This window comes from Pseudotabrizicola sp. (assembly GCF_030684215.1).
GTDB lineage: Bacteria > Pseudomonadota > Alphaproteobacteria > Rhodobacterales > Rhodobacteraceae > Pseudotabrizicola.
In genome coordinates this window covers 1-54,665 of record NZ_JAUXOV010000029.1, presented here as the reverse complement: position 1 = coordinate 54,665, position 54,665 = coordinate 1, and the positions used below count along the sequence as shown (strand labels likewise).

Sequence of the window (54,665 nt, the reverse complement as noted above, 5' to 3'; positions counted from 1 at the left end):
CTCCGGAGACAGGGCTGGCGTGTTCATGAGCCTTCCAACGTTTTTACTTGTGATCGAGGGTATGTCTGTTAATACGCACTGTAAATACCAATTCGAGAGCGAGGTCGGCGACAATGCGCCTCACCACCTTCACTGACTACGGATTGCGCATGCTGATGCGCATGGCGAGCGCGCCCGACCGAGGATTCTCGACTGCGGAGTTTTCTGAAGAATTCGGCTTGTCGCGCAACCATCTGGCCAAGATCATGCAGCACCTCGCGCGCGCCGGCTTGATCGAAACCCGGCGCGGCGGCGGCGGCGGCGCAACGCTGGCCCGACCAGCCGCCGATATCCGGCTTGGTAGCGTCGTTCGCTTGCTTGAAGAGGGTCAGCCGCTGGTCGAGTGCCTCGGCGCGGGTAAAAACTCCTGCACCCTCGACGGCAGATGTCGGCTCAAGGGCCGCCTGCGTTCCGCAGAAGCAGTGTTTCTCGCCGAACTCGACCGCTCAACGCTCGCAGACATTGCACTCGATCCGATCCTATTGCGGTGACAAAGGACCAGACAAGGGAGTGCCCGTTGACCACATCACCCCAAACGCTCAAGACCAAGACGCCTGAGAGGGGTAACTTTTCGTCGGCGGATACACATTGGAAGGAAACGCAATGACATCTGTCGAGCGCGTCACCGGGGATATTGTCATCGACGCACGATTGGTGGCCCAAGCCTTCAAGCTGTCTGAAGAAGAAATCAGGGTGCACATGCACGACGGCTTTTATCACGTCGCGTTGTGAACTGGGCGTGGACGAAGACGCCGGGTGCTGGCGTCTGACCTTCTATCACTTGAATCGCGCGTGCCGGTTTATCGTCGATGCGGAAGGAACCGTGCTGAAATCGGTGAGATTCCCTGTCAAGACGCGGGAGCAAACAGTTGTCTGACCCGATCTGTCATTCGCCGCCACCTGATCGCACAGCCTGATGCACACACGCAGTAAGTCTTCCGGATCAGCAATTTCAGTCAGGAAGTGGAACGCTGCCCGATTATGCAGGGAGTCGAAGAGTCTGGAAGGTTGCCAATGCAGCCGCATCCGTTTCGGCGCCTGTCGCGGAGATTAACGTTTGATCTGCATCAATGCCCGCAGCCTAAAGGGTACTTATCTTGACACGTGCTGGGAGCAAGTCATGGACGCGAATCGAGACGACGGTAGAGCGGTAACGGAGAGCAGGCGCTGGCGCGTTCTGTCTTGGCTAACTGCTGCACTGGTCATAGCCGCCATCGGGTTTGCGGGAACCTCAAACGCAGAGGCCCGTCCAGTTCAGCATCAGTATGTCCACGGTGCCATGAGCGAGTTGCACAATATCGCGGAGCGCGCCGGAAATTGCGGCAATGGGACAGAACATAGCGCCGACACCTGTTCGGTTCACGGGCACTGCGTCGTGTGTGCGGTCGGAAACTCAGACATTTCCGCCCCGCCGCTGTCAGGCGCAGCGCGTCCCGGTCTGCGACTGACACCCCTTCCTGCAGGTCTCAGATCTGGCCCTGCCGGACGACCTCCCAAATTCACTTGAACGGTCTGACAGGCTGGCGCGGTCGGGTTGCACTGCGCACTTGTCACACGGGCGTCCGGCTGACCTTGGGGTTGGCAGATGTCTTCCGTGATCATTGGCAATCACGCCTTGGTTCACCGTTCTGAGGTGAGTCTTCGGCGTGGTCCGACAGACCCGTTCCGGTGCCACAGGCAGAACGTCCAAAGATCCAGTACACGCACTGCCCCAATGACCCGGAACCTTCAGATTTGAAGGTATCCACCTATGTCCAATCAACATCACTTCACGACCCGCCGAGGCTTTCTGGCCGCAGCGGGGTTCGGCGGTACCGCACTTTACGGCTTATGGGTCGGTTACGGCGCGGCCCCTGGCCCGCTGGCGCTCTTCGGTGTCACGCATACTGAGGATGCAGTCGGCGCCGCCGGTCAAGGCACCCATGCGGATCAGGGACCTGATGCGCTGACGCCCGAAGCTTTCGAGGCACGGCTACAGGCGTTCATTCAGCGCTTCGGCGAGGCCGACGGCAGCGTGCGTCCCCTTGCTGAGGAAGCTGGGCATGACGCCATGGCCGATCAGGCGCAACATGATCCGCATGCCAGGCATGCGCCAGTGGCGCAGGTCGATCACGGCGACCATGGGCCAGCGGATCATGGTACCCAATCCGGCCTCGACCCGCATGCCAATGACAATGCCGCACCGATCGACATCTGGCTCCAGGCGGCGCAGTTCAACTTCGAGCCCTGGCATCTGCGTTTGGAAGTGAACCAACCCTACCGCTTTCGGATGATGGCGACTGATGTGGCGCACGGGGCCTCAATCCAGTTCGGGCGTGGCGGGCGGATGATCCGCCTGCGGCCGGGCCTACTGGTGGAAACCGAAATGCGTTTCAGGCGGGCGGGTGACTACCTGATTTATTGTACCGTCTATTGCGGCGCGGCGCATGACGCCATGCAGGCGCGCCTCAGCGTGACGGAAGGCGGTGCGACATGAGCGGGCCTCTTCGTGACCGACTGGCCACCCTTTCACCCGTTGACCGCTGGCTGTTGCAGGCGATGTCTGGCGTGGCACTGCTGGTGTTCCTGGGCGGCATCTCCGGGGGCGTCGGCGTGGCGCTGGCGCGGGCGGGCTGGATCGACCTGCTGCCGGAAGCGGGCTACCGACTTCTGACCCTGCACGGTGTCGGCATCTTCTTCTATTGGCTCTTTCTGGTGCAGGGCGCGATCCTGCTGGCACTGGCCGCAGGCGAAGGCGGGCGCGGACTGGCAGGGCGCGCGCTCGGCTGGGCCGGATTCGGGCTGATCCTTGCCGGCATGGCGCTCTCGCTTGGCGCGGCCACCGGCGGCACGCCGCTGCTTTATGACGGTAATCCCCAGCTGGCCGCACATGAACCCGGTCGGCTGGCGGCTTTCAACGCGGGCTACATCCTTCTGGGCCTCGGGCTGATCGCGATTCCCGCGGCGGGGGTGGCCACGCTCCTCGCGGCCGTCCGGCGCGTGGGCGAATTCTCGGCGGTGGGCTTTGCGCTCTTCACTTGGGCGGGGTTCCTGATGGTCAGCGGATTCGCCATGATCTACGTTTTCGCGCCGGGCGTCTTGTGGGCACTGGGTCTGGGTGAGATCCCCGCAAATCACGGCACCAATTGGCACATCGTTTTTCACAACATGCATTATCTGCCGCTGATGGCTACGGTCATCGTCTGGTATGTGCTGATGCAGGAGGTGGTCGGCGTGAAGTCGATCTTTGGGGCGCGCTTCTCGAAGCTCGTCTTCGCCGCCTATCTCGTCTTCGTACCGCCGACCTCGCTTTATCACATGTTTCTGGAGCCGGATCTGCCGGGCGCAGTGCGGATCGCGGGATCGCTGCTGTCGCTTTTTGTCAGCGTTCCGACCCTCACCGCCTTCCTGATCATCATCGCCTCGCTTGAGGTGCATGCACGCGCCCGTGGCGGGCGGGGGCTGTTCGGCTGGATCCGGATGCTGCCCTGGCGTGAGCCAGCGATGGCGGCGGCGGGCTTCGCGGTGCTCAACATGGGTTTCGGCATCGTGCTCGCCTTCGCGCTGATCCAGGCAGACCTCGCACCGCTTCTGTCGGACACCTTCTTCGTGCCGGGGTATTTCCACTTTTTCACCGTTGGCACGGTCTCGTTGAGCTTCCTCGCGGCACTTGCCCTGATCCTGCCCGCGCTGACCGGGCGCGGCCTGGCAATGCCGGGGTTGGCGCGGTTCACGCCGCATCTGACGACGCTGGGGTTGCTGGCCTTTGGTGGCGCCGGTGTCGCGGCGGGTTATCTGGGTGTGCCGCGCCGGGTGATCGACGCGGGCTACGGCGGCGAGGCACCCCCGCTCTGGTCATCGCTGATGGGGTGGGTTGCGGCGGGTGGGCTGGTCATGGCGCTGGCCTTGACGGTCTTTGCCCTTTCGGTCGCTGGATCGTTGATCGGCAGCAGGGCGGCACCAACCTGTTCGTCGCGATGGGATGGAACGACCCCGCCACGTCCGGGCGCGGCCGCTTTGGTCGGCCCTCTCGGCGTTCTGATCATCGTGATCGGAATGTATGGGGCCACAACGCTTGGATTCGAGACGATGCGCGCGCTGCCGGTCGAGGCGGTGGGCGCCGGGCATGGCCACTAAACAAAAGGAGACTGATATGAAATTCGACATCACCCTCATCTTCACCGTGGCCACTGTTTGGGCGGTGCTGGCGCTGGCATACGCGCTTGCGCCCTGGAGCGGCATGATCGGCTATGCCTGGGTCTGGGGCTTTGGCGCGGCGCTGTTTCTCGCCCTCGGCCTAGCCCTGCGCAGGGCTACCAGACCTTACCACGACAAGGAGGGCCCGTCATGAGCCAATAGGGTACAAGCCCCCCAATGCGCCATGGGGCATAGCCTTGCCGTGCGCAATCGTTTTGGTCGTCACTGTTAGAACGTGTCGCCACCGCTGTCGGCCTTTTCGTTTTTAATCAATCATATGCCGCAGCCAGCGCGCGCATTTGATCGCGCCGAAGTTTGTTCCACAACAACGTTGCGCGTGGAGAAACAGCGTATCCACTGACGGTGTTGAGCGTGCTTCTCCCGGTTTTGGCTCGTCCTGTACCCAGCCACAGGACGAAACAGCACAGCGGGCAGTCCGGTCGTTCAAATGGATACGCCTGAACATGATTAGCTTGAGTCGATGCTTCCGCTACCCCTCGATGCTGCGCCATAGCGACGGCGACACAGCGCACCCGATGCTGGCGCTCGCTCGGGTTGTTTTACTTGGTGTCCTGCTTTCGACATCTTCGGCAGCGGCCGAGACCATCCTGCCACACTTTCTTTCCGAAGTGCCCGCGGGTGATCTTGTGCCCGGAGCCGATGCATATGGTGCGGTGCTGCCGGATGCGCCCGTCGCCCCTGTGACCAAGGCCGGTGAAACCATCGCTTGGGCATTTGTCACATCGGACTTCGTTTCCACAACCGGCTATTCTGGCAAACCGATCCATACGCTGGTTGCTGTTGACAAGGATGCGCGTGTGGCGGGATTGAAGCTCGTCAAGCATTCAGAACCTATCGTGCTGATCGGGATTCCCGAAGCGAAGATGGCGGCCGTGGTTGCCGGTTATGTCGGCCTTGATCTTGTGGCGGAAGCGAAATCCGGCGGCACGGCGCATGAGTTGGACATCATCTCGGGCGCGACTGTCACGGTGATGGTCATAGACGACTCCATCGTAAGAGCCGGACTGAAAGTGGCGCGGGCGCTTGGGCTTGGCGGGTTGACCCCCAATGCCGCGCCCGTCGGCCCCACGTTCGAGTTGAACCCCGATGCAAACGCGGCAGCCGACTGGACGACGCTGGAGGGCGACGGCACGCTGCGTCGCCTTTCGCTGGATGTGGGGCAGGTCAATGCCGCTTTTGCGGCGCTGGGTGATGAACGTGCCATCGCCCGCGCTCTGACCGAGCCGCCTGGGACCACTTTCATCGAGATGCAGACCGCTCTTGTGTCACATGCCTCCATTGGCAGGGCGATACTGGGCGACGGCGAGGCAGCGAACCTGACCACCTGGCTGCAACCGGGAGAGCACGCTCTCGTCGTCGTTGGCAGGGGGATCTACAGCTACAAAGGCTCGGGCTATGTCCGTGGCGGCATTTTCGACCGCATTGTCCTGATCCAGGACGATGTCTCGGTTCGCTTTCGCGACAAGATGCACAAGCGGCTGGGCTCGGTTGTTGCCGACGGCACGCCCGAATTCACCGAGACAGATCTGTTCAAGATCCCGGCCGATGTCGGCTTTGACCCGACGAAACCCTTCCGCCTGCAGCTTTTGGTACACCGCGAAGTCGGACCCATCGAAAAAGTCTTCACCACCTTCGATCTGGGCTACCAACTGCCGCAGGGATACCTTCGCGCTGTCGCCGCGCCCCCGGTGTCGGAGGCCGCCGGAGCTGTGGCCGACGTCACCGATCAAGCTGAATCCGCTGCCCATCAGGCCCTTTGGAAGCGCATCTGGGCAGACAAGCAGGTTGAAATCGCGATCACGGTGGCGATGCTTGCGGTCCTGACGCTGGTTTTCTTTTTCCAAAGCATCGCCACCCGGAACGCCCGCGCCTTCTTCTGGTTCCGCATGGGGTTCCTGACCTTCACTCTGTTTTTCCTTGGTTGGTATGCCAATGCGCAGCTTTCGGTCGTCAACCTGATGGCCTTGTTCGGCGCGCTGGTCAGCGGCTTCAGTTGGCAGGCTTTCCTTCTGGACCCGCTGACCTTCATCCTTTGGTTCTCGATTGCCGTCGCACTCCTTTTCTGGGGGCGTGGGGCCTATTGCGGTTGGCTCTGCCCGTTTGGCGCGCTGCAGGAAATCACCAACCGCATCGCCCGGGGGCTGCGCGTGCCGCAATGGACGCTTCCCTGGGGCCTTCATGAGCGCCTTTGGCCGATCAAATACATGATCTTCCTCGGCCTCTTCGGCGTCAGTCTGATGAGCATCGAACAGGCCGAACGCTTCGCCGAGGTCGAACCGTTCAAGACCGCGATTGTCCTGAAATTTGTCCGCACTTGGCCGTTCGTGGCCTATGCGCTGGCGCTGCTTGCCGCTGGTCTGTTCGTCGAGCGGTTCTATTGCCGCTACCTTTGCCCGCTCGGGGCTGCATTGGCGATCCCGGCGCGGATGCGGATGTTCGACTGGCTGAAGCGTTACAAGGAATGCGGCAACCCATGCCAGAGCTGCGCCAACCAGTGCCCCGTACAGGCGATTCACCCCACTGGTGAGATCAACCCGAACGAGTGTGTGAACTGCCTGCATTGCCAGGTCCTGTATCAGTCGAAAACCATCTGCCCGGTCGTGATCAAGAAGATGAAGCGGAGAGAAACGGTCGCCGCTTCCCGCGACGTTTCCGGGCACCCGAACCACCCCAACACGCAACCTGCTGAATAAAAGGAGTTCCGAGAATGACACAGGAACACAAGACTGGTCTTTCCCGCCGCGCAATGCTGGGTGCCACCGCCGGAGGGGCCGCAATTGCTGGCACCCTGGGCGGAGGTCGCCTTGCCCTGACTGGCGGGCTTTTCGGCGGGGCGACGCTTGCCTCATCCGGTGCCGCGCTGGCGGCTGGCGAAGGATACAGCGTGGCCCCCGGCCAGTTGGACACGCATTACGGCTTCTGGTCCTCGGGTCAGTCGGGCGAGATGCGTATCCTTGGCATCCCGTCCATGCGTGAACTGATGCGCGTGCCGGTTTTCAACCGCTGCTCGGCCACCGGCTGGGGGTCTACCAATGAATCGATCCGCATCCACCAACGGACGATGACCGACAAGACGAAGAAATACCTCGAAGCCAACGGCAAGAAGATCCACGATCAGGGCGATCTTCACCACGTCCACATGTCGTTCGCAGACGGCAAGTATGACGGCCAGTATCTGTTCATGAACGACAAAGCCAACACCCGCGTCGCCCGCGTTCGCACCGACGTGATGAAATGCGACGCCATCCTGGAAGTCCCGAACGCAAAGGCCATCCACGGCCTGCGCCCGCAGAAATTCCCGAAATCCACCTATGTCTTCTGCAACGGCGAGGATGAGGCCCCGCTGGTCAACGACGGCTCCACGATGCAGGATGTCTCGACCTATGTGAACATTTTCACCGCCGTCGACAGCGCCAGCTGGACCCCGGCCTGGCAGGTGATCGTCAGCGGCAACCTCGACAACTGCGATGCCGACTATGAAGGCAAATGGGCCTTCTCGACATCTTACAACAGCGAAATGGGCATGACGCTGTCCGACATGACCGCCGCCGAAATGGACCATGTCGTCGTCTTCAACATCGCCGAGATCGAAAGGGCCGTCGCCGCAGGTGAGGGGCAGGAACTGAATGGCGTCCGCGTGCTGGACGGACGCAAAGAGGCGAAAAGCCAATTCACCCGCTATATTCCCATCGCCAACAACCCACACGGCTGCAATATGGCGCCTGACAAGAAGCACCTTTGCATCGCCGGCAAGCTGTCGCCCACCGTCACCGTGCTGGATGTGACCCGGTTCGATGCGCTGTTCACCAGCGACATTGATCCGCGCAGCACCGTGGTGGCCGAACCCGAACTGGGCCTCGGCCCCTTGCACACCGCTTTTGACGGGCGCGGCTTTGCCTATACCTCGCTCTTCCTCGACAGTCAGGTGGTCAAGTGGAGCATTGAGGACGCGATCAAGGCCTATGCGGGTGAAGCGATCGACCCGATCAAGGACAAACTTGATGTGCACTACCAGCCCGGCCACCTGAAGACGGTGATGGGCGAAACGCTGGAAGCCGAGAACAACTGGCTGGTCTGCCTGAGCAAGTTCAGCAAGGATCGCTTCCTGAACGTCGGCCCGCTGAAGCCCGAAAACGATCAGCTGATCGACATTTCAGGCGACAAGATGGTCATCGTTCACGACGGACCTGCCTTCGCCGAACCGCATGATGCGATTGCCGTGGTTGCTTCCCGGGTGAACCCGCTTTCCGCGTGGAAGCGTGATGATGTGATGTGGGCCGAAACCCGTACCCAGGCTGAGGCCGATGGCGTGGACCTGGACGACTGGACCGATGCGGTGATCCGCGACAAAGACGATCCGAAGAAGGTCCGTGTCTACATGACCAGCCAGGCACCTGCGTTTTCCCTCGAAACCTTCACTGTGAAGGAAGGCGACGAAGTCACAGTGATCTGCACCAATCTGGATGACATTGACGACCTGACCCACGGCTTCACGCTTGGCAATCATGGTGTGGCGATGGAAGTCGGGCCGCTGGCAACGGCATCTATCACCTTCACCGCGGCTCAGGCCGGGGTCTACTGGTACTACTGCCAGTGGTTCTGCCACGCCCTTCACATGGAGATGCGCGGCCGGATGTTTGTGGAACCTTCGGGAGCCTGAGACTGATGTTTGCGCGCCTGATTGCCTTGTTTGCCATGCTTTCAACGCCGCTCTGGGCGGCGGAGGTGCATGTCGAGCCGGGCGCAGGCTCATTGGCTGCAGCCATCGCCGGGGCAGACCCCGGCGATGTGTTGCTGCTTTCCGGCGGGGCCTATCTTGGCCCCGTCATCATCGACCGAACCCTGACGTTGCAAGGCGACGGCCGTGCAACGGTCGACGGGGCGGGGCAGGGCACCGTTATCACCATCACCGGCGATGACGTGGTGCTGACGGGTCTTCACGTGACCGGATCCGGCACCGACCACACCGAGATCGATTCCGGCATCAAGATCGTCAAAGGGGCCGACCGCTCGCGGATCGAAGGCAACCGGCTTACCGACAATCTGCACGGCGTTGACGTGCATGGCGGGCTTGACAGCATCGTGCGTGGCAATGTGATCGAAGGCCGCAGAAACCACCGGATGAACGAACGCGGCAACGGGTTCTATGTCTGGAACAGCCCCGGCACTGTGATCGAAGGCAATACCGTCCGCTACGGCCGCGACGGGATATTCTCGAATGCCTCGAAAAAGGGCACCTACCGGGGAAATCTGTTCCGCGATCTGCGCTTTGCCGTCCACTACATGTACACTCACGACAGCGAGGTTTCAGGCAACGTGAGCATCGGCAACCATTTGGGTTTTGCCATCATGTTCTCCGACCGCGTCGTGGTGAAGGATAACCTCAGCCTCGGCGACCGCGAACACGGGGTCATGCTGAACTTTGCCAACGGGGCCGACGTTGCAGGCAATCTGGTGCGTGGTGGCACCAGGAAATGCCTCTTCATCTACAATGCCCACAAGAACCTGATCTTCCGGAACCGCTTTGAAGGCTGCGGCATCGGCATCCACTTTACCGCCGGGTCTGAACGCAACCTGCTGACGGGAAACAGCTTTCTCGGCAATCAGGAGCAGGTCAAATACGTCGGCACCCGCCACATGGAGTGGAGCCATGAGGGGCGCGGCAACTTCTGGTCCGACCATCCCGCTTTCGATCTGAACGGTGATGGCATCGCCGATGGCGTCTTTCGACCCAATGACCTGATGGACCATATCCTCTGGTCGCAACCCGCCGCCGCTCTTCTGACCGGCTCTCCTGCCGTGCAACTCATCCGCTGGTCACAGTCGTCTTTCCCGGCCGTCATGCCGGGCGGTGTAACCGACAGCCACCCCCTGATGCAGCCCATTATCATTCCCGTTCCAGACTCCGTTGCGGTCTTTGAGGCCGAGGTTGCAGGGCGTTGGACCAAAGGCACAAACGATGACATCGACCTTGACGATCTCGGATCTCACTAAGCGCTTTGGTGAGGTGGCGGCCCTGACCGGGGTCAGCCTCACTGTCGCACCCGGTGAGCGGGTGGCGCTGCTGGGCCATAACGGCGCCGGGAAATCGACACTGATGAAGATCATTCTGGGCCTCATTCCGGCGACGGGCGGCAAGGTCACGATCTGCGACGCAGCACCGGGGTCGACTGCTGCCCGCCGGGCGGTGGCTTATCTACCGGAAAATGTGGCTTTCCACCCCGCCCTCACGGGTGAGGAACAGGTCCGCCATTACCTGTCGTTGCGCGGTGAACGCCCGCGACTTGCCATGGGCCTGTTGGAAGTGGTCGGCCTCGCCCACGCCGCCCGCCGCCGGATCGGGACCTATTCCAAGGGGATGCGTCAGCGCGTTGGCCTTGCCCAGGCCCTTATCGGCCATCCGCGTCTTCTGGTGTTGGACGAGCCCACCTCTGGTCTCGACCCTGTGTCGCGTCGCGAGTTCTACGTGCTGCTCGACGACCTTGCTGCACAGGGCGCTTCGATCCTGTTGTCATCCCATGCCTTGACCGAGGTCGAGGCACGGACAGACCGGATCGTGATCCTATCCAAAGGCCGTGTTGTTGCAGAAGGCTCCCTTGCGGATCTGCGACGCCGTGCAGATCTGCCCGTCACCCTGCATGTCACCGCCCGCAACGGGTATGCAACCGACATCGCGCAAAGTCTGCCCGGAGCGATCATGGTCGATGGCGCGCTACACCTTACCTGCATGCAAGCTGACAAACTGCAGACCCTTGGCCGCATCACCGACCTTGGCGACAAGGTGGCAGACCTGGATGTTCTGCCCCCCAGTCTTGAGGATCTTTACAGTCATTTCAGCCAGGGGAACGCGCCATGAAACGTATCCTCTCCACCGCGTCCACCGAATTTCGCATCGCCCTGCGCAATCGCTGGGTCACCATTGCGCTTGTCCTGATGGCGGTCTTTTCGCTGGTCCTCTCACTTGCCGGATCGGCGCCCACCGGGGGCCTTGGTGTTGACCGACTGTCTGTCACCGTCGCCTCGCTGACCTCGCTGTCGGTTTACCTGATTCCGCTTCTTGCGCTTTTGATCAGCTTCGACGCCATCGCGGGCGAGGCCGAGCGCGGCACGCTGTCCCTCCTCCTTGCCTATCCCATCGCGCGGGAAGAGGTGCTGATCGGCAAACTGGCGGCCCATCTAGCGATCCTTGCCCTTGCCGTCCTTCTGGGGCATGGGCTTGCGGCGGGCGTGGCGATCTGGTCCGATCAAAGCGCGGTGGAAGGGCTCCCTGCGCTCTGGCGGCTGTCATGGTCGTCGATCCTGCTGGGGGCCACCTTCCTTGGCGCGGGCTATGCCTTGTCCTCGCTCTCCCGTCGCCCCTCGGGTGCTGCCGGGCTCGCTATTGGCCTCTGGCTGGGCCTTGTCGTCCTTTACGACATCGCCCTTCTGGCCGCTATCGTTGCCGACAATGGCGGTTGGTTCACGACCGAAGCCTTTCCCGTGGCGCTGATCGTGAACCCTGCCGACGCGTTCCGGCTTTTCAACCTCACCGCCTCGGGTGCGACGGCCGCCGCCGCCGGCGTGGGCGGGGCGGCCGACGCCATCCCGCTTTGGCATTCGCTGTCCTCGATCCTTGTCTGGCCCGTCGCAGCGCTTGCCCTTGCCGCTGCCGCATTCCGAAAGGTCACCCCATGAAACGCGCACTTCTTTCCGTCTTTCTGCTGGCCGCCTGCCAGGAAGATCTGGCGCAGAACACGGATCCGCTCCCCCTGAGCCCGGAAACCGTCGGCCATTTCTGCCAGATGAACCTTCTGGAGCACGAAGGGCCCAAAGGTCAGGTGCATCTTGAAGGCTTGCCCGGGGCGCCCTTGTTCTTCAGCCAGGTCAGCGATCTGGTGGTCTACCTGCGCCTGCCGGAACAAAGCCACGCGGTCCTGGCGATCTACGTCAGCGACATGGGTGCGCCCGGCGCAACCTGGGCTGTTCCAGGCGCGAAAAACTGGACCGACGCCCGCACGGCGCAGTATGTCGTCGGCGCGGCTGTCGAGGGCGGGATGGGGGCGCCCGAAGTCGTGCCTTTCGCCACCCTCGCAGCTGCCCAGGCGTTTGCGCAAGAACACGGCGGCAATGTCATGGGGCTGGACGCGATTCCCGACCGCGCCGTTGCAGCCCCCATTTCCGATGCCGCCACGGGTGAGGATGATTACGTCCATCGCCTGAAAGCACTCACCGAATAACCCGAAGGGTACCCCATGTTGACCCGCCGCCGCTTCATCGCCATTTCTGCCGCCGTCTTTGCGCCCTCGATGGCCATGCCAGAGACGCCCAACTTGCATGTCGAGACAGGCATTGCTCTGGGTGCGACCGTCACCCTGCGGCTGTACCATTCCGACGCGCCCCGCATTGCGGCGATGGCGATGGAAGAAATCCGGCGGTTGGAAGCCATCTTCAGCTTTTATCTGCCGGACTCGGCCCTTTCGCGTCTCAACCGCGACGGCTTCCTTGCTGCGCCGCCGTTCGAACTGCTGGATTGCCTTACCCTTGCCGGAGCGGTTTGCCGCGCCAGCGGGGGGCGTTTTGACCCGACGATCCAGCCGCTCTGGCATGCCGAGGCCAGGATGCTGGAGATTGGCCGTTCCCTCACCCATGCCCAACGCACCGAACTGATGGCCCATGTCGGCTGGGACGGCGTGACCCTTGCCTCGGACGCAATCACCCTTCGCCCCGGTATGGCGCTGACCCTGAATGGCATAGCGCAGGGCTATATCGCCGATCGCGTGGCCGCATTGCTGGCAGACAATGACCTGAGCCGTGCCCTGATCGATACCGGGGAAATGATTGCGCTGCCGGACGGCAGTTGGCCGGTTCAGTTGGCTGGGGGCGGCAAGCTGACCTTACAGAACCGCGCCCTTGCAACGTCTGCACCCCGCGGCATGACCTTTGGTGGCGATGGGGTGACAAGCCATATCTTCGACCCGGCCACTGGTCGCCCGGTCCTGTCGCGCTGGCGCAGCATGACCGTATCCGCAAGTTCTGCGGCTGTGGCCGATGCGCTTTCGACCGCCGCCTGTCTGTTCGACAACAAGGCAGATGCCGTAGCGCTGTGCGAGGCATACCCCGGCGCGGTCCTTGAATCTGCGGTCTTACTGTAGAGCCGAAGACCGACGATCCTGCGCCTTTTCCCGTTCAAGACCTTGTGGCAGCTTGGATGACCAAATCTCAGCCACGGCGATCCTCCCAGATCAGCTTGCACAGGGAGTGGACAAAACATGGGGGTCGCCGTCGGTGATCTTGCCTGTGCAAAGGTAGGGTCTTTGCGAGGGGGCGGCTTCAAGCGCGGCCATCACGCGGCGCTTGCGGTAATCCTCCAGCGACAGGCCGCGCTGATCCGCCGTCGGGTTGCACCATGACATCATGAAAACGGTGAATCCCTGCGCGACCAGATAGCGTACCATCGAATTTTCGGGCGACAGATGAAGACTGTAGTATTTCATGATCCTTGCTGGCACGATCAGGATAGAGCGAGCCTGCACCTGTGGCGTCTGTGGCGCGTATTGGATCAGCTCGAATAGATCGTTGCGGAACACCATATGCCCCGGCGTGCAGGCCAGATTCTTGCCGATCTGCAACCCCTCCGGGGCAGGATCGCGCTGGCCGGTCACGGTTTTGATCGCATCATGCACGAATTGCTGCGCCCCTTCCGCCAGATTGCGCCCGCCGGTCTTCGCGGTCTCGGCCAGGATCTCGGCGTTCATCAGCGGCGAGTTCTACGGCGACAGCACATCAAGCGTCTGTCGCGCCAGAAACCGGGTGCGTTCGGCATCATCGGGGTGCAGACCGCGCATCGGTTCGGTGGCCTGATCCCACCAATCCTGCACCGCCAGAAACCCCTGTTGCTACCACAGGAACGGTGCCTTCTGCCAACTGGCATGATTGAACCGATGGTCATAGGGCTTCGGGGCAAAAGGCGGCGGACACACAGACCTGCCCGCAATCGTCTTGTCAGGCGTACCGATGCCGGACGGTTGGCACAAGGGGCAGGCATCAGGCGGTGGGCACGCATCAGGCGATGCGGATGATGCGCCGTCGTATTTTGCAGTCCGGCGGTAGTGATTTCAGAGTCGCAAGGAAGTCGGCTCTTCTGTGCATATCGTCCAGCCCTTAACGCTGGTCTTCTGTGATCAGGGCTTCTGGCAGGTTCTGGTAGCAGACGGGGCGGAGCCAGCGGCGGATGGAGAGGGTGCCGACCGAGGTGGCGCCGAAGTTGGTGCTGGCGGGATAGGGGCCGCCGTGGACCATGGCATCGGCCACCTCGACCCCGGTGGGGAAGCCATTGGCGAGCACCCGGCCTGCTTTCCGATCAAAGACCCTCAGCAGGCGTTGGCCAAGCGCGGTGTCTGCATCATCCAGATGCAGGGTGCAGGTCAGCTGGCCCTGCAGGCTGTGGGCGATCGCCTCCATCTCTGCCGCGTCGCGGACACGGAGGATCAGGCCGAGCGGGCCGAACACCTCTTCGGCCAGCATGTGATCGGCCAGCCAGTCCGCGCCCGAGACCTCGAACAGGTTCGGCGTGGCGGTACGCACCTCGCACATCGTGGTGAGCAGGCTGCGCACACCGGTCCCGGCGGCCACCCGGTCACGGCCCGCGCGATAGGCCTCGGCCATGCCATCGGTCAGCATGGTCTGCGCCCCGACCGGCTCCAGCGCGGCGCGTGTAGCGGTGGCAAAGGCATCGGCCTCCGGCCCGTCGATCACCACAGCGATGCCGGGGTTGGTGCAGAACTGGCCGGCACCCATGGTCAGGCTGGCGGCCCAGCCCTTGGCCAGCGCATCCCCGCGCGCCGACAGGGCGGCGGGCAGCAGGAACATCGGGTTGACGCTGCCCAGCTCGCCGAAGAACGGGATCGGGTCCGGCCTGCGGGCGCAGAGATCAAACAGCGCGCGACCGCCACCGAGCGAGCCGGTGAAGCCGACGGCACGGATCAGCGGATGCTGCACCAGCGCCTCGCCGACGTCGCGCTTGCCACCCTGGACCAGACTGAACACGCCGGGGTGCAGATTGCATGATTTTCGTGCCGCATCAATGGCCTGCGCCACGATCTCGCCGGTGCCGGGATGGGCGGAATGGCCCTTGACCACGACCGGGCAGCCCGCCGCCAGCGCCGAGGCGGTGTCGCCGCCCGCCACCGAGAACGCCAGCGGGAAGTTCGAGGCCCCGAACACCGCGACCGGACCAATCGGGCGCTGGATCATCCGCAGATCCGGCCGTGGCAGCGGCTGACGGTCGGGCAAAGCCACATCGTGGCGGCGGTCCAGATACTCACCAGCGCGGATATGCGCCGCAAACAGCCGCAGCTGGCCGGTGGTGCGGCCCCGCTCGCCCTGCAGACGGGCGGCAGGCAGGCCGGTTTCTTGCGTACCGATCTCGGTGATGGCCTCGCCGCGCGCGTCGATCTCATCAGCGATCGCCTCAAGGAAGCGGGCGCGATCCGCGCGCGAGGTGGCGGCAAAGGAGGGAAAGGCCGCCTCGGCCGCCTCACAGGCCTGCGCCACCAGCGCGGGCGTGCCGACGCCAAAGTCATGGACCGGGCCATGGGCCGGGGTGGAGGCAAAGGTGGTCTCCCCCGCAACCCAGTCGCCCGCGATGAGGTGCTTGCCTGTCAGCATGTCAGTCTCCGATTTTTGAGGCGGACCGGGGGGGGTTCACACCCCCCGGCGCGACTTTGTTTTCTTGAGCCAATGGCGAAATCAAAGTCGCACCCGTGGGATAATTAGGGACAGAAAATGGGTCAGGCGAGACCCTTTTTTCTGGCCATGCGATTCACGGCGCTGATCAGGGCGTAGGACCAGAGCAGCAGCACACAGACGCCCAGCACGGCCGCAATCGGGCGGTCAAAGAATGCGCTGAGGTCGCCGCCGGATTTGATCATGGATGTCATGAACATCCGCTCGAACATCGGGCCGAGGACAAGGCCGAGGATGATCGGGGCCACCGGAAAACCGTTCTCTTCCAGCAGCCAGCCGAACAGGCCCAACGCAAGCATGACGATGATGCCGAAAGACGAGTTGGTCATCGCGAATGACCCGACCAGACAGAAGCTGAGCACCATCGGCAGCAGAATGCGGCGCGGCACCCTCAGCACCTGACGCGCAGCGCGCACGGTGGCCCATCCCAATGGCAGCAGCAGGAGGGTGGACAGGATAAAGATGATGAAGACCGCGTAGATCAGTTGTGGATTTTGCAAAAACACGGTCGGCCCGGGATTGAGCCCTTTCATGTAAAGCACACCGATCACGATCGCCGTCACACTGTCACCGGGGATGCCAAAGACAAGCGCCGGTATCCACGACCCGCCGACCGCCGCATTATTGGCGGAGGAGGCGTCGACCAACCCTTCGACATGACCCTTGCCGTAAGCTTCGGGCGTTTTGGAGAAGCGTTTCGAGACCGCATAGGCCATCCAGGCCGCGATATCGGCCCCGGCACCGGGCAGGGCGCCGATCAGCGTGCCCAGTATGGAACTGCGCAGGATGTTCTTTGGATGCTTGCGGATCACCCCACCCACGCCCTTGAACAGCGGACCGGAAGAGACCGGCATGGCCTGCACCGGATCGGCAGAGTTCAGCCGGATCACGCCGCGCATCACCTCGGCCAGCGCAAACAGGCCGATCATCGCCGGAATGAACTCCACCCCGGCCAGCAGGTTGGTGCTGCCAAAGGTAAAGCGGGGCACGCCTGTTGTCGGGTCAAGGCCGACCGTGGCAAGCGCAAGGCCGATCAGCAGGGAAATGCCTGCCTTGAGCGGCGCGGCGGAGGCGATGAAGATCGCGCAGGACAGGCCAAGGGCGGCAAGCCAGAAGTATTCATATGAGGTGAACTTCAGCGCAAATTCCGCAAGGATCGGGGCGGCAAGAAACAGCACCGCAATGCCGAACAATCCGCCGATGCAGGACACCACAAGGCTGACGCCAAGCGCCAGGTTCAGCTTGCCTTGCCGGGCCAGCCGGTGGCTGTCCTCGACATAGGCGGCAGAGGCCGGGGTGCCGGGGATGCGCAACAGCGCACCCGGAATATCACCGGCAAAGATCGCCATGCCACTGGCGGTCACAATGGCCGCCAGCGCGGGGATCGGGTCCATGAAAAAGGTGATCGGCACCAGCAGGGCGGTTGCCATTGTGGCGGTCAGGCCGGGCATGGCCCCGACAAACATGCCGAACATGCCGGCCAGCAGCGCGGTCAGCAGCACCGTCGGGTCCATGACCAGCAGGGCGGCGGCATATATCGCGTCAAACGTTCCCATGTCAGAGAAATCCTTCCAGCAGGCCGCGCGGCAGCGGCACGCGCAACAATCCGGCGAACAGCCACCAGCACAACAGGCTGCCCGCCAGCGCGAGGCCGATCGAGGCGGACCACGACAGCCGGACCGACAGGAACAGCAGCGTCAGACCGATGATCGACACCGCAAGATACCCAAGGGTCTGAGCCAGCAGGATATGCCCGAGCACCAGAACCAGCACCATCGCGGCGGGCAAAAGGCCCCGCGGGCTTTTCAGCTCCGGCTCCAGCGCGGCAAGGGCCACTGGGGCACCTGCCGCCCTGCGGGACACGATATCGCCGATGACCAGCAGGCCGCCACCGATCATCAGCCCTGCGCCAAGGATGCGCGGCAAAAGCGATGCGCCATAAGGCATGCCGCCCGGATTGGGAAAACCCGACGCCACCTGAAAAATGAACAGACCGATTGCAATGAAGAGTGCGCCCGAAAGGGCGTCTGTGACGCGCATGATTTCCCCCCGTTTCCGACAAAGGGCGGGCATTGATCAATGCCCGCCCCTGTTTCATTCAGCGGGGATCAGCCCTGCACCAGACCTGCGGCGCGCATGGTGTCGCCCATGGCGACATCCGCCCCGGCCATCATCGCCCCATGTGCCGCCGGGTCGAGATATTCGATGTTGAATCCGCGCCCATCCATGAAATCGACGAATTCGGGGTCTGTCGCGATCTCGGCCAGAGCCTTTGAGATCGTCTCGGCCACATCCGCAGGCAGATCTTTCGGCCCGCAAACGCCGCGCCATGTGGCAAGGGCAAAGTCGCCGCCGCCCGCTTCGGCCAATGTCGGCAGATCGGGGTGGCTGCTGGCACGCTCGGCCCCCATCAGCGCAAGGTTGAGTGCGCGGCCCGCGTCCACCATCGCCTTGGTTTCGGCCAACGAGACCGTGACGATATCAACACCGCCTGCGATCAGATCCTGCATCGCCGGGGCCGATCCTTCGGAGGGTACCCATGTGACATGATTGCCTTCAAGGCCAAGCGCCTTGAGCCAGCCGACGAGCGCCAGATGCCAGATGCCACCCTGCCCCGTGCCACTTGCCTTGAAGGTGCCGGGGGCCGAGGTGCGGATCGCGTCAGTCAGCGCCGCAATATCCTTGTAGGGGCTGTCGCTGGACACGGTAACGGCCGGGCTGTCGGCATTCATCAGGCCCAGCGGGGTGTAGTCGTCAGGGCCGAGCTCGGTCAGGCCAAGGTGGTGCATCATGGTGATTTCCACCGTGACGATGCCCAGCGTGTAGCCATCGGCATTGGCCGAGGCGATGGCCGAATGGCCGACAACCCCGGCGCCGCCGGTGCGGTTGACCACGGTAAAGGGCTGGCCCAGACGCTTTTCCAGCAGGGCCGCGATCATCCGTGCTGTTGCATCGGTGCCGCCACCCGCACCCCATGGCACGACCACGGTGACCGGGCGGTCAGGATAGCCCGCGGCAAGCGCGCGGGCCGGGTTCAGGCCAATCGCGCCAAGGGCCGCAGCCCCCAGCAACAGGCCGCGACGGTTTGGTTTCGTGAAATCAGTCATGTGGTTCCTCCCTCTGGTTTCAGTCTGGCCCGTGTGGCCAGTTCAGGCGGCGAGCGCAGCCCTGAAGTCCGCCTCCGCTGCCCGCAGCGCTTGGGCGGCGGCGGCAATAACTGCCCGCCGGTCCTCCGGCACGGGCGAGCTTGGCAACAGGATCGGCCCTGTCTCGGCCAGCCCCGACAGGGCGACCGCTTCGTGCAGAACGCGGATCTCGTTGACCTGACCGCGCAAAGCCTCCAGCGGCTGAATGGGCAGCAAAAGCTGTTCGGCGCGGGCCTTGTCGCCCTGTTTCAGAGCCTGAAACAGCGCGTTGGACAGGGCTGGCGCGATGCAGACGCAACCGGCGGTAAATCCCGGCAACCCGAAATCCAGCATGTGCGGAATGGCCGGTGGCTCGCCAAAGCCCGAGATGATCCGTTCGGTGCCAATGGCATTGATGATGTCTGACAGGTAGGGATCAGGTGCCCCAAGGTCGCGCGGTACAGCGTATTTCACGCCAAAAACCACCCCTTCGGCAACCAGCGCGGCAAGGGTCTGGGCGGGGATGTAATTGTCGGTCTTGATGTAGACCAGCAGCTGAACTCCCGACTCGGCAGTGAAACGGCGCATGGCATCCGCCATACCGGCATGGGTCAAGGGTGCGCCCATCGGCAGCATCAGCGCCACCGGAAAGCGGCGCGATTTCAGGATGGCCGCCTGATCCACCAGCTTGCCGGCGTCCGGTCCGACAGATGGCAACACCCAGCTTTCTGGGGCCGCCAATGCTTCCAGCCGGTCCAGCCAGTCGGCATAGACCGACATGGGCCAGTGCTGCGCCAGGGCATTGCCGCCATACAGCAGCGTGGTGACGCCCCCCGCCTCCAGATGCCGGATCACGGCACCATTGGCGCTATCGTCAAACTGCCCGTCTGCGGTGCGGGCCAGGGGCGGGACTGCCATGATGGAAAGGCCCAGATCAGCAGGGGAAACAGTGTGGCGCATGGACTCAGATCCTTGTTTGGTCGTCAAAAGGGGTAACTTTGATTCGTAAATGAGTCAATAGTTGTCAAGTAAGTAAAAAGCAGATAGGCAGCAGGGAAATCTCAGGAGGACAACATGCAGCACATCAAGGTGGCAATCGCCGGGGCCGGAGCGATCAGTGAATTTCATCTCAAGGGATGGCAGGCGCAGCAGGATGTGTCGCTGGTCGCCATCTGTGATCCCGACCGGGAAAAGGCGCAGGCCCGGGCCACCGCATTCGGGATCGGCGCAGTGTTCACCGATGTCGCCGAAATGCTGGCCGCAACCGGCCCGGATGCCATCGACATCATCACACCCGTCGGCACCCATGCCCCGCTGGTGCGGATGGCGGCAGATCGCGGCGTGCATGTCATGTGCCAGAAACCCATGACACCCACCGTCGCCGAGGCTGAGGCGCTGATCGCCGATGTGGGCGACCGTGTGCGCTTCATGGTGCATGAAAACTACCGCTTTCGCCCGCATTACGCCGAAATCGCCCGCCGGGTGCAGGGCGGAGAAATCGGTCGTCTGCGCCACGCCCGCCTGACCGTGCGATCGTCATCGCTGTTTGACTATCCGGGCAAGGTGCCGTTCCTGCTGGGCCGCCAGCCCTATCTGGCGCAGTTCAAACGTCTTCTGGTGTTCGAAGTGCTGATCCACCATCTGGATGCCCTGCGCTCCATTCTGGGCGAAATAGAGGTCCTGTCGGCCCGGCTGGACCGCATCAACCCCGAGCTGCAGGGCGAAGATGTGGCGCTTGTCACCCTGAAGACGGCTGATGGCGCGCTGATCCAGATGGATGCCAATATCTCGGCCCTCGGCTATCCGCCCTTGCCGACAGACCGGCTTGAACTGCTGGGCGATGCCGATACGCTGATCTATGATCGTGACCGGATTTCCTGCCTGTCGCGCCCGGATGAGGTGTCTTTGCATGATCTGGCCGCGAATTATCAGGCCTGCTTTACCGGCGCGGTGACCGAATTTGTCACTGGCCTGCGCAGCGGCAAGCCGTTTGCGACCGACAGGCTGGACAATCTGCAGACCTTGCGCCTTATGGAATCGATCTACCGGGCTGCGGGCGTGGACGTGTAAAACAGGCGGAGGCGGCGGTCATGACAGCAACAGAGCGGCGCGAACCCACGCTTGCGGATCAGGTCTACGACCGGCTGCTCTCTGATATTGTCGAAGGGCGGTATCCGTTGCAGTCGCGTCTTCCGGCCGAAGAAGCACTGGCCCAGACCTGCGGCGTATCGCGGCCTGTATTGCGCGCCGCTCTGGCACGGCTGCGCGATGATGGCATGATCTCGTCCCGGCGCGGTTCCGGCAATTATGTGGCGCGCCGCCCGGATCGGTCGGTCATGCAATTCGTGCCGCTTGGGTCGATCACCGACATTCAGCGCTGCTATGAATTCCGTGCAGATGTTGAAAGCGCCGCTGCGGGTTGGGCCGCCCAACGGCGGGATGACAGTGACCTTGCCGCACTGGAACAGGCTCATCAGCATATGGAGACCAGCTATCTGCAACAGGCTTTGGGCGTCGATGCGGACCAGTTGCTGCATGTCTCTATCGCCAGAGCGACAAAGAACCCGTTCTATCAGACGGTCCTTGAATCGCTGTCACAGCAGATCACCTTTGGCATGCAGCTGTCCCGGTCCCTGACCCTTCAGGCGGCACCCGACCGGCAGGCTATCGTGCAGGCTGAACACAGGGCCATCATCGACGCCATCAGGGATCAGAGCCCCGAGGCCGCAGCAGCGGCCATGCGACGGCATATCATGGGAGCCCGCGACAGGATGTTCGTCGGTCAGGCCCAGGTCTGACCTGTCCGGGCGGTGACGTGTCGACAGTGGCAAAGACTCCCGCACGCTCAGCCAGCCCCGCATCCCTCAACTGCTCCGCGTCCGGCAGATCGGCAAGGCTTTCCAGACCGAAGGCCACCAGAAAGGCTTCAGTGGTGACAAAGGTATAGGGCGCGCCACGACGGGGCGCGCGGGGGCCGGTGGCGATCAGGGCGCGGTCGGACAGACGGCCGATCAGGTCGCGGCTGATCTCCTTGCCAAAAATATCCTTCAACCCGTCGCGGGTGTTCGGCTGGTGATACGCAATCGCAGCCAGAACCGCGATGTCAAAGCCGGTCAGAGTCAGGGCCTGCCCCGCCACATTCGCCGCCACCCGGATGACATCGGCGTATCCCGCCCGCGTGCGCAACATTCAGCCTGCGCCCACCCGCGCTATATCCTCGCGTGGCACCGGGGCCGCACTGGCAAACAGCACAGCCTCAACCCGGCGCAGCCATTCGCGCCAACGCAGATCTGGTGGCAGGTCGGTTAATTCAGGGTCAAACAGGGCCGGCGCACGCGGTGCTATGTTACAACAAATACAACCGGAACGTTCCGCGCCCGGTCAGCTCACGCACCGCGCCGAGGGAAACCAGCCGGTCACACAGCCGTCGCGCGGCCCGGTTCGACATCACCCCGGTGAGCGCCTGCGGTGCCAGCGCGTCCTGCGCAAGAAACAGCCCGACTGCCTGCCCCGCCGGTTTGGCGCGCAGCTTGGGAGCCACCGCCCGCAGCCGGTCAGCGCGGCGGTTCAGATCGGCAGCCATCTGCACCGCAGGCCGGGCCGACATCACTACCGTCCGGTAACAGGCCAGCCGCAGGGTCTCGTCCGTTCTATGCAGATCGCGCGGCTTCAGCCCTGTGGTGAGGATTGGCACAAGATGCGCCCAGCACAGAGCCTGTGCCGCCCAGAATCAGTGCAGGCACCAGCGCCAGTGGCGCATCGGCCAGCACCGCCTCGATCACCGTCGTCGCCCGTGCGACCGCTCCGGCCGCCCTGACGCCTGCACACACGCCTCCGCCGCCGCCAGCGCCAGCCATGCCCTCCACAGGGCCTGCGGCACCTCGGGCCGGACACAGAACCTCGGGTCGGACAAAGACAAGCTGCAGATGCGCCAGGGCCGCCCCCGACCAAAATGCCATGTCTTCAAGGCCCTCCACCCGCCCTGCCACAATCCACCCCGGCAACGCAGGCACGGGGGCGGGGGTGCAATGTGACGATGGAACTGTGACGGCCATGCAGAAAGCCTAGATTGTCACGACGCTTAGAGCAACAAATGACAGCCAAAACCGCCGCATCTTTAATAATAGAGCAATGTCCAATAATTGCATTATCGGACGCAATGGGACTATGCTCGGAGGCATGACCAAAACACCAGGAAAATCGCCCTCAGTGCCGCCAGAACGCCCCTGCCCCCATGAAGGGGACAAGCACGTTGCGCCCGATGGCGGCGCTGCGATCGCCCTGCCCGCCCATGTCGCTGCTTCGGGCACACTGGACCGGCTGGTCGAAACCGCTCGGGACTATGCCCGCCAAGCTGCGTCCGGGAACACCCTGAAGGCCTATGCCAAGGACTGGGCGCAGTTCGCCCGCTGGTGCCGGATGCGCGGCGCCGACCCCCTGCCCTGCCCACCCCAGCTGATCGGCCTCTACATCGCCGACCTTGCAGCACCAGTAGGGAAGACCCCTTCCCTGTCCGTCGCCTCGATCGAACGCCGGCTTTCCGGCCTTGCCTCGGGCTATGCGCAGCGTGGGGAGCGGCTCGACCGCAAGGACCGCCATATCGCCAGCGTTCTGGCCGGCATCCGCCGCAAGCACGCCCGGCCCCCGGTGCAGAAAGAGGCGATCCTGCCCGAGGACCTGCGCGAGATGCTGGCCACCCTGCCCCACGACCTGCGCGGGCTGCGCGACAGGGCGATCCTGCTGGTCGGCTTTGCCGGAGGCCTGCGCCGGTCGGAAATCGTCAGCCTTGACCACGGCAAGGATGATACGCCCGACAGTGGCGGCTGGGTTGAGATGCTGGAGGGCGGCGCCCTCATCACCCTGCGCGGTAAGATCGGCTGGCGCGAGGTGGAGATCGCCCGCGGCTCGTCGGATCAGACCTGCCCGGTTCACGCCCTAAGCCAATGGATGCATTACGCCCGAGTCGACTTCGGTCCGCTCTTCGTCGCCGTCAGCCGCAGCGGGCTGAAGGCCACCGGCGAGCGACTGTCCGACAAGCACGTCGCCCGGCTTATCAAGCAGACCGTCGAGGCCGCCGGCCTGCGCCCCGAACTGTCCAAGGCCGAGCGACTGGCTCTTTACTCCGGCCATTCCTTGCGCGCGGGTCTGGCCAGCAGCGCTGAGGTGGACGAGCGTTACATCCAGAAACAACTCGGCCATGCCAGTGCAGAGATGACCCGCCGCTATCAACGCCGCCGTGACAGGTTTCGGGTCAACCTTACCAAGGCGGCGGGGCTCTAGACTTCAAATTTCATGTGCCGAAACTCAGCTCTTGATGAACCCGGCAAACACCCCATATGATGCGTGATGATTGATGCGCGGAGGTGCCCCCATGCGAACTACCCTTTCCCTCGATGATGATGTCCTGCTTGCAGCCAAGGCAATCGCAGGTCAACAAGGGCGCAGCTTGGGTGAGGTGATTTCCGAGCTTGCGCGGCGCTCCTTGCAACGACCTGTCTCCCGGGCCGAACGCAACGGCATTCCACTGCTGGCATCACGCCCCGACTCCCCCCCTGTGACCATGGACCTCGTGAACGCCCTTCGGGATGAGGCACCGTGACCTACCTTCTCGACGTAAACGTCCTGATTGCCCTGATCGATCCGGGCCATGTCGCCCATGACGATGCGCATGCCTGGTTCTCCAAAGAAGGTCACACGTCCTGGGCCACCTGTCCGATCACAGAAAATGGCGTTGTGCGTATTCTCGGCAACCCGAAGTATCCGAACTCGCCCGGATCTCCAGCCGTTGTTGCCGGGATCGTAGAGCAACTGCGCGCCTTGCCCGGTCACTGCTTCTGGGCCGAGGACTTCAGTCTTGTCGGGTCTGAAGCTGTTGACGTAAGCCGAATCCTGACTTCCGCACAGGTCACGGATACTTATCTGCTGGCTCTGGCAAAGATGCGTAGCGGTGAACTGGCAACCTTTGATCGCCGTCTGTCCGTGGATGCGGTGAAAAGTGGCAAAGCCGCCCTTCATCTGATCCCGGCCGGCAAATCAGTGTGAGCACACCACCGAAGAAAGGAGCGCCACGGTGACAGATGGGGCCGACGAAACTTGGCCACCCAAGGAATTAAGGGAGTGGGCGAACCAGCAGGCTCAAGTTGCTCGTGACGCCGCAACAGAGGGCGGTTTGCGATTTCAGGCGTATCTGCCGCCCGAACTCGCTCTCTGGCTCCTTGACCGGATCGAGCAAGGCATATTCATCGACCCATCCGAAGCTGTCTTCGTTCTTCTCGTTGAAGCTCGGGAGCTGGAGCCACATTCGGATCTGCGACAGGAACTGATGAAGCGCCGGATTTTGAGTGCAGCCGACGATCCTCGGCCCAGCATCCCTGCCGATAAATTCATGGCCAAATTAGAGGCCACGCGAAAGAAACTACAGCCTGAGCCGGCCATATGGCTACCCAAACAAGAAGACTGACTCTCAGGCTCTGGCAGTAGTTGTAGAAAGTCATTTGAAAACGGTCGTTTAGGCGCAGACAAACTGCAAAGAACTGTACAGTCAAATCAGAGTGTTAACGACCGGCCCTTCCCCTCGAACGACAGTCGGTCGGGATCAGTAAACTTGCCAGTGCGTCGGGGTATCGCATTGCCATCCAGCGCGGTGCAAAAGTGGGCGATCATCCGCGAACTCCGCGTGTCCCAGACAAAGATACCCGGTGAAAACCCAGCTTCGCGGCACATCGAAAAGGGATTGAACCGCGGCGGGTTCCAGAATTGACACCCAGCCAAGACCCATGTTTTCGGTCCGGGCCGCCAGCCAGAGAGTATGAATCGCCATGACGGTCGAAAACTGGAGGGGTTCGGGCATGGTCCGCCGCCCAAAACCGCGCCCTTCGGCGGGGATCGTGTCGATGAACACGGCAAGATGCACCGGGGCATCGCCCAGCCCTGCCAGTTTCAGCCTGACATATTCCGCCTTCGTCGCATCATCATAGCCCGCCGCAGCCTCATGGTTGCAGCGTTCAAAGATCTCGCGAACCGCTGCGCGCTTTCCCGGATCCATGACCCGCAGGACACGCCATGGACGGGAGTTGCCCACCGACGGAGCCATATCCATCGCCCCCTGCAACCTGTCGATAACAGGTTCCGCAACGGGATCAGTGCGGAAGTGCCGAACATCGCGCCGCCAGCGCAGAATGTCGTTCAGCGTGTCGGCCTGTGCCGGTAGAAATTCCATCCCGCCTCACTGTGATGACCTTGGCCCGGTCCAGCTCGCCAGTACCACGGTTTTGTATTCTTGGCTTAATGTATCAGCCGCGCCCGCGATAAGGCGGCACGCCCTGATCGGGGATCCAAACGTTATTGGGCAGAGGGCCGGTCTGGTAGAACACATCAATCGGGATACCGCCGCGCGGATACCAATAGCCGCCGATGCGCAGCCATTCAGGGGCGAGCAGGTCAACTAGCCGTCTGCCAATCGAAACCGTGCAATCCTCGTGAAACGCACCATGGTTGCGGAAAGACCCGAGATATAGCTTCAGCGATTTACTTTCCACCAGCCAGTGCTGAGGTACATAGTCGATCACCAAATGCGCAAAGTCAGGCTGGCCGGTCATAGGACAAAGCGAGGTGAACTCGGGCGCAGTAAAGCGGACGCAATAGGCGATGCCCGCTTGCGGGTTCTCCACCTTTTCCAACACCGCAGCCTCGGGGCTTTGCGGCAGCGTGGTGGCACTGCCAAGCTGTTGCAGATCCTTGTAGATATCAGTCATGTCGATCTCCATCGCGGTCAGACCCCGCGTTTGTTGCCCCACAGCAGAACGTGCAGTTGCGGCAGCACATGGGCGGCAAACCAGCGGTCGGCCATCACCAGGTCCACCAGCCAGCCCATGCGCTGCAGAATACCGTCGGTGTCGATAAAGGCGTCGTCATCCTGCGGCCCCGGCGGGGTGTGATTGCCCGGTTGCAGATAGACCGGCAGGCCCGGAAACCGTGCTGCGGCATCACGGGCATACGCATAATCCGCCGCATCGAACACCACGAATTTCAACACGATTTGCGGCCCTGCGACGGCGGCCTCCACACAGGCCGACAGTGCCGCCCAGTTGGTCGTCATTGCACTGGAGGGTGGTTTGGGGCTCAGCACCAAGACATCCAGATCGGCAAACCAGTCGCGGCTGACCGAGCCTTGGGTTTCCAGCGCAAAGCGGAAACCAAAGGCATGACCCTGCCGGATCAGCGGCCCCAAGGGCTGGATCGCCGGATTGCCCCCCGACAATGACACCATCAAGGGCTGCCCCCCCGACAAAACGCGCACTTGGTCCAGCACTTCGGCCGAGGTCATTGCGCGCCAGTCGGCGCGAAACCGGCTGTCCACGGCATGCAGGCTGTCGCACCATACACAGCGATAATCACAGCCCCCGGTGCGCACGAACACGGTGGGCTGGCCTATCAAAGCGCCCTCGCCCTGTATCGTCGGCCCGAAAATCTCGGAGATGCGGATGACGCTGCTGTCATCGGTCATGGCCGGTATTCCGCCCATGTCTTGGGCGTCTCGCTGACCCGCACCGCCACGGTTTCGGGCAAAAGTGCCTTGCACCAGTCATAGAAATGCTGTGCCAGAACTTCCGAGGTGACGGCGTCATGGCCCAGCACCTCATTGAGGTGGCGATGGTCAAAATTGTCGTCGATGTAGCGCTTCAGCGGGGCCAAATCATGATAGTCGCGCACGAAGCCAAAGGCGTTCAGCTTGACCGCCGCCAGCTCCACCACCACGATGTAATTATGCCCATGCAACCGGGCGCATTGGTGATCGGCAGGCAGTTGGCACAGCTGATGCGAGGCGGAAAAGTGGAATTCCTTAGTGATGCGGAACATCAAACCGCCTTCCGCTTGACCGCTTCGCGCCAGAAATCGGCATCGGTATAGGCCGTAGGATCGGCAACCCCCGCCAGATCAAAGGCCTCGCGCCGTTCGACACAGGTGCCGCAACGCCCGCAATGCAAATCACCACCCTTGTAGCAAGACCATGTTTGCGCAAAGGGCGTGCCGTGCAGCGCCCCATCGGTGACAATGGCCGATTTCGGCAGGTTCACGTAGGGGGCGTAAAGCGCGATGTTGGCATACCCCTCAAGGGCATGGCGCTGCATGGTCTGGAAGGCGTCGATAAAGCCGGGACGGCAATCGGGATAGATGAAATGATCGCCGCCATGCACGGCGGTGGCGACGGCATCGGCGCCCCGGGCGGCGGCCACGCCAAAGGCAATGGCCAGCATGATGGCGTTGCGGTTCGGCACCACAGTGATGCGCATGGTTTCTTCGGCATAATGCCCGTCCGGCACCGCCAGATCATCGGTCAGCGCCGAGCCGGTCAGGCTGCGGCCGATATCGCAGATGTCGATGGTCTGATGCGGCACCTGCAACCGTTCGGCGCAGGCCGCCGCAAAAGTGACTTCCTTGCGGTGACGCTGGCCGTAATCAAACGATAACAGGCCCAGCAACGCATGCTCGGCGGCGACCTTGTGGGCCAATGAAACAGAGTCCAGTCCGCCGGAGCAGATGACGATGGCTTTCATGCGGTGTCCTTGTTTTGACCGGGTAGGCTGCGACCGGTATTCTGAATGCAGGCCTATACTGCGCAGATGGCAATATGTGAAGCCGAAAGCGGCGCGTCGGGTTTCGGATCACCACCAGCCATTCAGATAGTGTTTTGCCTCTGCGCAGGCCGTGGCCAGATCGTCCCCCCGCGCCAGGCGGGCGGCGATGGCGCTGGCCAGCGTGCAGCCCGTGCCGCGCCGGGTGTCGGGTTTGCGCAATGCGGCGAGCCGCAGGGGGGATCATCGCGGCACGCCAGCAAGGCCAAAGCCGTGACCCCGCGCCCCCGCAGAACCTGCGCGCCGCGCCACGCCCGCAGGCCGGTAGAGCAGCACAGTACGACCCGGCCCATTGGGATCGGCCAATCGGCCAGATCGCCCGGCGCCACCACTTGCGCGCCGGGCAGGGTGCGCACCGTGCCAGCTGGGCGCAGGTCGATCACTGTATCTTCGCTGCCGATCTGTGTGGCGGCGACAAAGCCGAAACCGGATGCCTCGGCGGCCCCATCAAATCCAAACCCGCCAAAACGCCAACTTGCCATGTCCAGCGTGAAGATCCGGCCCAAAGGCGACGGCTCCAGCCCGATCAGGACCGAAAGCGCCATCTGCGCCTGCACACCGGATGGACACCCCGCGATGGCACAAACCATCCACCAACGCCTGCAAGGCCTGGCGCGGGTCAAGATGCGCCTCGTCCGCATAGTAAAGCGCGCTGGCAAAGCGCCCCGCCAGAGCGGGTTCAAGCTCTGCAATCTGGTCGGGACCGATGCGCGCGTGGCCGATTGTACGGGCGGCGAACCGGTCGAGTTCTGCCCGGTCGCGGGCCGGGGCCACGACCAGAGTGCCATGCCGCACGACGCCGGGCAACCGTGCGGCCCACCAGTCGTCGGCAACGGCTCCCAGCCGCGCCACCTCGGGCGGGGTACTTTCGCCCTCGACAAAGGGGGCCAGTATCCCCCCGCCAGCCAGCTTGCGCCCGCACCCTCCGGGCCGCTGTCCACCACCTCCACGGACAGGCCGCGTTCGGACAGCGCGGTCGCGGCGCACAGCCCCGCGACCCCGGCCCCTAGAATGGTGATCATTCCGTGACCTCTGCCGCGGGCAGATAAACCTCGCCCTTTTCTCGGCGATGGGGGCTCTGTTGCACAAATCCTGTGAGGGATTCATCTCGTGAATCCAGCGTGGTAGCTGGGATGCATGAGCAGACACACACCCCCGACTTACAAGACTAGGAACTGGCCAGCCTACAATGAAGCGCTCAAGTGCCGGGGCTCGCTGACGATCCATTGGCCGGTAGGCGATTGTCTGCAATCGCCGTAAGGCTGCATCGATCCCGAGATGATCTCGGAGGCCGCGCCGACAGGCAAGCGTGGTCGCCAGCAGACTTACAGCGATACTGCCATTCAGGCTTGCCTGACAATGAAGGTGTTATTCGGCATGGCACTCCGGCAGACGACCGGGTTCGTCGAAAGCCTGATGCGCCTGGTCGGCCTTGACTGGTCGGTTCCCGACTTCAGCACGCTGAGCCGACGCCAGAAGACCCTCGCCGTCAACATCCCGTATCGTGGCTCCAAAGGGCCGCTGCACCTGCTGATCGACAGCACCGGCATCAAGGTCGAGGGCGAAGGCGAGTGGCACGCGCGCAAGCACGGCGGCCCCAAACGGCGCGTCTGGCGCAAGATCCACCTCGGAATCGACGAGCAAACACTGGAGGTTAGAGCCGTCGAGGTCACCGGGAGCCATATCGGCGATGCACCGGTCCTGCCCGACCTGCTCAGCCAGATCCCGGCAGGCGAGGAGATCGGCAGCGTCACCGCTGACGGCGCCTATGATACCCGCAAGTGCCATGATGCGATCGCTGACCGCGGCGCCCACGCCGTCATCCCGCCCCGCAAGAACGCGAAGCCGTGGAAGACCGTCACATCTGGTGCAGTCGCCAGAAACGAGGCCCTGCGGGCGGCGAAATATCTCGGCCGTGCGATCTGGCGAAGCTGGAGCGGATACCACCGACGAAGCCGTGCCGAAACAAAGATGCACTGTATGAAACTGCTGGGGCAGCGCCTCATGGCGCGGGACTTTGACCGACAGGTCGCAGAGGTCCAGATCCGCATAGCCGTCTTGAACGGCTACACCGCGCTTGGCATACCTGTCACAGAAACCGTGGGATGAATCCGTCCTGGGAAAGGGGAACCTCGGACATCAAAGGCTTTGTGCAACAGAGCCAGACGAATGTCCCATCCTAGCTCGCGAACGTCGCTGTCCTTGAAACGTTGTCAGAATGCGGCTTGACCAAGCTCACAGGCGGCGGCATCTTCGCGCATGATGGTTCCCGGCCAAACCACGCGCGGCCGGGTGAAAAGGGAATACGGTGTGGTGTAGGCATTAGCCGCCAATTCCGTGACTGCCCCCGCAACTGTAAGCGGCGAGCGACCCCCGGTGCCACTGGCCTGATACAGGCTGGGAAGGCGGGGCAAGCACCGACCCGCGAGTCAGGAGACCTGCCATCGAAGTCAGCAACCAACCCGGGCGGGGTGCCCCGGACAGGAGTCTTCGATGGACGATAAACCGCGGCGGCCTGTGGGCATGCCTGCCTATTCAGTGGCGCAATCCGCGCCGCATCAGATTTTGGTTTGCAAGGCCTGCAAGCATAAGGGCAGCAGTTGCGAGCCGGGCTTTGCTCTGCTGAAAAAGCTGCGCGCAGCGATAGCGGCAGCCGGCCTTTCCGATGATTTCGAGGTTTCGGGCACTGCCTGCCTTGCGGGTTGCGTGCCAGAACATGGCGGGCCTTGTGTGGTGGGCTGGCGCGCCACTGCCAAGGCGACATGGCTGTTTGGTGATATTGATCCGGCCCAGCCGATTGATGATCTTGTGGAATTCTCGCGCCTTTATGCGGCTGTCGATGACGGCTGGATGTCGGGCCGCGATTGCCCCCCGCGCCTGTGCGACAACACGCTGGCCAGAATACCGGCGGCGCTGATTGTCACCCGCGAAGGGGCGATCCAATGACTGCCAAACCCTTCGCCGTTGAGCTTTCAAGCGTGTCCTGGGGCCCGAAAGGGCGCCCCGACATCCTGTCTGACATCAGTTTTAGCGTGCCACAGGGGCAGATCATGGCCATCTGCGGGGCGAACGGGGCCGGGAAATCGTCACTTTTGCGGCTGATCTACCGCAATCAGGCCCCGCGCAAGGGGGTCGTGCGGCTGATGGGCCGCGATATCTGGGTGATGGGCGCCCCCGAGGCCGCGCGCAGCCTTGCCGCCGTGCTGCAGGAACAGCCCACGGATTTTGCCCTCACAGCCCGACAGATCGTGGCACTTGGTCGGTTGCCGCATCGCAAGGGCTGGGGCGTGGGGCTGACCGGCGCCGGGTCCGAAGATGCCGCGATCATCGAGGCCGCCATCCTGCGGATGGACCTCGCCGCCATGGCCGACCGCGCCTTTGGCACTCTGTCCGGCGGTGAACGTCAACGTGTGATGGTCGCCCGTGCGCTTGCGCAGCAGCCGCGCGTTATCGTTCTGGATGAGCCGACCAACCATCTGGATATCCGCCATCAGCTGGAACTTCTGGCCCTGCTCAAGGGGCTGGGCCTGACTGTCATTGCCACGCTGCATGACCTGACCCTTGCTGCCGAATTTTGTGAACGCGTGCTGATCCTGCGCGATGGCCGCGTTCTGGCCGACGGCCCGCCCGATCTAGCGCTGTCGGAAGCCACCTTGGCCCAAGCGTTCCACGTCAAGGCGCGCATTGACCGAACCGGGCCTTCCCCCCGTTTTTCCTTTCATCTCTGACCCTGAGGACCCGACATGATACGTCTTTCGCTGCTTGCAGTCCTGTTGTCCGCAACGACTGCCCTTGCCTATCCCGTCACCGTGAAAAGCTGCGACCGCGACATTACGTTCGACGCCGCGCCGATCCGCGCCATCTCGAACGATGTGAACCTGACCGAAATGATGCTGGTGCTGGGTCTGCGCGATACGATGGTCGGCTATACCGGTATTTCCGGCTGGAAGACGCTGGACGAAGACATGCGCTCAGGTGTCGCCGAACTGCCGGAGCTGTCGGCCAAATACCCCACCAAGGAAGTGCTGGCCGGGGCCGAGCCCGACTTCTTCTTTGCCGGTTGGAACTACGGCATGAAGGTGGGCGGCGAGGTCACGCCCGAGACGCTGGAACCCCTGGGCATCCAGACCTATGAGCTGACCGAAAGCTGCATCCACATCGGCACCAAGGCCAAGTCCAGCATGGATGACTTGTATGCCGATATCCTGAACCTTGGCCGCATCTTCGGGGTCGAGGGGCGCGCACAGGACCTGGTCTCAGGCTGGCAGGCACGGCTGGCCGAGGTGACGGCGGGCGTGGATCGCACCACCCCGCTGCGCGTGTTCGTCTATGACAGCGGCGAAGAAGCCCCCTTTACTGCAGGCGCCTATGCCATGCCGACCGCGTTGATCGAGGCGGCAGGCGGCGTCAACATCATGAATGATCTGGAAAAGAGCTGGGCCGAGATCGCCTGGGAGCCAGTGGTGGAGCGCAACCCCGAGGTGGTGGTTATCGTGAACTATGGCGACGTCACCGCCGACCAGAAGATTGCCTTCATGAAGGAGAACCAAGCCTTCGCCAATATCGACGCAGTAAAGAACGACCGTTTCGTCGTGCTGGAATACGTCGAGGCGACCCCCGGCCCCCGCAACATCAAGGCGATGGAAAAGCTGGTCGCAGGCTTCTGGGGGCAATAGACCATGGTTGACGCCACCGCCGTTCCGTCACTGGCCCGCAAGATCGGAATAAGCACCGGCATCGCCCTTGTAACGGCGGTGGTGCTGCTGGTTTCCGTCATCATGGCGGTGTCGGTGGGGGCAGTGGCAATTCCTTTGGGTACGGTCTGGGGCATTGCGCTTGACCGCATTCTGCCAGGCATCGTGACCCCGGACTGGAGCGCGGGTCGCGCAAACATCGTCTGGGAGATCCGTTTTCCACGCGTGGTGCTGGCCGGGCTTGTCGGGGCGGGACTCGGACTGGTGGGGGCGGCCCTGCAATCGGTCACGCGCAACCCGCTGGCCGACCCGCATCTCCTGGGTATCTCATCGGGCGGGGCCTTTGGCGCGATAGCGGCGCTGTTGCACACCGGATTGTTCCTTGGCGTGATGACCGTGCCGCTGATGGCCTTTGGCGGTGCGCTGGTGGCGACCGTTCTGGTGCTTGGGGTTGCACAATTGGCAGGGGCCAACAGTGCCGACCGGCTGGTGCTGGCCGGGGTTGCCGTCAGCTTTGTCATCATGGCAGGGGCCAATATCCTGATCTTTCTTGGCGATCCGCGGGCGACCCACACGGTGGTCTTCTGGATGCTGGGCGGGCTTGGTCTGGCGCAATGGAACCATCTGATCTGGCCGCTGGCTGTGCTGATCCCTTGCGGCCTCTGGCTTTGGGCACAGGCCGGGCGGCTGAACGCCATGAGCCTTGGGGATGAGACGGCGGCCAGCCTCGGGATCGAGGTCGGCCGCTTCCGCCTGACCGTCTTTGTTGCAGCAGCCCTGATCACCGGGGTGATGGTGGCCTTTTCCGGCTTGATCGGCTTTGTCGGCCTGATGATGCCGCATCTGGTGCGGCTGGTGGTGGGCGGTGACAACGCGCGCGTGCTGCCGGCCTCTGCGCTGGCGGGCGCGGTGTTCCTGATCTGGGCCGACGCGTTGGCCCGAGTGGCTGTCGCCCCCGAAGACATGCCGATCGGCGTGGTCACCGGCCTTGTGGGCGGGGTGTTCTTCATCTGGATGATGGCGCGGCGGCCTTAAGTCTTGCGGATCAGGTAGATGTCCATGATCCAGCCATGCGCGGCGCGGGCGGTCGCGCGGGTGGCCAGAATGTCGTCTTGCACCTGCGCCAGCGGGCCGGCGCGCAGGACCTGTTGGGCCATGCCGACATAGGCCCCCCACCAGATCATCAGCCCGGCCGGGTCCAGCGCCCGGAACGCGCCGCCCGCATCCAGCATGACGACGATGGTCGTGGCCCCCTCGGGCCATCCGCTATCCCGCAGCGCCCGGCCCGTGGTGATGGTGACGGGAGCGGCCAGATCGTTCAACGGGATGGCATGGGCCGCGCACAGCATCTGGATCGCGGTAATGCCGGGTATCACCTCCAGCGTCAGCGGCATCCGCAGGCCCACTCGCTCGGCAATGCGCAGCGTGCTGTCATACAGCGACGGATCGCCCCAGACCAGTAGCGCCACGCGCGGCCCACCGCCCGAGGCCAGATGCGCGCGAATGGCCTCCTCCCAGCGGGCGGCGATGGCGTCGTGCCAGTCGTTGACGCGGCTGACATAATCCGGCGTTGCCGGATCCCGCACTGGCAGGTCAAAGGTTTCGATCCGGGTGGCGGGGTTGGTCACGCAGGCGCGGCAGATATGCAAGCGCAGACCAGCCAGATCGGCCTTGTCCTCGCCCTTTAGTGGCACAAGGATCAGATCGGCGGCATTCATCGCAGCCATTCCTTGTCGGGTGACGTGATCGGGATTTCCCGTCCCGATGCCGATCAGCGACAGATGGATCATGGCCGATGCCGGGATGCGATCTGCACCAAGCCCTCTGGTGTGTGGGCCAGCGGGCCATAGATGATCAACGCAGGCTTTTCACTGCGACCGACCGCGAGGCTGCTTGCAAGGGCGGCAACGGTACAGCGGTGCAAACTTTGGTCGGGATGGCCCACCGCCTCGGCCAGCAGGGCAGGGGTGTCGGGGGGCAGGCCATGGGCGACAAGCGCCTCGGCCAGCCGGGGAAAGGTGCGCTTGCCCATGAAGACGACTGTGGTGGCCAGGGGGTCGGCAAGGGCGGCCCAGTTCAGATCGTCGGGCAGGTTGCCAGTGGTGTCGGCCCCGGTGATGAACTGCACCCGCCGCGCGGTCAGGCGGCGGGTCAGGGGGATTCCCGCCGCTGCCGCCGCCGCACAGGCCGTGGTGACCCCGGGAATGATCTCATACCCGATGCCCGCTTCTTGCAGGGCGAGGATCTCCTCCTCCAGCCGTCCAAAGATACCGCCGTCTCCCGATTTCAACCGCACCACCCGCGCGCCGGTCTGCGCGTGATCCACCAGCAGGCGGCTGACATGGTCCTGCTTTGGCGAGGGCCGGCCCGCGCGTTTCCCCACTGCCACCAGATCGGCCCCTGGCCGGCATAGGGTCAGGATCGGTCCCGACGACAGATCATCAAACAGCACCACATCCGCCTCGGCCAAACAACGTGCGGCCCGAATCGTCAGCAGATCGGGATCGCCTGGCCCCGAGGAGACGAAAAATACGGTGCAGGTCATGTTGTGGTCTCCGGGCTGGCGGGGGCGATCAGGTGAAAAAAGGTGCCGCTGGTGATCGCACCCTGTGTGGCTCGAAATGATCCGGTTTCGGCAACCTTTGCCCTTGTCGCATCAACAACATCAGCCAATGCGGCGTCAGGCTGCGACAGGATGGTGGCATAATGAAACTCGTGCCCGCGCAAGGCCGCGCCGGCACTAAAGCCCGGCAGCGGCAACCTGGGCCTGGCCAAGCGATAGCCCAAATGCATCCGCCGCTTGGCAAAGCTGGTCTCAAGCCCCAATAGGCCGGCCATCTGGTGCCGCGTGCCATCAGCGGCCACCAGCCCAGCCCCCAGCGCCATATAGCCGCCACACTCGCCATGCACCGGGCGGGTGCAGGCAAACTCCGTCAGGCTTGCGCGGAACTGATCCGCCGCCGCCAGCCGGCCCGCGTGCAGCTCTGGGTAACCACCCGGCAGCCAGCAGACCTTTGCGGTCGGATCGGGGCCTTCGTCCTGCAAGGGCGAAAACGGCAGGATCGTCGCCCCGCCCGCCCGCCAATCGGCCAGCAGATGCGGATAGACAAAGGAAAACGCCGCATCCCGCGCAAGCGCGATCCGGTCTCCGGGCGGGGGTACGCGCGGGGCCGACGCCACGCACGGCCGCCCCCCGGCAATGGCCCGTATGGCACTGAGGTCGCAATGGGCGGCGACAAAGGCCCCGATCCCGGCGAGCATCTCGGTCAGGCGCGGCAATTCCTCGGCCTGCACCAGACCCAGATGCCGCTCGGGCAGCGCCACACCCGCCTGACGCGGCAGCGCGCCCAGCACGGGGATGCCTGCGCTCGCAAAGCCCGCCCGCACCAGCGCCTCGTGCCGGGGCGAGGCGAGCTTGTTCAGGATAACCCCCGCCAGCGGCACATCAGAGCGATAGCGCGCCAGACCCAGCGCCACCGCCGCCGCCGTCTGTGCCTGCCCCGAACAGTCGATCACCGCGATCACCGGCCAGCCCAGCAAGGCGGCGATTTCGGCGCTGGCCCCTGTGCCGGTCTCTCCGGGCCGCGCCACGCCGTCAAACAGCCCCATCGCCCCTTCGGCGATCACCAGATCGGCCCCAATGGCCACCTGTGCAAGCGCGCCGATCCGGTCGGGCGTCATCGCCCAGCTGTCAAGGTTGACCGACGCCCGCCCCGCCGCCGCGCTGTGAAACGCCGGATCGATGTAATCGGGCCCGCATTTGAACGGTTGCACCGCCACCCCTTGCGCCCTCAGCGCCGCGATCAGCCCCAGCGTGACGGTCGTCTTGCCGCTACCCGACGATGGGGCCGCGATCAGAATTCCGGACGGCATCATTCGGGAAACCTCGGGTCGGTGCCGACCGGGCGATAGCGGCGGTCGTAATCGCCGGAATACAACCGGCTTTCGTCAAATCCCTCGGCGCCAAGGGCGCGGCCGACCAGGATCAGCGCGGTCCGCTCTCCGACCCCGATGGCAGGATCAAGGCTGGCGAGGGTGCCCCGCACCACCTGCTGATCGGGCCAGGACGCGCGAAACACCACCGCAACCGGGCAATCCGCGCCATAGAACGGCAGTAGCCGCGCCTGAACCTCGGCCAGCATATGCACCGACAGATGGATGGCCAGCGTCGCCCCGGTGCGGGCAAAGTTTTCCAGGCTCTCGGCCTCGGGCATGGCGGATGCGCGCCCCGCCGTGCGCGTCAGCACCACCGATTGCGCCAGCCCCGGCAGGGTCAACTCTGACTGCAATACCGCAGCCGCAGCGGCAAAGGACGGCACCCCCGGCGTCACGTCAAACGGGATGCCGAGCGCGCGCAGGCGGCGCAACTGTTCGCCCATCGCCGACCAGATCGACAGATCGCCGGAATGAATCCTTGCCACGTCCAACCCCGCAGCATGGGCGGCGCTGATCTCTGCCATGATGTCGTCCAGCGACAGCGGCGCGGTGTTGACGATGCGCGCACCGGGCGGGCAATGCGCCAGCAATGCCTCGGGCACGAGCGATCCGGCATAGAGGCACACCGGGCAAGCGGCGATCAGATCGCGGCCGCGCAGGGTGATCAGGTCAGGCGCTCCGGGGCCGGCTCCGATGAAATGGACGGTCATCTGATATGTCCTCTGGTTTCGGCAATGGCGCAGGTCGCCATGCCGCCGCGTGCCGTGATCCGCGCCACGACAAGCCCGGCACCCGGCCCTGCCGCCACAAGAGCTGCCGCTTCGGCAACCGACCCGGTGCCATGCATGGCCAGAATGCGCGGCGATTGGGTGGGAGTTTGCACACCTGCTACCGCCACGGCCAGCACCGGCAGGCCGCGCGCTTCGGCCAGCGCCTTCACGCCCGCGACCTTTTCCGCCAGCGTGGCAAGCGCGTCTACGCGGCCCCCGGCGGCTTCGGCAAGCGCCAGCACCTCGTGAAGCGCCTCGGGTGGCGCGCCATCGCGGTATCCGATTCCGGCCACCCTCATCGGGTCCCCCGCCATTGCACCACAGGCCGTGCGCCCCGCCAGTCACGGAACCGGCCAAGCTGGCCCGCCTCGGCAAGGTCGATCCGCAACAGGGTGCCACCGTGGCGGGCATGCAGATCGGCCAGCCGGCCTTCGGCCTCAAGTGTCACACCATTGGCCACGATCCGTGTGCCCGCCGGCAGCACCGCCCATAGCGCGTCATAAAGCGCTGCATCGCCGCCCCCGCCGACAAAAACAGCATCGGGCAGCGGCAAGCCCGCCAGCATCGGAAGCGCCGCGCCGTGCCGCACGTCCACCCGATGCGCAACACCAAAACGATAAGCGTTTGCGGTGATGGTTGCAGCCCGGTCCGCCCGCGCCTCGATGCAGACCGCCCGCCCGCCGGCAAGGCACCATTCCACCGACACAGACCCCGACCCGGCCCCGATATCCCACAACCGCTCGGCAGGGCGGGGGCCAAGCGCCGATAGCGTGACCGCCCGCACCGGAGCCTTGGTGATCTGGCCGTCATGCTGGAACAGATCGTCGGGCAGGCCACTGGAACGCGGCAGGCCCGCGCCGGGCGGCAGATCCGCGCCGTCGATCGCCACGGCAACGGGGGCCGCGATGTCTGGCCAGTCGCAACCACTGCGCAGGCGTTCGCGCGGCCCGCCCAAGGCCTCGGCCACCGTGACCCGCGCCGCGCCAAAGCCATGCTCAGTCAGCCAGCCCGACAGCTCGGCCACCGCCGCCGCGTCGCGCAGCGTGCAGATCACCCGCACGCCCCGGGCCAGAACCGGCCACATCCGGGCAAAGGGGGCGGCATGCAGGCCCAGACAAATCACGTCCTCCAGCCGCCAGCCCAGCCGCGCGGCCAAAAGCGAAAACGTGCCCGCCACCGGATGTGCCACCCATTCGCCGGGCAAAAGATGCGCCGCGACCGACCCGCCCGCCCCGAACCAGAATGGATCGCCCGACACCAGCATCGCCACCCGCTGCCCGCGGCAGGCCAAAAGCGGGCAGAGGTCAAACGGCACCGGCCACGCTTGCCCGCGCGCGCCCGGATCCACCAGCGCCAGATGCCGAGGCGCGCCGAACACAACCTCGGCGCGCGCCAACGCGGCACGGCTTGCATCGGACAGGCCCGCCGGTCCATCCTCGCCCAGACCGATAATCGCAAGCCAGGGTTCAGACATGATGCGCATCCTGCTGCTGGGCGGCACAACCGAAGCCAGCCTGATGGCGCAGGCCCTGGCGCGTGCCGGGCTGGATGCAGTGTTTTCCTATGCCGGGCGCACGGATAGCCCCGTGGCGCAGCCCTTGCCTACCCGCGTCGGCGGCTTTGGCGGAGTGTCGGGGCTGGTGGATTGGCTGCGCGACCACCGGATCAGCCATGTGATCGACGCCACTCATCCCTTTGCTGCGCAGATGAGCCGGAATGCGATCATGGCCTGCGCGCAGACCGGCGTCGCCCTTTTGGGGCTGGAGCGTGCCGCATGGCAGCCAGGGCCGGGCGACGACTGGCACGCAGTGCCTGATGTGGCCGCGGCAGTGGACGCTCTGCCAAAGGCGCCCGCCCGGGTGTTTCTGGCCATCGGCAAGCAGACCCTTGCCCCCTTTGCCGCCAAACCGCAGCATCATTACCTGCTGCGGCTGGTCGATCCGCCGACAGGGCCACTGCCGTTGAAGCTCACCACCATCGTGATCGCGCGCGGCCCGTTCGACGTGGCAGCCGATGGCGCCCTGCTGCACGATCATGCCATCACCCATATCGTGGCAAAGAACGCAGGTGGGATGGGGGCCGAGGCAAAGCTGACCGCCGCCCGTGCGCGGGGCGTGCCGGTCATCCTGATCGACCGGCCCGCCTTGCCAGCGCGCGAGGTGGTCGCCACGATCGACGATGTGATGATCTGGTTGGGTCATGCAGACACCGAGCGCGGCGTATAGATCCAGCGCCCGACGCGCCGGGTGGCCTGATTGCCGACGATCACCACCGTGCGCATGTCGGCCATCTCGGCCTCGGCTTCGGCAAGGGTGACGCAGGTCAGGGTTTCATCCGGCGTGCTGACCGCGCGGGCAAACAGGACGAGCCGACCGGGTTCACATTCCTCGCGCAGGATGCGCAAGACCTGACCGAACTGGTGCGGTCGCGAGGCGGATCGCGGGTTGTAGAAGGCCATGGCAAAGCCACCCCGAGCGGCATGGCGCAGGCGGCGTTCAACCTCGGCAAAGGGTTTGAGGTTGTCGCTCAGGTTGATGGCACAGAAATCATGCCCCAAGGGAGCGCCCGCCCGCGCCGCCGCCGCCAACATCGCCGTGATACCGGGCAGGATGCGGATATCGGTATCGCGGCGATCGGGGCGCGCCTCCAGCGCCTCGAACAGGGCAGATGCCATCGCAAATACCCCAGGATCGCCTGACGACACGATCACCACCCGCGCGCCTGCCGCTGCAAGATCCAGCGCGTGCTGGGCGCGGTCAAGCTCCACCCGGTTGTCAGAGGCATGCACCGTAAGCCCCGCCCGCGGGACGATGCGCGCAACATAAGGGATATAGCCCACCACATCGGTCGCCTGATCCAGCGCCGCTGTTACCTCGGGCGTGACGAGGCCCGCGGCACCCGGGCCGAGGCCGGCAACGGCAATCCAGCCGCCACTCATTCGTCACCCCCGGCGACCGGGCGGCGGCCGTGGCCATGCACCAGCACGATCGCGAAATACGGGCAATCGGCGGCATCCACATCGGCCAGCCGCGCCATCCGCTGGCCCGGCATCGTGCCGCGCTCGATCAGCCAGGCGTCCTGCAACCGGCCCGCCGCCTGAAGGGCGCGCCGCACCCGAGGAAGGTTGCGCCCGGTCTTCATGATCGCCAGCGCATCAGAGGTCTGCATGTGGCGCAGCAGATCTTCTTCGGGCAGCGTGCCCATCAGCACTGTCAGCACATCGTCGCCCCAGGTTATGGGCACGCCGGTCGCGTTCCAACAGCCCACCATGCCGGGAATGCCGGGGATCACCTCGACTGGCACAACATCGCGCAGGCGGATGTAAAGATGCATGAAGGACCCGTAAAAGAACGGATCGCCTTCGCACAGGACCACCACCTCGTGCCCGGCCATGGCCAAACCGCGGAGCCGGTCGGCCCAATCGTCATAAAAGGCCGACAGCAGACGGTTATAGTCGGGGCTGTCAAAGGGAATTTCGGTGGTGACCGGGTATTCCATCGGGTATTCGCGGGCCGTCTGCGCCAGCATGCCGTCCACGATCCGCCGCGCCTGACCCTGTCGCCCGGCCTTGCGGAAATAGGCCACGTGCTGCGCGGACCGGATCACCCGATCAGAGCGGACCGAGATCAGGTCCGGGTCGCCGGGGCCAAGCCCGGCACAGATGATGCGGCCTGTTGGCATGGTAATGGTCATTCCTTGCGACTCGCCAAAGCATTGACAGCGGCAACTGTGATCGCCGATCCGCCCAGCCGTCCTTCAACCACGACGGCAGGAACCGGCGCGGCGTCCATAAGCGCTGTCTTGGATTCAGCGGCACCGATAAAGCCCACCGGGCAACCGATAATCGCTGCCGGGCGCGGGCAATCGGGGTCTTCCAGCATGTTCAGCAGATGAAAAAGCGCGGTCGGCGCGTTGCCGATGGCCACCAGCGCGCCCCCGAGGTGCGGCCGCCACAGCTCGACTGCCGCCGCCGAGCGGGTGTTGCCCATGCGGACGGCAAGCGCGGGCACCGCTGGGTCTTGCAGCGTGCAGATCACCGCATTGCCTGCGGGAAGACGGGCGCGGGTGATCCCCTCACTGACCATACGGACGTCGCACAGGATCGGCGCGCCCTGTTCAAGTGCGGTGCGGGCCGCGATTGCCATGCCGGGCGTGAATCGCACATGCCGCTCCAGCCCGACCATCCCCGCCGCATGGATCATGCGGACCACGACCACCTCTTCCTCGGGCGTGAAGGCCGCCAGATCGGCCTCGGCCCGGATGGTGGCAAAGGATTGCACATAGATTTTCGCGCCGTCCTTTTCATAGACATGCGGCATCAGAACAGTCCCCTCAAGTCAATCGCATCCGCGCCAAGGCCGCGTTTCATGGCGGCGTCGGTGGGGCTGCCGTTCAGGATCAGATCAAACCCCACGGCGGTCGCAACCACGGTCACATCCGCGCGGCCAGGATGGGCGCAACCTTTGCCACAGCCCGAAACATGCAGCAGGCGTCCCATCGGGACCTGAGGCGCCAAACGCCACGCCAGATCGCGCACCGCAGCCCGCCCTTGCAGGCAGGCGGGGGCGCCAGAGCAGGCCTCGACCCGCCGGATCGGATCGTCGGAGTCGGTGATCAGACCGGGCAGCGCGGGCATGACAGACACCCCCTCGATCAGCAGCATCCGCCAGGGCGTCACCCGCAGGGGGCCAAGATCTGCCAGTCCCGCAAGGGTTTCGGCCCGCATCTGGCCAAACGCCACAGCCACCAGCGCACCCTGCGCCACCAGCCCCGGTTGCGGCGGCACCGCCTTGGCGGCGGGGGCAACCGTGCCGGTCAGCACGCCCTTGGGCTGCACGCCGCGCCCGATCAACGCGGCCATCCGGCCCCGACCATCGCCAACCCCGCCTGCGTCCACGAACCACCGCGCCAATTCGACAGACGCCGCCGCCACGTCGGCCACCGGCGCCCCCAGCGCAGCGCCGTCGCAGCGGATCAGCAACTGCCCATCCGCCGCGCGTTCCAGCCGGATGTCGCCCGAGATGTCGCCCATCACCGGCATCGGGCCGCTATCGACGACAAAACCGAACTTTCCCGGCAAGGGGGGCATCTGGACCAAAGCGTCGGCCAAGGCGGACGCCAACCGATAGGTTTCCGCATCGGCAAAGGGCGTGATCACAATGTTGCGCCGCTGTTCGGCTTCGGGCGAGGCGTCGATCAGGTCCATCTCACGCAAATCGACGATTAATGCGGAATGCGACGCCGCAGTCACGCCGCGCACCTGCACATTACCGCGCGCAGACAGGTCGATCAGCCCGTTGCCATGCGCGCGCGCCGCCGCTGCCAGCCCGCGTGCCTGATCGGGGGACAGCCGACCCAAAGGCGGGCGCACCCGCACCACCAGCCCGTCGCCAGACTCCATGGGCCGCAACGCTCCCGGACACCAGCCCTGGACCTGAAATCCGTTCATGCCTGCACCTGAAGCGTCGCCGCGATGGAATTGCGCCGTGTCACCCACAGCCCGGCCTCGGCCAGACGGCGGAACAGATCGCGCAAGGCGTCCAGTGCCTGCGGGTTGTGCTGCGCCATAAAGGCCACCAGATCGTCGCGCCCCAGCGTCGCATCGTGATACAGGTCAAATAGATGCGGCGGCACGACGCCTGCCAGATGAGCAAAGGCCGCCATGTGATCTGCGGTCGCAGCAATCTCGGCGGCACCGCGATAGCCGTGGCGCATCATCCCATTGGCCCAAGCCGGATCCGCCGCCCTGGCACGCACCACGCGGGCGATTTCCTCGGACAAGCTGCGGGCACGAGGGCGGTCAGGTTGGGTGGCATCCAGATGATAAAGTGCGGGTTGCGCTGCCCCCAGCCGGGCAAGCGCAGCAGCAAAGCCTGCCTCATGCGCCGCGTAATCGGCCGCCAGCAGCACGTCGCTTTCGGGCAGATCCTGAGCATGCACGAAGCTGTCCGCGCTGCGCAAGCGGGCCTCCAGCCCGGCGCGGTCATTGTGCGATTGCCCGTCCGCGCCGATCGCCCAAGCGGAGGCCGCGATCCACGCCTCGCCCGCTGCGGCGCGCGCCTCGTCGGTGAAGTCGTCCATGGGCGTGCCCATGCCCAGCCCATACATGCCCGGTTTTGGGCCATAGACCCGTGCGGCGGCGGCGCGGTAAGGGTTATCCGCAAGGGCCTCGTCACGCTCGGCCAGCATCCTGGCTCCGGTTTCAAACAGCGTCGCCAGCCCGGGAAACACATCCCGGAACAGGCCAGACACCCGCAAGGTCACGTCGATGCGCGGGCGGCCCAGCAGGGCCAGCGGCACGACCTCGACACCCGACACACGTGCCGACCCTGCGTCCCAGACCGGGGCCAGCCCGGCCAGATGCAGCGCCATGGCAAATTCCTCGCCAGCGGTGCGCATGGTGGCGCTGCCCCACAGATCGACCACCAGCCCACGTGGCCAGTCGCCGTGATCCTGCAAATGCCGACGCAACAGTTCCTCGGCCAGCTTGACGCCCTGCGTTTGCGCGGCGCGACTGGGCACCGCGCGCGGATCGACCGCGAACAGGTTGCGCCCGGTTGGCAACACATCAGACCGCCCCCGCGCGGGCGACCCGGATGGTCCCGGCGCAACCCGCAGCCCCGCCAGCGCACGCATCAGCCCGTCGCGTTCCGCCGCGCCACAAGCCCCTCGCCCAAGCACATGCAACCCGTCACCATACTGGCTTTCCTTGATGTCGCAGACAAAGCGGTCGATGCGGGTGATCGCCTCGGCAGGGCTGGCGCCCTCTGGTATGCCCAGATCCGTTTCAACGCCGGATGCCTGCGCTTCGCTGCGGATCTCGGAGATCAGGCGGTCGCGGCGACCGGGGTCCAGCCCGTCGGCGGTGGAGTATTCGTCCAAGAGCCGTTCCAGACGGTGCATCCCTTCGGGAACCACGGCGGCGCGCAGGGGCGGCGGCATATGGCCCAGTGTCAGTGCGCCGATGCGCCGCTTGGCTTGTGCGGCCTCGCCCGGATCGTTGACGATAAAGGGATAAATCACGGGCAGATCGCCCAGCAGCGCCTCGGGCCAGCAGGCGGCGGACAGCGCCACCGATTTGCCCGGCAGCCATTCCAGCGTTCCATGCGCTCCCATGTGCAGCATCGCGTGCAGGCCCTGCGCGCGCAGCCACAGATAGAACGCGACATAGCCATGCCGGGGCACGCGCGACAGATCATGGTATTCGCCGTCGCGCAGGGCGACCTCGCCACGTTCGGGTTGCAGCGCAACCAGCACGGCCCCGGCCTTGGTCGCGGCAAAATGGAAAGCGCCGTCGCGGCAAGTGGGGTCATCTTCGGGCGCTCCCCACGCGTCTTGCAGCATACCGCGCAAAGAGTCGGGCAAACCGTCCAGCGCGGCCAGATAGTCTTGTAGTGGCCATGCCAACGTGTCGCTTTGCAAGGCTGGGGCCAGCGCGCATGGCTGCGCCCCATAGCCTTCGGCCCCCAGATCGGCCAGCAAACCTTCGGTCGAGGCCAGCGCATCCAGCCCCACCGCATGGGCCATCTGATGCGGGCGACCGGGATAGGTGGACAGGATCACCGCCAGACGGCGCTGGTCAACCGGCGTTTGCGCCAGTCGCAGCCAGCCCATCACCCGCGCCACCACGGCAGCCACCCGTTCCAGGTCCGCCCGATGGGCAAAGCGCGAGAATTGAAGATCGGCGTCGCGTTTGGCCACGGTCTTGAAGGACACAACGCCCGCGAACAGCCGCCCGTCCACCTCGGGCAGCACGACATGCATCGCAAGATCTGCCGGTGACAGGCCACGATCCGACCCAGCCCAGTCGCGGCGGCGCGCCGTAGACAGTGCCACCTGAAACACCGGGCAGCCCGCCGCATCAAACGGTGTGGACCCGTCATCGCCGCGCGCCGAAAAGGCAGTTGCGTTGATGATCGCAGGCGGACAGGCCTGCGCCAGCAAGGGGCGCAGCCAATCGGCAAGACCCGATGCCTTGAGCGAGGGCGCAAAGATGCCCACCGCAGACACGCCCTGCGCACGCAATCCGAGGATCAGCGCGTCGATCGGGCCGATATCGGCCGCCGTGAGATAACTGCGATAGAAACTGACCAGCACGACCCGCCCCGGCGGCAGGTCCGCGATCACGCCCTGATCGGGGTCATAGATCCCCATGTCGGGCATCCGTTTATCGCCCGGCACCGGCCCGGCATACAGCCCCGCTGCCAGCGCCAGTTGCGCCAGCGCCGCCTGCGCTGCCACAGCGCCGCCCGCGTCACACAAATCCTGCAACCGCCGCAACGTGGAGACCGGCAGGGTCGAGGCTGTATCCAGCGCCGGGTCCAACCGCCCGTCCGCAGGCAGCACCGCCAGCGCGATCCCCCGCCTGCGCGCCATGTCCTGAATCGAGGCGATGCCGTAGGGCCAGTAGGCCTCGCCGCCAATCAGGCGGATCAGGATGGCCTTTGCCCCCGACAGCGTGCGTTCGACATAGGTATCGACCGAGACGGGATGTTTCAGCGCCACGATATTTTGCAGCCGCAATGACGGCAGCCCGCCGCCGGCCCGCTGCCAGCCCGCCGCAAACGCGCCAAGGTCGCTGTCGGAAAACGACAGGACCACCAGATCGGCCGGGTCCTGTGCCGGATCAAACGGCGCCTCGGCCGTGTCCAACCCCTGACTGTCGCGAAATACGACGTGCATCGCGGGTCCTTATGCCTCCAACACGGCGCGGATCGCGGCAGGGTCGATGTGGTGATGTTCTGCGATCACCACCAGCCGCGACTGGCGTGGCCCATCACCCCAGGGTCGGTCATATTGGTGACGCACCCGCTCTCCCACGGCCTGCACCAGCAGACGCATCGGCTTGCCCGTCACAGCGACATGACCTTTGACGCGCAGAATGTGCTGATCGCGCGCCAGACGCTGGATGCGAAGGGCCAAATCTTCGGGATCGGTGATTTCGGGCAAATCGATCACCACGCTGTCGAAATCCTCGTGCTCGTGGTCATCCTCGCCGTCGTGATGGCTGGGGCGCGCGGCGATGTCATCCTCGGCGGCGGCGTTCAGGCCCAGGATGAGGCGCGGGTCGATCCGGCCATCCGTCATCGGCAGGATCGCGACCTTGCGCGACATCTCGGCCTCGATTGCGCCGCGGGCGGCGGTCAGTCCCGCCTCGCCTGCCAGATCTGCCTTGGTCAGCAGGATCAGGTCGGCGCACAGGATCTGATCCTCGAAAACCTCGGACAGCGGGGTTTCGTGGTCGATGCTGTCATCGGCAGCACGCTGCGCATCCACCGCCGCCACATCGGGGGCGAAGCGCCCGGCTGCCACCGCCTCGGCATCGGCCAGGGCAATCACGCCGTCAACGGTGATCCTTGACCGGATCGCGGGCCAGTCGAACGCCTTGAGAAGCGGTTTCGGCAGTGCAAGGCCCGAGGTTTCGATGAGGATGTGATCGGGGCGCACAGGCATTGCCATCAGCGCCTCGATCGTGGGGATGAAATCGTCGGCCACGGTGCAGCAGATACAGCCATTGGCCAGCTCGACGATGTTTTCCACCGGGCAGTTTTCATCGGCACAGGATTTCAGGATATCGCCATCCACCCCGACCGTCCCGAATTCGTTGACCAGAATGGCCAGCCGCTTGCCCTGCGGGTTCTGCATCAGCTGGCGGATCAATGTGGTTTTGCCCGCGCCCAGAAAGCCGGTGATCACGGTGACGGGGATCTTGGTCAGGTCCGACATCTCAGGCCTCCAGTGGGGGGATACGGGCAAGGCTTTGCTTGCGGAAAATCACGGGGCGGTCGCGCCAAGGCACGATGCCGTCAACCGAAGCGGCAAACAGCGCGGCCCCGCGTAGGATCTCGGGCGCATCTGCGGCAGTCATGCGGCCGTAAACATAGGACCAGCCGCCGGGCTTGCTAAGTGCCATGGCGCAGCCATGGTCGCAGGCCGACAAACATTCGACCGGGCGCAACATTACGCCGTCGGGCAGATCAGACCCAGCCAACGCTTCATGCAAGGCGCGGCCCGGACAGACCTCACCTTCAGTGACCGGCTGACCGGCGCGACAAGTGGTGCAGACATGCAGAACGGTCGTCATGGCCTCTCCCGTAAGTGTCGCACGGGTTGGCCTGCGGCATGGGCCAGCACTGGCCCAATCTCCGAAGGTCACGGAACACCCCGTCCGCGCGTTTCAGTTCTGGGGCTGGCAGGTCTCCCGGCTTGCGGATATCGAGGCGGGCCTGTTGCCTGCCGCGGCGGGCTGCCCGTCTTCCCAAACCTTTCGGCCAGTGACGTGGGGCAGACCTTTCCGGTCACGGTCGCGGGGGCGGCTGCGCTTGGGGTTGCGGCAAGGTGTGCCGCAAATCCTGTCGCATTCCCTTTTCACCTGTCCTAAGACAGGCACCAGCTCCTTCATACCGTAGTCTGCCAGAAGGATTGCGCTGTCAAGAACAAGGATACGTCTCCATGTCCGCCACAAACGACACGACCGCCGCAAGCCCGAGCCCTGCCGAGACCGACGATCTGGTCCGCCATGCCGGCAAGATGGCCAAGAAAAAGGCCGCCCGCGACAAGATCATGGCCGGCAAATCGGGCGAACGGGGGTTGCTGATTGTGCATACCGGAGCGGGCAAGGGTAAATCCTCGTCCGGGTTCGGCATGATCTTGCGCTTCATCGCGCATGGCATGCCCTGTGCGGTGGTGCAGTTCATCAAGGGCGCGTGGGACACTGGCGAGCGGCGGCTGATCGAGGGGCATTTCAGCGCCCTGTGCCAGTTTCACGCGATGGGCGAGGGGTTTACCTGGGAGACCCAGGACAAGGCCCGCGATATTGCTGCCGCCCGTGCCGGGTGGGAAAAGGCCAAGGAGCTGATCCGCAACCCCGATATCCGCTTTGTGCTTCTCGACGAGATAAACATTGCCTTGCGCTACGACTATCTGGACCTTGAGGAGGTGTTGACTTTCCTGCGCGATGAGAAGCCGGCTCTGACCCATGTCTGCCTGACCGGGCGCAACGCCAAGGACGCGCTGATCGAGGCCGCCGATCTGGTCACCGAGATGACTCTTGTCAAACATCCGTTCCGGTCGGGCATAAAGGCCCAGCCGGGAGTGGAGTTCTGACCTGATGCCGGCGCTGATGATCCAGGGCTGCGGCTCGAACGTCGGCAAGTCGATGCTGGTGGCGGGGCTGTGCCGGGCGGCGGTGCGGCGTGGGCTGAACGTGGCCCCGTTCAAGCCGCAGAACATGTCGAACAACGCCGCCGTCACCGCCGATGGCGGCGAGATCGGCCGCGCGCAGGCCTTGCAGGCGATGGCCTGCAGGCTGGAGCCGGTGACCGACATGAACCCGGTGCTGCTCAAGCCCGAGTCCGAGATGGGCGCGCAGGTGATCGTGCAGGGCAAGCGGCTGACGACCGCAAGGGCGCGCGATTATGCGGCGCTAAAGCCTCAGTTGATGGGGGCGGTGCTGGACAGTTTCCACCGTTTGCGGGGCTCGCATGATCTGGTGATCGTCGAAGGTGCGGGCAGCCCGGCCGAGGTGAACCTGCGCGCGGGCGACATCGCCAACATGGGCTTTGCGCGCGCGGCGGGCGTGCCGGTGGTGCTTGTGGGCGATATCGACCGAGGCGGGGTTATCGCGCAGATCGTGGGCACCCAGGCGGTGATCGACGCGGGCGATGCCGCGATGGTCGCAGGCTTTGTGATCAACAAGTTCCGCGGCGACCCGCGCCTGTTCGACGATGGCTACTTTTTTGTGGCAGAGCGCACCGGCTGGCGCGGTTATGGTGTCGTGCCTTGGTTCCCGCAGGCGCATCTGTTGCCAGCCGAAGACGCGCAAGACATCGCATCCGGCCCGCAAGGCACAGGCGTGACGATTGCCGCGCTGTGCTTTTCTCGCATTGCCAATTTTGACGATCTGGATCCGCTCAAGGCAGAGCCGGGGGTCAATCTGGTGATGGTGCAGCCGGGGCAGGCCATTCCGGGCGATGCGCGGCTGGTGATCCTGCCAGGGTCGAAATCGACATGTGGCGATCTGGCGTTCTTGCGCGCGCAGGGCTGGGATGTTGACCTTGCCGCACATATCCGGCGCGGCGGGAATGTGCTGGGGATTTGTGGCGGGTATCAGATGCTGGGCCGATCCATCACCGACCCCGATGGGATCGAAGGCCCGGCAGGCGCGACCGACGGTCTGGGCCTGCTGGACGTCACGACCGTCATGACCCCGGACAAGCGGTTGTCGCGCGTAACTGGTCGCCATCTGGCCAGCGGGCAAGACATCGCAGGTTACGAAATCCATATCGGGCGCACCGCCGGTCCGGATGGGGGGCGTCCCTTCGCCCGGATCGACGGGCGCAATGAGGGTGCGCAGAGCGCGGATGGGCGGATTGCGGGCACCTATCTGCATGGCATGTTCCTGTCGGATGGCTTTCGCGCCGCCTACCTTGCCGGATTGGGGGTCACAGCCAGCAGGCGCAGCCACAGCGCCGAGGTCGAGGCGACGCTTGACCTGCTGGCCGACCATCTGGAAACCCATCTGGACGTGCCGGGCCTGCTGGCGTTGGCGCGTTAGGGCCGCAGGGCACGCGAAAGGCGGTCCCACTCCGGCTCTGGCCCTGGCAGGCCCAGCCGAAGCAGGCGGCCCGACCACGGGAAAATCCGGCTCCAGATCTTGTGCCGCGCCAGCCGGTGCTGCGCGGCCTGTGCGTCGGGCGTCTCGTAAAGACGGAACAGCGTTGTGCCCCCCGCTATCTTCCAGCCCGCCACCCGGGCCAGATCATCGGCGCGGCCAGCGTCTAGTGCCAACTGTGTGCGCATTGCATCCGCCCAGCCGGTATCGGAGATCGCCTGACGTCCGATCTCGATTGCGGGGCCAGAGACGGCCCAAGGCCCCGCCATCCGCGCCAGCGCCGCAATGTCGCTATCGGCCCCAAAGGCGAAGCCAAGCCGTAATCCTGCCAGCCCGTAGAACTTGCCAAACGATCGCAGGATCAGCAGGTTATCCTGCCCTGCCTGTGGCAAAAGCGAAAGACCGGGGGTGATGTCCCCAAAGCTTTCGTCAACCACCAGAAACCCAACCTTTCGGGACAGGGCAAGCATGTCTTCCGGAGTATGGCAGCGCCCGTCGGGGTTATTGGGGTTCACCACCACGGCCAGAGCGGCACCGTGCAGTGCTTCTATCGTGCTGACACTGGCAACATCCCAGCCTGCCTGTATCAGGCACGCCGCGTGTTCGTTATAGGTTGGTCCCAGCACTGCCGCGCGCCCGGCGGGCCGCAACAAGGGCATCAGTTGAATGGCTGCCTGCGCCCCTGCAAGCGCTATTCCGGCCGCTCGATCCGAAGCACCCCATGCGCGCGCCGCCTGCGCCACCAAACCCGCCTGCGCTGCGCGAGTCGGCAGACTGCGCCAACAGTCCGGGTCAAGCAGGGGCAATGGCCAAGGGCGGCGGTTGATACCCGTGGACAGGTCAATCCAGTCGCCTGTGCCGAAAACGGCCACCGCCTGATCCAGATTTCCGCCGTGATCGCGCATATGTTTGCTCCTCGTCAATCGCCCAAGGTGGCCAGATGATGCACACCTCGCAACCCAGCCTCACGCAATGCCGCCATACTATGGCGCGGCAGAGCGCCCGGGGCAAAGATCAGCGCCCGCGCCGCGCCGGAATGCGACATCATCCACCCAAGCGCCCCCAGATCCTGCGCAAGCCGTTCGGTCGGGTCCTCCGAAGGTCCGCGAAGGGCAACGCAGCGTGCCGCACTTTCACTGGCAAGAGCGGCACGGGTGGCCAGCGGGGCCGCGGCCTGCCAACGCTCCACAAGGTCCGATACATCGGCATAGGCCAGATCGCCCGCTTGCGTCGGCCGTGCTGGGCCCCAGAACCCGGCCAGCAGGTGCGCGTGCGGCTGCGGCGGCAATCGCGCCAGAATCCGCCCCTGACGCGAGGCCCACAAGAGCCGTGAAGGCTGGGCGAACATCAGCGGATCGCTGCCCCCCTCGGCGGCCACACAAGCCCGCGCCAGAGCCAGCGGCGCAAGCGCCCGCCCGGCAAAGGCTGCCACCCCCAGCAGACCGGCGGTGGACATGCCAGTGCCCAGCCCAGGCGGATAAGGCAACCGCAGCAGGGTCCGACCCGGTGGCAATCCACCAAGCGCCCGCGCAAACCGCGCCAGCAACGCCGGGTCCATCGGGCCATGCGTCATCGACTGACACGCCAGCCTGACACCCGCACGCCAGCGCGCAATCACCCGCGGACCGGCAGGCGTCAGCGTGATCAGCGCCAGTGGGCCAACTTGTCCAAGCCGCCCCTGTATCCACTCGCCGAAATGACAGGGCACCGAAATCGGTCTAGGCACGCTGCCCCCAGCGATCGGCAAAGACAAGATCGGCCAGCTGCAGCCGTTGGGCCCAGCCTCTCGCCTGCAACTCGGGTTCGGAATAAAGCGCATCTACGTGGCCAAGGCACAGCCACGCCACCGCGCTGACATGATCGGGCAGGTCCAGCAGGTGCTGGATGTCGGCGGGGTCAAAGATGCTGACCCAGCCGACGCCGATGCCTTCTGCCCGTGCCGCCAGCATAAGGTTCTGCACGGCGCACACGGTGGAATAGACATCCATCTGTGGTTGATGCGTGCGGCCCAGTACCACTGGCCCACCCCGGCTGTGATCGCACGTGATACACAAGCTGAGGGGTGCGGCCAGAATACCCTCCAGCTTGAGCGACGAATAAAGCGTCCGGCGGTCTTCGGGAAACATCGCCTGTGCCTCGGCATTGGCCTTGGCAAATGCAGTCTGCGCCTGACGCTTTACCGCCTCCGACCGGATCACGATGAAATTCCACGGCTGCGACAGCCCGACAGAGGGCGCATGATGCGCTGCGGTCAGTAGGCGCAACAGGGTGGCGTCGTCGATGGGACGGTCGGTAAACTGGCGCCGCACATCGCGGCGGGTGTGAATCGCGCGATATACAGCAGCGCGCTCTGCCTCGGCAAACGGCCCGGCATCAGTCAAGAACGGTTCGGCGGTCATAGTCTTCCCCTGCACAGAAACGGGGCCTGCGCCGGCCATCGCCCGCCCCGGTTTCGTCTGGCCGGTCTTCTGACTTGGCTTCAACCAGAACCACACCTTCCCGAACCTTCCGGCCAGTGGCATTTGTGGTCCCGTCCACCTTACAGCGTTGGGCACGTCGCGGACTTGCACCGCGTTCCCGATTATCCCCTCGCCAAGACGACGGGCACCAGACAAAACTCAGCGTAAAGACCCACAAACCAAGTTGCAAGACGCCAGGCCTGAGCCGTGTCTGGTCCGTTGTTGCAAGAAGGAGAGCAATGAGCAACGCCAGATATGGGCCACACCACCAAGGCTCGTCAGGAAAGCGGTCAAGGTATCCCCACCCAAACGTTGCTCGGGCTCGGCTGTCGCTTTTCCTTCACGATTTCACTGCGTGGTTTTCACATGATTTCCGCAAGGTACCTCTGGAAGCGGTGCGGGTTTCTGCTTTGCGATTTCAATTTCATTTTTGACTTCAATAGGTTTCGAAGGGCACGGCGGCATGACAGCGCTCAGCAAAGATCGGCCCTTGGAGCGGGCAGCTTACCGCGCTTCAGACGAGGCCTGGTCGAAGGCGGTTCGGATCGCTCGCGAACTTGACCGGGTTCTAGACGGGGACTTGCCAATGCGGGAGGCTGTCAGCCGGGCAGCGACGGAACTGCGCCTTTCGACGCGTCAGGTCTACAATCACCTTGCCCGGTATCGCGAGGACCGCCGTGTCTCGTCGCTTCTTCCTCCGACGAACGGCGGGCGGCGGGCGAGGATATCGGCCGGCGTGGAAGCCATCATTGCCGACACCTTGCGGGAGATGTGGCTGCAGCCGGAACAACCCGATCTCGCGCCCATCGTCGACGAAATCCGTGCGCGCTGTGCCAGCGAAGGGTTCATGCCCCCGGCCTATGTCACCGTGGCCAAGCGCATCCCGCACGTGTTCTCCCCCGAGGAGATCGCGCGGCGGCGGCTTTCCGGTGGCAAACACTTGCACCGCCTGAAGCCGCGTCCGGGGTACATCCGCGCGACCCACGCTCTTGAGGTCGTCCAGATCGATCACACGCCGGCCGATATTCAGTTCGTCGAGGTGATCAACGACCATGGTGTTTTCGTGGGCAGACCCTATCTGACCATCGCCGCCGATGTGGCAACCAGCGCAATCATCGGCTTTTGCCTCACCCTTGAGCGCCCTTCCCGACTTTCAGTCGCACTGTGCCTTGCGCACGCGATGTGCCGCAAGGATGACTGGCTGACCGAACGCGGGATTGCGCACCCATGGGCGATGCATGGCCGCCCCAAGCAGATCGTTGTAGATTCCGCCAAGGAATTTCAGAGTAGCACGTTCACGACGGGATGCGCCGACTTCGGCATAACCGTCCGCCCCCGGAACAAAGGAACCGTTCACCGGGGTGGCGTGGTCGCACGGCTGCTGGGCAAGGTGAACACGGTGCTCAGATCCCTTCCCGGCAAGACCGGGCGGTCCATCGCGGACAGAGGAGATTATTCGTCCGACAAGCGGGC

The 54,665-nt window shown here is 64.4% G+C and carries 57 protein-coding genes, 4 pseudogenes and 3 riboswitches; of the genes and pseudogenes, 28 read left to right on the top strand and 33 right to left on the bottom strand.

Annotation, left to right across the window (positions count from 1 at the left end; all coding sequences use genetic code 11):
- Positions 1–113 precede the first annotated feature (113 nt).
- The 13 genes from Q8K08_RS04725 (at position 114) to Q8K08_RS04670 (ending at position 13,367) form a co-directional block, all read left to right on the top strand.
- Positions 114–530 (top strand): Rrf2 family transcriptional regulator, encoded by a 417-nt coding sequence (locus Q8K08_RS04725; RefSeq protein WP_304802809.1) that lies wholly within the window; start codon positions 114–116, stop codon positions 528–530.
- A 112-nt stretch (positions 531–642) separates the two neighbouring features.
- A complete protein-coding gene (locus Q8K08_RS04720) occupies positions 643–771 on the top strand; it encodes a DUF6522 family protein (RefSeq protein WP_304802807.1) in 129 nt (42 codons plus the stop codon).
- Between the two features lie 7 nt (positions 772–778).
- Positions 779–916 carry a DUF6522 family protein gene (locus Q8K08_RS21930; RefSeq protein WP_370654167.1) on the top strand — a complete coding sequence of 46 codons (138 nt, stop codon included), beginning with the start codon at positions 779–781 and terminating at the stop codon, positions 914–916.
- An 873-nt stretch (positions 917–1,789) separates the two neighbouring features.
- Entirely contained in the window at positions 1,790–2,515 is a 726-nt protein-coding gene (locus tag Q8K08_RS04715; RefSeq protein ID WP_304802805.1) for a hypothetical protein, read from the top strand.
- Positions 2,512–4,155 (top strand): cbb3-type cytochrome c oxidase subunit I, encoded by a 1,644-nt coding sequence (locus Q8K08_RS04710; RefSeq protein ID WP_305249342.1) that lies wholly within the window; start codon positions 2,512–2,514, stop codon positions 4,153–4,155. Before Q8K08_RS04715 ends, Q8K08_RS04710 begins: the two co-directional genes overlap by 4 nt.
- A 16-nt stretch (positions 4,156–4,171) precedes the next feature.
- The gene (locus tag Q8K08_RS04705) at positions 4,172–4,369 is read left to right on the top strand and encodes a hypothetical protein (RefSeq protein ID WP_304802800.1); all 198 of its coding nucleotides are present in this window, start codon (positions 4,172–4,174) and stop codon (positions 4,367–4,369) included.
- A gap of 346 nt (positions 4,370–4,715) precedes the next feature.
- Complete coding sequence (locus Q8K08_RS04700) at positions 4,716–6,929, top strand: 4Fe-4S binding protein (RefSeq protein WP_370870513.1); 2,214 nt, start codon at positions 4,716–4,718, stop codon at positions 6,927–6,929.
- Between the two features lie 14 nt (positions 6,930–6,943).
- A complete protein-coding gene (gene nosZ / locus Q8K08_RS04695) occupies positions 6,944–8,896 on the top strand; it encodes a TAT-dependent nitrous-oxide reductase (RefSeq protein WP_305249341.1) in 1,953 nt (650 codons plus the stop codon).
- A 5-nt stretch (positions 8,897–8,901) separates the two neighbouring features.
- Positions 8,902–10,230 carry a nitrous oxide reductase family maturation protein NosD gene (locus tag Q8K08_RS04690; RefSeq protein ID WP_304796324.1) on the top strand — a complete coding sequence of 443 codons (1,329 nt, stop codon included), beginning with the start codon at positions 8,902–8,904 and terminating at the stop codon, positions 10,228–10,230.
- Entirely contained in the window at positions 10,196–11,092 is an 897-nt protein-coding gene (locus Q8K08_RS04685; protein WP_304796321.1) for an ABC transporter ATP-binding protein, read from the top strand. The genes Q8K08_RS04690 and Q8K08_RS04685 overlap by 35 nt, the downstream gene beginning before the upstream one ends.
- Positions 11,089–11,910: an ABC transporter permease gene (locus Q8K08_RS04680; RefSeq protein ID WP_304796319.1), complete on the top strand. Its 822-nt coding sequence runs from the start codon at positions 11,089–11,091 to the stop codon at positions 11,908–11,910. Before Q8K08_RS04685 ends, Q8K08_RS04680 begins: the two co-directional genes overlap by 4 nt.
- Complete coding sequence (locus tag Q8K08_RS04675) at positions 11,907–12,452, top strand: nitrous oxide reductase accessory protein NosL (RefSeq protein WP_304796316.1); 546 nt, start codon at positions 11,907–11,909, stop codon at positions 12,450–12,452. The genes Q8K08_RS04680 and Q8K08_RS04675 overlap by 4 nt, the downstream gene beginning before the upstream one ends.
- Before the next feature lie 15 nt (positions 12,453–12,467).
- On the top strand, positions 12,468–13,367 hold the full coding sequence (locus Q8K08_RS04670) for an FAD:protein FMN transferase (RefSeq protein ID WP_305249340.1): 900 nt from the start codon (positions 12,468–12,470) through the stop codon (positions 13,365–13,367).
- A 90-nt stretch (positions 13,368–13,457) separates the two neighbouring features.
- On the opposite strand, the gene Q8K08_RS04665 is transcribed toward Q8K08_RS04670, so the two are convergent.
- From Q8K08_RS04665 to Q8K08_RS04640, 6 genes are all read right to left on the bottom strand, one after another.
- Complete coding sequence (locus tag Q8K08_RS04665; protein ID WP_304801684.1) at positions 13,458–13,970, bottom strand: hypothetical protein; 513 nt, start codon at positions 13,968–13,970, stop codon at positions 13,458–13,460.
- 406 nt (positions 13,971–14,376) lie between these two features.
- Positions 14,377–15,882 (bottom strand): aldehyde dehydrogenase (NADP(+)), encoded by a 1,506-nt coding sequence (locus tag Q8K08_RS04660; RefSeq protein WP_305249339.1) that lies wholly within the window; start codon positions 15,880–15,882, stop codon positions 14,377–14,379.
- Positions 15,883–16,004: 122 nt separating this feature from the next.
- Positions 16,005–17,516: a tripartite tricarboxylate transporter permease gene (locus Q8K08_RS04655; RefSeq protein WP_305249338.1), complete on the bottom strand. Its 1,512-nt coding sequence runs from the start codon at positions 17,514–17,516 to the stop codon at positions 16,005–16,007.
- A gap of 1 nt (position 17,517) precedes the next feature.
- On the bottom strand, positions 17,518–18,000 hold the full coding sequence (locus tag Q8K08_RS04650; RefSeq protein ID WP_304802902.1) for a tripartite tricarboxylate transporter TctB family protein: 483 nt from the start codon (positions 17,998–18,000) through the stop codon (positions 17,518–17,520).
- 68 nt (positions 18,001–18,068) lie between these two features.
- A complete protein-coding gene (locus tag Q8K08_RS04645; RefSeq protein ID WP_304802899.1) occupies positions 18,069–19,067 on the bottom strand; it encodes a tripartite tricarboxylate transporter substrate binding protein in 999 nt (332 codons plus the stop codon).
- A gap of 42 nt (positions 19,068–19,109) precedes the next feature.
- Entirely contained in the window at positions 19,110–20,045 is a 936-nt protein-coding gene (locus Q8K08_RS04640) for a dihydrodipicolinate synthase family protein (RefSeq protein WP_305249337.1), read from the bottom strand.
- Positions 20,046–20,159: 114 nt separating this feature from the next.
- On the opposite strand from Q8K08_RS04640, the gene Q8K08_RS04635 reads away from it, so the two are divergent.
- Both Q8K08_RS04635 and Q8K08_RS04630 read left to right on the top strand, forming a co-directional pair.
- Entirely contained in the window at positions 20,160–21,155 is a 996-nt protein-coding gene (locus Q8K08_RS04635) for a Gfo/Idh/MocA family protein (RefSeq protein ID WP_305249336.1), read from the top strand.
- Positions 21,156–21,175: 20 nt separating this feature from the next.
- Positions 21,176–21,883: a FadR/GntR family transcriptional regulator gene (locus Q8K08_RS04630; protein WP_305249335.1), complete on the top strand. Its 708-nt coding sequence runs from the start codon at positions 21,176–21,178 to the stop codon at positions 21,881–21,883.
- A gap of 52 nt (positions 21,884–21,935) precedes the next feature.
- On the opposite strand, the pseudogene Q8K08_RS04625 reads toward Q8K08_RS04630, so the two are convergent.
- The 3 genes and pseudogenes from Q8K08_RS04625 to Q8K08_RS21920 form a co-directional block, all read right to left on the bottom strand.
- Positions 21,936–22,430, bottom strand: a pseudogene (locus Q8K08_RS04625) (SMC-Scp complex subunit ScpB); the annotation flags it as partial.
- Position 22,431: 1 nt separating this feature from the next.
- Complete coding sequence (locus Q8K08_RS21925; RefSeq protein ID WP_322573426.1) at positions 22,432–22,779, bottom strand: DUF1403 family protein; 348 nt, start codon at positions 22,777–22,779, stop codon at positions 22,432–22,434.
- Positions 22,736–23,140 carry a hypothetical protein gene (locus Q8K08_RS21920; protein WP_370870511.1) on the bottom strand — a complete coding sequence of 135 codons (405 nt, stop codon included), beginning with the start codon at positions 23,138–23,140 and terminating at the stop codon, positions 22,736–22,738. Before Q8K08_RS21920 ends, Q8K08_RS21925 begins: the two co-directional genes overlap by 44 nt.
- Positions 23,141–23,252: 112 nt before the next feature.
- Between Q8K08_RS21920 and Q8K08_RS04615 the strand changes: the two genes are divergently transcribed.
- The 4 genes from Q8K08_RS04615 to Q8K08_RS04600 all read left to right on the top strand — a co-directional run bounded on the left by Q8K08_RS04615 (position 23,253) and on the right by Q8K08_RS04600 (position 25,545).
- Positions 23,253–24,365, top strand: coding sequence for a tyrosine-type recombinase/integrase (locus tag Q8K08_RS04615; RefSeq protein ID WP_305249334.1), 1,113 nt, complete (start codon positions 23,253–23,255; stop codon positions 24,363–24,365).
- A 91-nt stretch (positions 24,366–24,456) separates the two neighbouring features.
- Complete coding sequence (locus tag Q8K08_RS04610) at positions 24,457–24,684, top strand: hypothetical protein (RefSeq protein WP_305249333.1); 228 nt, start codon at positions 24,457–24,459, stop codon at positions 24,682–24,684.
- A complete protein-coding gene (locus tag Q8K08_RS04605; protein WP_305249332.1) occupies positions 24,681–25,127 on the top strand; it encodes a TA system VapC family ribonuclease toxin in 447 nt (148 codons plus the stop codon). The genes Q8K08_RS04610 and Q8K08_RS04605 overlap by 4 nt, the downstream gene beginning before the upstream one ends.
- Before the next feature lie 28 nt (positions 25,128–25,155).
- Positions 25,156–25,545 carry a hypothetical protein gene (locus Q8K08_RS04600; protein ID WP_305249331.1) on the top strand — a complete coding sequence of 130 codons (390 nt, stop codon included), beginning with the start codon at positions 25,156–25,158 and terminating at the stop codon, positions 25,543–25,545.
- 135 nt (positions 25,546–25,680) lie between these two features.
- On the opposite strand, the gene bluB (Q8K08_RS04595) is transcribed toward Q8K08_RS04600, so the two are convergent.
- The 8 genes and pseudogenes from bluB (Q8K08_RS04595) to Q8K08_RS21915 form a co-directional block, all read right to left on the bottom strand.
- On the bottom strand, positions 25,681–26,304 hold the full coding sequence (bluB, locus tag Q8K08_RS04595; protein ID WP_305249330.1) for a 5,6-dimethylbenzimidazole synthase: 624 nt from the start codon (positions 26,302–26,304) through the stop codon (positions 25,681–25,683).
- A gap of 73 nt (positions 26,305–26,377) precedes the next feature.
- Entirely contained in the window at positions 26,378–26,839 is a 462-nt protein-coding gene (queF, locus tag Q8K08_RS04590; protein WP_305249329.1) for a preQ(1) synthase, read from the bottom strand.
- Between the two features lie 17 nt (positions 26,840–26,856).
- Positions 26,857–27,591 carry a 7-carboxy-7-deazaguanine synthase QueE gene (queE, locus tag Q8K08_RS04585; RefSeq protein ID WP_305249328.1) on the bottom strand — a complete coding sequence of 245 codons (735 nt, stop codon included), beginning with the start codon at positions 27,589–27,591 and terminating at the stop codon, positions 26,857–26,859.
- Positions 27,588–27,944, bottom strand: a complete 357-nt coding sequence (gene queD, locus Q8K08_RS04580; RefSeq protein WP_305249327.1) for a 6-carboxytetrahydropterin synthase QueD — start codon at positions 27,942–27,944, stop codon at positions 27,588–27,590. Before queD ends, queE begins: the two co-directional genes overlap by 4 nt.
- Positions 27,944–28,642, bottom strand: coding sequence for a 7-cyano-7-deazaguanine synthase QueC (queC, locus tag Q8K08_RS04575; protein ID WP_305249326.1), 699 nt, complete (start codon positions 28,640–28,642; stop codon positions 27,944–27,946). Before queC ends, queD begins: the two co-directional genes overlap by 1 nt.
- Before the next feature lie 108 nt (positions 28,643–28,750).
- Positions 28,751–28,882: a bifunctional hydroxymethylpyrimidine kinase/phosphomethylpyrimidine kinase gene (locus Q8K08_RS04570; protein WP_305249325.1), complete on the bottom strand. Its 132-nt coding sequence runs from the start codon at positions 28,880–28,882 to the stop codon at positions 28,751–28,753.
- Between the two features lie 285 nt (positions 28,883–29,167).
- Positions 29,168–29,611 carry an FAD-dependent oxidoreductase gene (locus tag Q8K08_RS04565; RefSeq protein ID WP_370870515.1) on the bottom strand — a complete coding sequence of 148 codons (444 nt, stop codon included), beginning with the start codon at positions 29,609–29,611 and terminating at the stop codon, positions 29,168–29,170.
- Positions 29,612–29,658: 47 nt separating this feature from the next.
- Positions 29,659–29,742 (bottom strand): annotated as a pseudogene (locus tag Q8K08_RS21915) (NAD(P)-binding protein); the annotation flags it as partial.
- 115 nt (positions 29,743–29,857) lie between these two features.
- Here Q8K08_RS21915 and Q8K08_RS04560 point away from each other — a divergent pair.
- The 5 genes and pseudogenes from Q8K08_RS04560 (at position 29,858) to Q8K08_RS04540 (ending at position 34,449) form a co-directional block, all read left to right on the top strand.
- Positions 29,858–30,829: pseudogene (locus tag Q8K08_RS04560) on the top strand (IS5 family transposase).
- Between the two features lie 137 nt (positions 30,830–30,966).
- A riboswitch (cobalamin riboswitch) is annotated at positions 30,967–31,181 on the top strand.
- Positions 31,182–31,213: 32 nt separating this feature from the next.
- Positions 31,214–31,666 carry a DUF1636 domain-containing protein gene (locus tag Q8K08_RS04555; protein WP_305249324.1) on the top strand — a complete coding sequence of 151 codons (453 nt, stop codon included), beginning with the start codon at positions 31,214–31,216 and terminating at the stop codon, positions 31,664–31,666.
- Positions 31,663–32,448 carry an ABC transporter ATP-binding protein gene (locus Q8K08_RS04550; protein WP_305249323.1) on the top strand — a complete coding sequence of 262 codons (786 nt, stop codon included), beginning with the start codon at positions 31,663–31,665 and terminating at the stop codon, positions 32,446–32,448. The genes Q8K08_RS04555 and Q8K08_RS04550 overlap by 4 nt, the downstream gene beginning before the upstream one ends.
- A 15-nt stretch (positions 32,449–32,463) precedes the next feature.
- Complete coding sequence (locus Q8K08_RS04545) at positions 32,464–33,396, top strand: ABC transporter substrate-binding protein (RefSeq protein ID WP_305249322.1); 933 nt, start codon at positions 32,464–32,466, stop codon at positions 33,394–33,396.
- A 3-nt stretch (positions 33,397–33,399) separates the two neighbouring features.
- Positions 33,400–34,449, top strand: a complete 1,050-nt coding sequence (locus Q8K08_RS04540; protein ID WP_305249321.1) for an iron ABC transporter permease — start codon at positions 33,400–33,402, stop codon at positions 34,447–34,449.
- Here the strand turns inward: Q8K08_RS04540 and cobF are convergent.
- From cobF to cbiE, 6 genes are read right to left on the bottom strand one after another with little or no spacing between them, the layout of a single operon-like run.
- Positions 34,446–35,204: a precorrin-6A synthase (deacetylating) gene (cobF, locus tag Q8K08_RS04535; RefSeq protein ID WP_305249320.1), complete on the bottom strand. Its 759-nt coding sequence runs from the start codon at positions 35,202–35,204 to the stop codon at positions 34,446–34,448. The two genes, Q8K08_RS04540 and cobF, sit on opposite strands and share 4 nt — an antisense overlap.
- Positions 35,201–35,959, bottom strand: a complete 759-nt coding sequence (gene cobA, locus Q8K08_RS04530; RefSeq protein ID WP_305249319.1) for a uroporphyrinogen-III C-methyltransferase — start codon at positions 35,957–35,959, stop codon at positions 35,201–35,203. The genes cobF and cobA overlap by 4 nt, the downstream gene beginning before the upstream one ends.
- On the bottom strand, positions 35,956–37,290 hold the full coding sequence (locus tag Q8K08_RS04525; protein WP_305249318.1) for a cobyrinate a,c-diamide synthase: 1,335 nt from the start codon (positions 37,288–37,290) through the stop codon (positions 35,956–35,958). Before Q8K08_RS04525 ends, cobA begins: the two co-directional genes overlap by 4 nt.
- Entirely contained in the window at positions 37,287–38,060 is a 774-nt protein-coding gene (cobM, locus tag Q8K08_RS04520; protein ID WP_304796357.1) for a precorrin-4 C(11)-methyltransferase, read from the bottom strand. The genes Q8K08_RS04525 and cobM overlap by 4 nt, the downstream gene beginning before the upstream one ends.
- Positions 38,057–38,419 carry a cobalamin biosynthesis protein gene (locus Q8K08_RS04515; protein WP_304796360.1) on the bottom strand — a complete coding sequence of 121 codons (363 nt, stop codon included), beginning with the start codon at positions 38,417–38,419 and terminating at the stop codon, positions 38,057–38,059. The genes cobM and Q8K08_RS04515 overlap by 4 nt, the downstream gene beginning before the upstream one ends.
- Complete coding sequence (gene cbiE, locus Q8K08_RS04510) at positions 38,416–39,594, bottom strand: precorrin-6y C5,15-methyltransferase (decarboxylating) subunit CbiE (protein WP_305249317.1); 1,179 nt, start codon at positions 39,592–39,594, stop codon at positions 38,416–38,418. Before cbiE ends, Q8K08_RS04515 begins: the two co-directional genes overlap by 4 nt.
- A gap of 1 nt (position 39,595) precedes the next feature.
- Here cbiE and Q8K08_RS04505 point away from each other — a divergent pair, with 1 nt between their 5' ends.
- Entirely contained in the window at positions 39,596–40,345 is a 750-nt protein-coding gene (locus Q8K08_RS04505; RefSeq protein WP_305249367.1) for a cobalt-precorrin-6A reductase, read from the top strand.
- Here the strand turns inward: Q8K08_RS04505 and cobJ are convergent.
- Genes cobJ through Q8K08_RS04470 form a run of 7 tightly spaced genes read right to left on the bottom strand, consistent with a single transcriptional unit; the run spans position 40,318 to position 48,204 of the window.
- A complete protein-coding gene (gene cobJ / locus Q8K08_RS04500) occupies positions 40,318–41,058 on the bottom strand; it encodes a precorrin-3B C(17)-methyltransferase (protein WP_305249316.1) in 741 nt (246 codons plus the stop codon). The genes Q8K08_RS04505 and cobJ overlap by 28 nt on opposite strands.
- Positions 41,055–41,813: a precorrin-2 C(20)-methyltransferase gene (locus Q8K08_RS04495; RefSeq protein ID WP_305249315.1), complete on the bottom strand. Its 759-nt coding sequence runs from the start codon at positions 41,811–41,813 to the stop codon at positions 41,055–41,057. Before Q8K08_RS04495 ends, cobJ begins: the two co-directional genes overlap by 4 nt.
- Positions 41,810–42,439, bottom strand: coding sequence for a precorrin-8X methylmutase (locus Q8K08_RS04490; RefSeq protein WP_305249314.1), 630 nt, complete (start codon positions 42,437–42,439; stop codon positions 41,810–41,812). The genes Q8K08_RS04495 and Q8K08_RS04490 overlap by 4 nt, the downstream gene beginning before the upstream one ends.
- Positions 42,439–43,569 carry a precorrin-3B synthase gene (gene cobG / locus Q8K08_RS04485; RefSeq protein WP_305249313.1) on the bottom strand — a complete coding sequence of 377 codons (1,131 nt, stop codon included), beginning with the start codon at positions 43,567–43,569 and terminating at the stop codon, positions 42,439–42,441. Before cobG ends, Q8K08_RS04490 begins: the two co-directional genes overlap by 1 nt.
- Positions 43,566–46,802, bottom strand: a complete 3,237-nt coding sequence (gene cobN, locus Q8K08_RS04480) for a cobaltochelatase subunit CobN (protein ID WP_304796379.1) — start codon at positions 46,800–46,802, stop codon at positions 43,566–43,568. Before cobN ends, cobG begins: the two co-directional genes overlap by 4 nt.
- A gap of 9 nt (positions 46,803–46,811) precedes the next feature.
- Positions 46,812–47,846: a cobalamin biosynthesis protein CobW gene (gene cobW, locus Q8K08_RS04475; RefSeq protein WP_304796382.1), complete on the bottom strand. Its 1,035-nt coding sequence runs from the start codon at positions 47,844–47,846 to the stop codon at positions 46,812–46,814.
- Between the two features lies 1 nt (position 47,847).
- Positions 47,848–48,204 carry a DUF1636 domain-containing protein gene (locus tag Q8K08_RS04470; RefSeq protein ID WP_304796384.1) on the bottom strand — a complete coding sequence of 119 codons (357 nt, stop codon included), beginning with the start codon at positions 48,202–48,204 and terminating at the stop codon, positions 47,848–47,850.
- A gap of 89 nt (positions 48,205–48,293) precedes the next feature.
- Positions 48,294–48,529: riboswitch (cobalamin riboswitch) on the bottom strand.
- 43 nt (positions 48,530–48,572) lie between these two features.
- Between Q8K08_RS04470 and cobO the strand changes: the two genes are divergently transcribed.
- Together cobO and Q8K08_RS04460 are read left to right on the top strand one after the other, a co-directional pair.
- Positions 48,573–49,226 carry a cob(I)yrinic acid a,c-diamide adenosyltransferase gene (gene cobO / locus Q8K08_RS04465; RefSeq protein WP_304796387.1) on the top strand — a complete coding sequence of 218 codons (654 nt, stop codon included), beginning with the start codon at positions 48,573–48,575 and terminating at the stop codon, positions 49,224–49,226.
- Positions 49,227–49,230: 4 nt separating this feature from the next.
- Positions 49,231–50,676, top strand: coding sequence for a cobyric acid synthase (locus tag Q8K08_RS04460; RefSeq protein WP_304796390.1), 1,446 nt, complete (start codon positions 49,231–49,233; stop codon positions 50,674–50,676).
- Here the strand turns inward: Q8K08_RS04460 and cobD are convergent.
- Genes cobD through bluB (Q8K08_RS04445) form a run of 3 tightly spaced genes read right to left on the bottom strand, consistent with a single transcriptional unit; the run spans position 50,673 to position 53,132 of the window.
- On the bottom strand, positions 50,673–51,638 hold the full coding sequence (cobD, locus tag Q8K08_RS04455) for a threonine-phosphate decarboxylase CobD (protein ID WP_304796393.1): 966 nt from the start codon (positions 51,636–51,638) through the stop codon (positions 50,673–50,675). The two genes, Q8K08_RS04460 and cobD, sit on opposite strands and share 4 nt — an antisense overlap.
- 14 nt (positions 51,639–51,652) lie before the next feature.
- On the bottom strand, positions 51,653–52,459 hold the full coding sequence (locus tag Q8K08_RS04450) for a propanediol utilization protein (protein WP_304796396.1): 807 nt from the start codon (positions 52,457–52,459) through the stop codon (positions 51,653–51,655).
- A complete protein-coding gene (bluB, locus tag Q8K08_RS04445; RefSeq protein ID WP_304796399.1) occupies positions 52,452–53,132 on the bottom strand; it encodes a 5,6-dimethylbenzimidazole synthase in 681 nt (226 codons plus the stop codon). Before bluB (Q8K08_RS04445) ends, Q8K08_RS04450 begins: the two co-directional genes overlap by 8 nt.
- 41 nt (positions 53,133–53,173) lie before the next feature.
- Positions 53,174–53,360, bottom strand: a riboswitch (cobalamin riboswitch).
- A gap of 418 nt (positions 53,361–53,778) precedes the next feature.
- On the opposite strand from bluB (Q8K08_RS04445), the pseudogene Q8K08_RS04440 reads away from it, so the two are divergent.
- A pseudogene (locus Q8K08_RS04440) lies at positions 53,779–54,665 on the top strand (DDE-type integrase/transposase/recombinase); the annotation flags it as partial.

Bases quoted from the DNA above. Each gene is read 5' to 3' on its own strand.
- Q8K08_RS04515 (WP_304796360.1), bottom strand. From the start codon at position 38,419: ATGAGGGTGGCCGGAATCGGATACCGCGATGGCGCGCCACCCGAGGCG.
- bluB (WP_305249330.1), bottom strand. From the start codon at position 26,304: ATGGAATTTCTACCGGCACAGGCCGACACGCTGAACGACATTCTGCGC.
- cobJ (WP_305249316.1), bottom strand. From the start codon at position 41,058: ATGAGTGGCGGCTGGATTGCCGTTGCCGGCCTCGGCCCGGGTGCCGCG.
- Q8K08_RS04635 (WP_305249336.1), top strand. From the start codon at position 20,160: ATGCAGCACATCAAGGTGGCAATCGCCGGGGCCGGAGCGATCAGTGAA.
- Q8K08_RS04675 (WP_304796316.1), top strand. From the start codon at position 11,907: ATGAAACGCGCACTTCTTTCCGTCTTTCTGCTGGCCGCCTGCCAGGAA.
- Q8K08_RS04665 (WP_304801684.1), bottom strand. From the start codon at position 13,970: ATGAACGCCGAGATCCTGGCCGAGACCGCGAAGACCGGCGGGCGCAAT.
- cobM (WP_304796357.1), bottom strand. From the start codon at position 38,060: ATGACCGTCCATTTCATCGGAGCCGGCCCCGGAGCGCCTGACCTGATC.
- Q8K08_RS04490 (WP_305249314.1), bottom strand. From the start codon at position 42,439: ATGCCGCATGTCTATGAAAAGGACGGCGCGAAAATCTATGTGCAATCC.
- Q8K08_RS04460 (WP_304796390.1), top strand. From the start codon at position 49,231: ATGCCGGCGCTGATGATCCAGGGCTGCGGCTCGAACGTCGGCAAGTCG.
- nosZ (WP_305249341.1), top strand. From the start codon at position 6,944: ATGACACAGGAACACAAGACTGGTCTTTCCCGCCGCGCAATGCTGGGT.
- queE (WP_305249328.1), bottom strand. From the start codon at position 27,591: ATGACCGATGACAGCAGCGTCATCCGCATCTCCGAGATTTTCGGGCCG.
- Q8K08_RS04700 (WP_370870513.1), top strand. From the start codon at position 4,716: ATGCTGCGCCATAGCGACGGCGACACAGCGCACCCGATGCTGGCGCTC.
- Q8K08_RS04660 (WP_305249339.1), bottom strand. From the start codon at position 15,882: ATGCTGACAGGCAAGCACCTCATCGCGGGCGACTGGGTTGCGGGGGAG.
- cobA (WP_305249319.1), bottom strand. From the start codon at position 35,959: ATGACCTGCACCGTATTTTTCGTCTCCTCGGGGCCAGGCGATCCCGAT.
- cobO (WP_304796387.1), top strand. From the start codon at position 48,573: ATGTCCGCCACAAACGACACGACCGCCGCAAGCCCGAGCCCTGCCGAG.
- Q8K08_RS04670 (WP_305249340.1), top strand. From the start codon at position 12,468: ATGTTGACCCGCCGCCGCTTCATCGCCATTTCTGCCGCCGTCTTTGCG.
- Q8K08_RS04505 (WP_305249367.1), top strand. From the start codon at position 39,596: ATGCGCATCCTGCTGCTGGGCGGCACAACCGAAGCCAGCCTGATGGCG.
- Q8K08_RS04725 (WP_304802809.1), top strand. From the start codon at position 114: ATGCGCCTCACCACCTTCACTGACTACGGATTGCGCATGCTGATGCGC.
- Q8K08_RS04545 (WP_305249322.1), top strand. From the start codon at position 32,464: ATGATACGTCTTTCGCTGCTTGCAGTCCTGTTGTCCGCAACGACTGCC.
- Q8K08_RS04685 (WP_304796321.1), top strand. From the start codon at position 10,196: ATGACATCGACCTTGACGATCTCGGATCTCACTAAGCGCTTTGGTGAG.
- queD (WP_305249327.1), bottom strand. From the start codon at position 27,944: ATGTTCCGCATCACTAAGGAATTCCACTTTTCCGCCTCGCATCAGCTG.
- Q8K08_RS04705 (WP_304802800.1), top strand. From the start codon at position 4,172: ATGAAATTCGACATCACCCTCATCTTCACCGTGGCCACTGTTTGGGCG.
- Q8K08_RS04495 (WP_305249315.1), bottom strand. From the start codon at position 41,813: ATGACCATTACCATGCCAACAGGCCGCATCATCTGTGCCGGGCTTGGC.
- Q8K08_RS04555 (WP_305249324.1), top strand. From the start codon at position 31,214: ATGGACGATAAACCGCGGCGGCCTGTGGGCATGCCTGCCTATTCAGTG.
- bluB (WP_304796399.1), bottom strand. From the start codon at position 53,132: ATGACCGCCGAACCGTTCTTGACTGATGCCGGGCCGTTTGCCGAGGCA.
- Q8K08_RS04470 (WP_304796384.1), bottom strand. From the start codon at position 48,204: ATGACGACCGTTCTGCATGTCTGCACCACTTGTCGCGCCGGTCAGCCG.
- Q8K08_RS04710 (WP_305249342.1), top strand. From the start codon at position 2,512: ATGAGCGGGCCTCTTCGTGACCGACTGGCCACCCTTTCACCCGTTGAC.
- Q8K08_RS04610 (WP_305249333.1), top strand. From the start codon at position 24,457: ATGCGAACTACCCTTTCCCTCGATGATGATGTCCTGCTTGCAGCCAAG.
- Q8K08_RS04550 (WP_305249323.1), top strand. From the start codon at position 31,663: ATGACTGCCAAACCCTTCGCCGTTGAGCTTTCAAGCGTGTCCTGGGGC.
- Q8K08_RS04640 (WP_305249337.1), bottom strand. From the start codon at position 20,045: ATGCGCCACACTGTTTCCCCTGCTGATCTGGGCCTTTCCATCATGGCA.
- Q8K08_RS04645 (WP_304802899.1), bottom strand. From the start codon at position 19,067: ATGACTGATTTCACGAAACCAAACCGTCGCGGCCTGTTGCTGGGGGCT.
- cobD (WP_304796393.1), bottom strand. From the start codon at position 51,638: ATGCGCGATCACGGCGGAAATCTGGATCAGGCGGTGGCCGTTTTCGGC.
- Q8K08_RS04715 (WP_304802805.1), top strand. From the start codon at position 1,790: ATGTCCAATCAACATCACTTCACGACCCGCCGAGGCTTTCTGGCCGCA.
- queC (WP_305249326.1), bottom strand. From the start codon at position 28,642: ATGAAAGCCATCGTCATCTGCTCCGGCGGACTGGACTCTGTTTCATTG.
- Q8K08_RS21920 (WP_370870511.1), bottom strand. From the start codon at position 23,140: ATGGCCGTCACAGTTCCATCGTCACATTGCACCCCCGCCCCCGTGCCT.
- Q8K08_RS04540 (WP_305249321.1), top strand. From the start codon at position 33,400: ATGGTTGACGCCACCGCCGTTCCGTCACTGGCCCGCAAGATCGGAATA.
- cobW (WP_304796382.1), bottom strand. From the start codon at position 47,846: ATGTCGGACCTGACCAAGATCCCCGTCACCGTGATCACCGGCTTTCTG.
- queF (WP_305249329.1), bottom strand. From the start codon at position 26,839: ATGACTGATATCTACAAGGATCTGCAACAGCTTGGCAGTGCCACCACG.
- Q8K08_RS04630 (WP_305249335.1), top strand. From the start codon at position 21,176: ATGACAGCAACAGAGCGGCGCGAACCCACGCTTGCGGATCAGGTCTAC.
- cobF (WP_305249320.1), bottom strand. From the start codon at position 35,204: ATGATCCATCTGTCGCTGATCGGCATCGGGACGGGAAATCCCGATCAC.
- Q8K08_RS04615 (WP_305249334.1), top strand. From the start codon at position 23,253: ATGCTCGGAGGCATGACCAAAACACCAGGAAAATCGCCCTCAGTGCCG.
- Q8K08_RS04680 (WP_304796319.1), top strand. From the start codon at position 11,089: ATGAAACGTATCCTCTCCACCGCGTCCACCGAATTTCGCATCGCCCTG.
- Q8K08_RS04720 (WP_304802807.1), top strand. From the start codon at position 643: ATGACATCTGTCGAGCGCGTCACCGGGGATATTGTCATCGACGCACGA.
- Q8K08_RS04525 (WP_305249318.1), bottom strand. From the start codon at position 37,290: ATGATGCCGTCCGGAATTCTGATCGCGGCCCCATCGTCGGGTAGCGGC.
- cobG (WP_305249313.1), bottom strand. From the start codon at position 43,569: ATGAACGGATTTCAGGTCCAGGGCTGGTGTCCGGGAGCGTTGCGGCCC.
- Q8K08_RS04690 (WP_304796324.1), top strand. From the start codon at position 8,902: ATGTTTGCGCGCCTGATTGCCTTGTTTGCCATGCTTTCAACGCCGCTC.
- Q8K08_RS04650 (WP_304802902.1), bottom strand. From the start codon at position 18,000: ATGCGCGTCACAGACGCCCTTTCGGGCGCACTCTTCATTGCAATCGGT.
- cbiE (WP_305249317.1), bottom strand. From the start codon at position 39,594: ATGTCTGAACCCTGGCTTGCGATTATCGGTCTGGGCGAGGATGGACCG.
- cobN (WP_304796379.1), bottom strand. From the start codon at position 46,802: ATGCACGTCGTATTTCGCGACAGTCAGGGGTTGGACACGGCCGAGGCG.
- Q8K08_RS04655 (WP_305249338.1), bottom strand. From the start codon at position 17,516: ATGGGAACGTTTGACGCGATATATGCCGCCGCCCTGCTGGTCATGGAC.